Annotated in this window: 52 protein-coding genes and 2 pseudogenes (1 of these 54 only partly in view); 27 read left to right on the top strand and 27 right to left on the bottom strand. The window is 48.8% G+C overall.

Annotated elements, in window-relative coordinates; translation table 11 throughout:
* Positions 1–68: 68 nt before the first annotated feature.
* On the bottom strand, positions 69–881 hold the full coding sequence (ccsA, locus tag HMPREF2871_RS03855) for a cytochrome C assembly family protein (protein WP_049343788.1): 813 nt from the start codon (positions 879–881) through the stop codon (positions 69–71).
* 183 nt (positions 882–1064) lie between these two features.
* On the opposite strand from ccsA, the gene ffh reads away from it, so the two are divergent.
* On the top strand, positions 1065–2435 hold the full coding sequence (gene ffh, locus HMPREF2871_RS03850) for a signal recognition particle protein (protein WP_004520277.1): 1371 nt from the start codon (positions 1065–1067) through the stop codon (positions 2433–2435).
* A gap of 102 nt (positions 2436–2537) precedes the next feature.
* On the opposite strand, the gene HMPREF2871_RS03845 is transcribed toward ffh, so the two are convergent.
* The 7 genes and pseudogenes from HMPREF2871_RS03845 to HMPREF2871_RS03815 all read right to left on the bottom strand — a co-directional run bounded on the left by HMPREF2871_RS03845 (position 2538) and on the right by HMPREF2871_RS03815 (position 8212).
* Positions 2538–2837 carry a hypothetical protein gene (locus tag HMPREF2871_RS03845; RefSeq protein WP_079453970.1) on the bottom strand — a complete coding sequence of 100 codons (300 nt, stop codon included), beginning with the start codon at positions 2835–2837 and terminating at the stop codon, positions 2538–2540.
* A gap of 141 nt (positions 2838–2978) precedes the next feature.
* The gene (locus HMPREF2871_RS03840; RefSeq protein WP_003749428.1) at positions 2979–3674 is read right to left on the bottom strand and encodes a thiol:disulfide interchange protein DsbA/DsbL; all 696 of its coding nucleotides are present in this window, start codon (positions 3672–3674) and stop codon (positions 2979–2981) included.
* A gap of 170 nt (positions 3675–3844) precedes the next feature.
* Positions 3845–5956 (bottom strand): annotated as a pseudogene (locus HMPREF2871_RS03835) (TonB-dependent receptor).
* 166 nt (positions 5957–6122) lie between these two features.
* On the bottom strand, positions 6123–6656 hold the full coding sequence (locus HMPREF2871_RS03830; RefSeq protein ID WP_049343783.1) for an alpha/beta hydrolase: 534 nt from the start codon (positions 6654–6656) through the stop codon (positions 6123–6125).
* A 10-nt stretch (positions 6657–6666) separates the two neighbouring features.
* The gene (locus HMPREF2871_RS03825; RefSeq protein ID WP_049343781.1) at positions 6667–7011 is read right to left on the bottom strand and encodes a hypothetical protein; all 345 of its coding nucleotides are present in this window, start codon (positions 7009–7011) and stop codon (positions 6667–6669) included.
* Complete coding sequence (locus HMPREF2871_RS03820) at positions 6998–7777, bottom strand: exodeoxyribonuclease III (protein WP_003684015.1); 780 nt, start codon at positions 7775–7777, stop codon at positions 6998–7000. The genes HMPREF2871_RS03825 and HMPREF2871_RS03820 overlap by 14 nt, the downstream gene beginning before the upstream one ends.
* A 45-nt stretch (positions 7778–7822) precedes the next feature.
* The gene (locus HMPREF2871_RS03815) at positions 7823–8212 is read right to left on the bottom strand and encodes a helix-turn-helix domain-containing protein (protein WP_049343779.1); all 390 of its coding nucleotides are present in this window, start codon (positions 8210–8212) and stop codon (positions 7823–7825) included.
* A gap of 462 nt (positions 8213–8674) precedes the next feature.
* Here HMPREF2871_RS03815 and HMPREF2871_RS12070 point away from each other — a divergent pair, with 462 nt between their 5' ends.
* The 10 genes from HMPREF2871_RS12070 to HMPREF2871_RS03775 all read left to right on the top strand — a co-directional run bounded on the left by HMPREF2871_RS12070 (position 8675) and on the right by HMPREF2871_RS03775 (position 16972).
* Positions 8675–8821: a hypothetical protein gene (locus tag HMPREF2871_RS12070; protein ID WP_234395090.1), complete on the top strand. Its 147-nt coding sequence runs from the start codon at positions 8675–8677 to the stop codon at positions 8819–8821.
* Positions 8822–8926: 105 nt separating this feature from the next.
* Positions 8927–9928 (top strand): TerC/Alx family metal homeostasis membrane protein, encoded by a 1002-nt coding sequence (locus HMPREF2871_RS03810; protein WP_049343777.1) that lies wholly within the window; start codon positions 8927–8929, stop codon positions 9926–9928.
* A gap of 3 nt (positions 9929–9931) precedes the next feature.
* Positions 9932–10300, top strand: coding sequence for a hypothetical protein (locus HMPREF2871_RS11345; RefSeq protein WP_070649296.1), 369 nt, complete (start codon positions 9932–9934; stop codon positions 10298–10300).
* 10 nt (positions 10301–10310) lie between these two features.
* Positions 10311–10949, top strand: a complete 639-nt coding sequence (locus tag HMPREF2871_RS03805; RefSeq protein WP_049343775.1) for a vWA domain-containing protein — start codon at positions 10311–10313, stop codon at positions 10947–10949.
* Between the two features lie 18 nt (positions 10950–10967).
* Positions 10968–11606: a vWA domain-containing protein gene (locus tag HMPREF2871_RS03800; protein ID WP_079453969.1), complete on the top strand. Its 639-nt coding sequence runs from the start codon at positions 10968–10970 to the stop codon at positions 11604–11606.
* Positions 11607–11614: 8 nt separating this feature from the next.
* Positions 11615–12646 (top strand): TerY-C metal binding domain-containing protein, encoded by a 1032-nt coding sequence (locus HMPREF2871_RS03795; RefSeq protein WP_049343772.1) that lies wholly within the window; start codon positions 11615–11617, stop codon positions 12644–12646.
* A 2-nt stretch (positions 12647–12648) separates the two neighbouring features.
* Complete coding sequence (locus HMPREF2871_RS03790; protein ID WP_049343770.1) at positions 12649–14196, top strand: PP2C family serine/threonine-protein phosphatase; 1548 nt, start codon at positions 12649–12651, stop codon at positions 14194–14196.
* A complete protein-coding gene (locus tag HMPREF2871_RS03785; protein ID WP_049343768.1) occupies positions 14196–15695 on the top strand; it encodes a helix-hairpin-helix domain-containing protein in 1500 nt (499 codons plus the stop codon). The genes HMPREF2871_RS03790 and HMPREF2871_RS03785 overlap by 1 nt, the downstream gene beginning before the upstream one ends.
* 35 nt (positions 15696–15730) lie before the next feature.
* Positions 15731–16309 (top strand): TerD family protein, encoded by a 579-nt coding sequence (locus tag HMPREF2871_RS03780; RefSeq protein ID WP_049343766.1) that lies wholly within the window; start codon positions 15731–15733, stop codon positions 16307–16309.
* Positions 16310–16324: 15 nt separating this feature from the next.
* Positions 16325–16972, top strand: coding sequence for a TerD family protein (locus tag HMPREF2871_RS03775; protein WP_049343764.1), 648 nt, complete (start codon positions 16325–16327; stop codon positions 16970–16972).
* Between the two features lie 90 nt (positions 16973–17062).
* Here HMPREF2871_RS03775 and argA read toward each other — a convergent pair whose 3' ends face one another.
* The 8 genes from argA to HMPREF2871_RS03735 all read right to left on the bottom strand — a co-directional run bounded on the left by argA (position 17063) and on the right by HMPREF2871_RS03735 (position 23350).
* Positions 17063–18376: an amino-acid N-acetyltransferase gene (argA, locus tag HMPREF2871_RS03770; protein WP_049343762.1), complete on the bottom strand. Its 1314-nt coding sequence runs from the start codon at positions 18374–18376 to the stop codon at positions 17063–17065.
* A complete protein-coding gene (locus HMPREF2871_RS03765) occupies positions 18373–18768 on the bottom strand; it encodes an MJ0042-type zinc finger domain-containing protein (RefSeq protein ID WP_049343759.1) in 396 nt (131 codons plus the stop codon). The genes argA and HMPREF2871_RS03765 overlap by 4 nt, the downstream gene beginning before the upstream one ends.
* A gap of 99 nt (positions 18769–18867) precedes the next feature.
* Positions 18868–19509 carry an orotate phosphoribosyltransferase gene (gene pyrE, locus HMPREF2871_RS03760; protein ID WP_003682682.1) on the bottom strand — a complete coding sequence of 214 codons (642 nt, stop codon included), beginning with the start codon at positions 19507–19509 and terminating at the stop codon, positions 18868–18870.
* Between the two features lie 145 nt (positions 19510–19654).
* On the bottom strand, positions 19655–20125 hold the full coding sequence (rlmH, locus tag HMPREF2871_RS03755) for a 23S rRNA (pseudouridine(1915)-N(3))-methyltransferase RlmH (protein ID WP_049343758.1): 471 nt from the start codon (positions 20123–20125) through the stop codon (positions 19655–19657).
* A gap of 162 nt (positions 20126–20287) precedes the next feature.
* Complete coding sequence (pyrH, locus tag HMPREF2871_RS03750) at positions 20288–21007, bottom strand: UMP kinase (protein WP_003708812.1); 720 nt, start codon at positions 21005–21007, stop codon at positions 20288–20290.
* A gap of 216 nt (positions 21008–21223) precedes the next feature.
* Positions 21224–22078: a translation elongation factor Ts gene (tsf, locus tag HMPREF2871_RS03745; RefSeq protein WP_002223203.1), complete on the bottom strand. Its 855-nt coding sequence runs from the start codon at positions 22076–22078 to the stop codon at positions 21224–21226.
* A gap of 123 nt (positions 22079–22201) precedes the next feature.
* Positions 22202–22930, bottom strand: a complete 729-nt coding sequence (gene rpsB / locus HMPREF2871_RS03740) for a 30S ribosomal protein S2 (RefSeq protein WP_002230071.1) — start codon at positions 22928–22930, stop codon at positions 22202–22204.
* Between the two features lie 177 nt (positions 22931–23107).
* Complete coding sequence (locus HMPREF2871_RS03735) at positions 23108–23350, bottom strand: hypothetical protein (protein WP_004520263.1); 243 nt, start codon at positions 23348–23350, stop codon at positions 23108–23110.
* 78 nt (positions 23351–23428) lie between these two features.
* Here HMPREF2871_RS03735 and HMPREF2871_RS03730 point away from each other — a divergent pair, with 78 nt between their 5' ends.
* Positions 23429–24019, top strand: a complete 591-nt coding sequence (locus tag HMPREF2871_RS03730; RefSeq protein ID WP_049343755.1) for a 5-formyltetrahydrofolate cyclo-ligase — start codon at positions 23429–23431, stop codon at positions 24017–24019.
* A 95-nt stretch (positions 24020–24114) separates the two neighbouring features.
* The gene (locus HMPREF2871_RS03725) at positions 24115–24702 is read left to right on the top strand and encodes a GNAT family N-acetyltransferase (RefSeq protein WP_049336865.1); all 588 of its coding nucleotides are present in this window, start codon (positions 24115–24117) and stop codon (positions 24700–24702) included.
* Positions 24703–24875: 173 nt separating this feature from the next.
* On the opposite strand, the gene HMPREF2871_RS03720 is transcribed toward HMPREF2871_RS03725, so the two are convergent.
* From HMPREF2871_RS03720 to amgK, 4 genes are all read right to left on the bottom strand, one after another.
* Positions 24876–26465, bottom strand: coding sequence for a tannase/feruloyl esterase family alpha/beta hydrolase (locus HMPREF2871_RS03720; protein WP_053088472.1), 1590 nt, complete (start codon positions 26463–26465; stop codon positions 24876–24878).
* A gap of 314 nt (positions 26466–26779) precedes the next feature.
* Positions 26780–27238 carry a hypothetical protein gene (locus tag HMPREF2871_RS03715; protein ID WP_049336864.1) on the bottom strand — a complete coding sequence of 153 codons (459 nt, stop codon included), beginning with the start codon at positions 27236–27238 and terminating at the stop codon, positions 26780–26782.
* Positions 27239–27416: 178 nt separating this feature from the next.
* Positions 27417–29312, bottom strand: coding sequence for a tRNA uridine-5-carboxymethylaminomethyl(34) synthesis enzyme MnmG (mnmG, locus tag HMPREF2871_RS03710; protein WP_049343753.1), 1896 nt, complete (start codon positions 29310–29312; stop codon positions 27417–27419).
* 84 nt (positions 29313–29396) lie between these two features.
* Positions 29397–30401 (bottom strand): N-acetylmuramate/N-acetylglucosamine kinase AmgK, encoded by a 1005-nt coding sequence (amgK, locus tag HMPREF2871_RS03705; protein WP_003749406.1) that lies wholly within the window; start codon positions 30399–30401, stop codon positions 29397–29399.
* Positions 30402–30470: 69 nt separating this feature from the next.
* Here amgK and HMPREF2871_RS03700 point away from each other — a divergent pair, with 69 nt between their 5' ends.
* From HMPREF2871_RS03700 to HMPREF2871_RS03690, 3 genes are all read left to right on the top strand, one after another.
* Entirely contained in the window at positions 30471–32870 is a 2400-nt protein-coding gene (locus HMPREF2871_RS03700) for an LPS-assembly protein LptD (protein WP_349267157.1), read from the top strand.
* Positions 32867–33856, top strand: a complete 990-nt coding sequence (locus HMPREF2871_RS03695) for a peptidylprolyl isomerase (RefSeq protein WP_049336860.1) — start codon at positions 32867–32869, stop codon at positions 33854–33856. The genes HMPREF2871_RS03700 and HMPREF2871_RS03695 overlap by 4 nt, the downstream gene beginning before the upstream one ends.
* A gap of 106 nt (positions 33857–33962) precedes the next feature.
* The gene (locus HMPREF2871_RS03690) at positions 33963–34772 is read left to right on the top strand and encodes an alpha/beta hydrolase (protein WP_049343750.1); all 810 of its coding nucleotides are present in this window, start codon (positions 33963–33965) and stop codon (positions 34770–34772) included.
* Positions 34773–35029: 257 nt separating this feature from the next.
* Here the strand turns inward: HMPREF2871_RS03690 and HMPREF2871_RS03685 are convergent, their stop codons facing one another.
* Positions 35030–35662, bottom strand: a complete 633-nt coding sequence (locus tag HMPREF2871_RS03685; protein WP_049343748.1) for a DUF1269 domain-containing protein — start codon at positions 35660–35662, stop codon at positions 35030–35032.
* Positions 35663–35879: 217 nt separating this feature from the next.
* Positions 35880–36767, bottom strand: coding sequence for a 16S rRNA (cytidine(1402)-2'-O)-methyltransferase (rsmI, locus tag HMPREF2871_RS03680; protein WP_049343746.1), 888 nt, complete (start codon positions 36765–36767; stop codon positions 35880–35882).
* A 65-nt stretch (positions 36768–36832) separates the two neighbouring features.
* On the opposite strand from rsmI, the gene HMPREF2871_RS03675 reads away from it, so the two are divergent.
* The 6 genes from HMPREF2871_RS03675 to HMPREF2871_RS03650 all read left to right on the top strand — a co-directional run bounded on the left by HMPREF2871_RS03675 (position 36833) and on the right by HMPREF2871_RS03650 (position 40677).
* Complete coding sequence (locus tag HMPREF2871_RS03675) at positions 36833–37180, top strand: YraN family protein (protein ID WP_049343743.1); 348 nt, start codon at positions 36833–36835, stop codon at positions 37178–37180.
* A gap of 4 nt (positions 37181–37184) precedes the next feature.
* Positions 37185–37778 (top strand): phosphoheptose isomerase, encoded by a 594-nt coding sequence (locus tag HMPREF2871_RS03670; protein WP_049343741.1) that lies wholly within the window; start codon positions 37185–37187, stop codon positions 37776–37778.
* Positions 37779–37851: 73 nt separating this feature from the next.
* Positions 37852–38463 carry a BON domain-containing protein gene (locus HMPREF2871_RS03665; protein WP_049330858.1) on the top strand — a complete coding sequence of 204 codons (612 nt, stop codon included), beginning with the start codon at positions 37852–37854 and terminating at the stop codon, positions 38461–38463.
* A gap of 67 nt (positions 38464–38530) precedes the next feature.
* A complete protein-coding gene (locus tag HMPREF2871_RS03660) occupies positions 38531–39136 on the top strand; it encodes a hypothetical protein (RefSeq protein ID WP_049343739.1) in 606 nt (201 codons plus the stop codon).
* Positions 39137–39199: 63 nt separating this feature from the next.
* On the top strand, positions 39200–39979 hold the full coding sequence (gene map, locus HMPREF2871_RS03655) for a type I methionyl aminopeptidase (protein ID WP_004520245.1): 780 nt from the start codon (positions 39200–39202) through the stop codon (positions 39977–39979).
* Positions 39980–40383: 404 nt separating this feature from the next.
* Positions 40384–40677: a helix-turn-helix domain-containing protein gene (locus HMPREF2871_RS03650; RefSeq protein WP_003684039.1), complete on the top strand. Its 294-nt coding sequence runs from the start codon at positions 40384–40386 to the stop codon at positions 40675–40677.
* Between the two features lie 94 nt (positions 40678–40771).
* Here the strand turns inward: HMPREF2871_RS03650 and HMPREF2871_RS03645 are convergent, their stop codons facing one another.
* The 3 genes from HMPREF2871_RS03645 to HMPREF2871_RS03635 are packed head-to-tail and all read right to left on the bottom strand — an operon-like array spanning position 40772 to position 43161.
* A complete protein-coding gene (locus HMPREF2871_RS03645; protein WP_049343737.1) occupies positions 40772–41722 on the bottom strand; it encodes a YheT family hydrolase in 951 nt (316 codons plus the stop codon).
* Positions 41723–41734: 12 nt separating this feature from the next.
* Positions 41735–42361, bottom strand: coding sequence for a phosphatase PAP2 family protein (locus tag HMPREF2871_RS03640; RefSeq protein WP_049343735.1), 627 nt, complete (start codon positions 42359–42361; stop codon positions 41735–41737).
* A complete protein-coding gene (locus HMPREF2871_RS03635; RefSeq protein ID WP_049343733.1) occupies positions 42361–43161 on the bottom strand; it encodes a competence/damage-inducible protein A in 801 nt (266 codons plus the stop codon). Before HMPREF2871_RS03635 ends, HMPREF2871_RS03640 begins: the two co-directional genes overlap by 1 nt.
* A gap of 109 nt (positions 43162–43270) precedes the next feature.
* On the opposite strand from HMPREF2871_RS03635, the gene argG reads away from it, so the two are divergent.
* The 5 genes and pseudogenes from argG to HMPREF2871_RS03610 all read left to right on the top strand — a co-directional run bounded on the left by argG (position 43271) and on the right by HMPREF2871_RS03610 (position 46306).
* The gene (gene argG / locus HMPREF2871_RS03630) at positions 43271–44614 is read left to right on the top strand and encodes an argininosuccinate synthase (protein WP_036493659.1); all 1344 of its coding nucleotides are present in this window, start codon (positions 43271–43273) and stop codon (positions 44612–44614) included.
* A gap of 43 nt (positions 44615–44657) precedes the next feature.
* Positions 44658–44872: pseudogene (locus HMPREF2871_RS03625) on the top strand (DUF4177 domain-containing protein).
* Positions 44865–45080 carry a hypothetical protein gene (locus HMPREF2871_RS03620; protein ID WP_049343731.1) on the top strand — a complete coding sequence of 72 codons (216 nt, stop codon included), beginning with the start codon at positions 44865–44867 and terminating at the stop codon, positions 45078–45080. Before HMPREF2871_RS03625 ends, HMPREF2871_RS03620 begins: the two are co-directional and overlap by 8 nt.
* 129 nt (positions 45081–45209) lie before the next feature.
* Positions 45210–45659: a DUF3290 family protein gene (locus HMPREF2871_RS03615; protein WP_049343729.1), complete on the top strand. Its 450-nt coding sequence runs from the start codon at positions 45210–45212 to the stop codon at positions 45657–45659.
* A gap of 14 nt (positions 45660–45673) precedes the next feature.
* Positions 45674–46306 carry a DUF421 domain-containing protein gene (locus tag HMPREF2871_RS03610; RefSeq protein WP_049343728.1) on the top strand — a complete coding sequence of 211 codons (633 nt, stop codon included), beginning with the start codon at positions 45674–45676 and terminating at the stop codon, positions 46304–46306.
* A gap of 71 nt (positions 46307–46377) precedes the next feature.
* Here HMPREF2871_RS03610 and HMPREF2871_RS03605 read toward each other — a convergent pair whose 3' ends face one another.
* A complete protein-coding gene (locus HMPREF2871_RS03605; protein ID WP_049343727.1) occupies positions 46378–46749 on the bottom strand; it encodes a DUF488 domain-containing protein in 372 nt (123 codons plus the stop codon).
* Between the two features lie 64 nt (positions 46750–46813).
* Positions 46814–47272, bottom strand: partial view of an indole-3-glycerol phosphate synthase TrpC gene (gene trpC / locus HMPREF2871_RS03600; RefSeq protein WP_070461250.1) — the 3' portion only. Its footprint extends 324 nt past the window's final position; the window shows 459 of its 783 coding nt (coding positions 325–783); its start codon lies off the right edge, out of view — the gene reads right to left on this strand; the stop codon is at positions 46814–46816.

Raw genomic sequence — 47272 nt, 5'->3', positions numbered from 1 at the left:
TACAAAAAAATACAAACTAAAGGCCGTCTGAAATGCTCTTTCAGACGGCCTTTTTTTATGGTTTCTATTTATCCAATACGTTGAAGGACAATTTCTAGGACAAATTTACTGCCTACATAGGCAAAAATCAGACTGACAAATCCGACAATAGTCCAAACGGCGGCTTTTTTGCCGCGCCATGCGGTCATGCTGTGTTTCAACAATAATGCGCCATAAATCAGCCACGACATAATACTGAAGATGGTTTTATGCGTGAAGGTCATGGGTTTGCCGAAAACGGCTTCTGCAAAAAACGTACCGCTGATAACGGAATAGGTCAATAAAATGAAACCTGCCCAAATACCTTGGAACATGAGTTTCTCCAAACTTAATAAAGGCGGCAAAAAGCTGACCAATGCGGAAAAACGGCGTTTGTGCAAATTACGGTTGATTAAAAGGATTAGGATGGCAAATAAGGTAACGATGCCAAATAGTCCGTATGCAAGCAATGATGATGCAATGTGCGACAGCGGCAATAAGTCTACGATTTGACGACCTGTGAAATCTCCCGGAAAAAGGAAACCCAGCAATAAGGTCAATGCGGCACAGGGATACAATAAGAGTTGCACACCGCGCAGACAATAAAAGAAGCTGCCTAAGCAGTACATCATCAGCATCAACCAGACTATCAGGCTGAGTGAATAGCCGAAACCGGTAATCAATACCCTATCCTGCAATACCGGGAACATCAATGCTGCGCCATGTACCAATAATGCGCCACTCAAAATCAGCAGCTCGGTTTTCAGCGGGTAAGATTTATTATTGTGCTTTTTATGTTGCAACCAGGAAAATGCGCCCAATCCGGCATACACCAGCATCAGGCAAATTAAGACAATCGGCATAAATATCTTTCTCAATAGATACTATGAACACTTGACGTACGGCCGGCAGGGTTTCAGACGGCCTTGGTGTGCGTGTTTGTGTTCTTGAAGCATAACTTCGGACTATCGTGTAAAATAATCCCAATTTTATTTTAACAAAGAATGCCCTGTATTGGGCAGCTATTCTCATTATCAAGGATAAGTATGTTAGACAACCTGACCAACCGCTTCAGCAAGGTACTTAAAAATATTCGCGGCCAATCAACGCTGACCGAAGACAATATTAAAGAAGCCTTGCGCGAGGTTCGTCTTGCTCTGCTGGAAGCCGACGTTGCATTGCCCGTCGTTAAAGAATTCGTCAACACAGTCAAAGAACAGGCCCTTGGTCAAGAAGTCGTCGGCAGCCTGACGCCTGACCAAGCCTTTATCGGCGTGGTTAACCAAGCCTTGATCGAACTGATGGGCAAGGAAAACAAAACGCTGGATTTATCGGTTTCACCGCCTGCCATCGTTTTGATGGCCGGTTTGCAGGGTGCCGGTAAGACAACAACCGTCGGCAAGCTCGCCCGCCTGCTGAAAAACGATCAGAAGAAAAAAGTCTTGGTGGTATCCGCCGACGTTTACCGCCCTGCCGCGATTGAACAGCTGCGTCTGTTGGCCGAACAGGTCGGCGTGGACTTTTTCCCATCCGATACCAACCAAAAACCGGTTGAGATTGCAACTGCCGCTGTTGATTACGCCAAAAAACATTTTTACGATGTATTGATGGTCGATACCGCCGGCCGCTTGGCAATCGATGAAGAGATGATGAACGAAATCAAAGCGCTTCATGCGGCGGTCAACCCGGTTGAAACTTTGTTCGTCATCGATGCCATGTTAGGTCAAGATGCAGTGAACACTGCTCAGGCATTTAATGAAGCCCTGCCGCTGACCGGTGTTGTATTGACCAAGATGGACGGCGACTCGCGCGGCGGTGCGGCATTGTCCGTACGCCATGTAACCGGCAAACCGATTAAATTTATCGGCGTCGGCGAAAAAATCAACGGCCTCGAACCTTTCCACCCCGACCGTCTTGCCAGCCGTATCCTCGGCATGGGCGACGTATTGACCCTGATTGAAGACGTTCAAAAAGGTATTGATGAAGAAGCCGCCGCCAAAATGGCGAAAAAGCTGCAAAAAGGCAAAGGCTTCGACCTCAACGACTTTAAAGAACAAATCCAGCAGATGCGCAATATGGGCGGCTTGGAAAACCTGATGTCAAAAATGCCGGGCGAACTGGGTCAAATATCGAAACAAATCCCCGAAGGCACAGCCGAAAAAGCGATGGGCAAAGTGGAAGCCATCATCAATTCGATGACCCCTAAAGAACGCGCCAACCCCGCCCTGCTCAAAGCCAGCCGCAAACGCCGTATTGCAATGGGTGCGGGTACGACCGTGCAGGAAGTGAATAAATTGCTCAAACAGTTTGAACAAATGCAACAAATGATGAAGATGTTCAGTGGCAACGGTTTGGGCAAACTGATGCGTTTGGCCAAAGGCATGAAGGGAATGAAAGGTATGTTCCCGGGTTTGTAAGCTAATTTGACAGAAAACGCCGTCTGAAAAGTTTCAGACGGCGTTTTTATTTTTACTCTAGCAAGAATTACTATTCACATATAACTATGAAATCTATTCCTTTTAAGGATTTTCATAGCGTACCGATGCCTCTTCCAACATTTCCCATTGGCCACCACTACCATGGTAGGTTTCGGCACCAAGACTGAAAACGGCATTGCAGTGCGTACATTGAAAATAATGTACCACGAAATCGTTCCAACCATATATGTCACGATTACCCTGAGAATCAGTATGGGTAATGTAACCGCTATTGGCAATGGTTTTAGCAAAATCAAGGCTGGGACCATAAACTTTGGCGTAGGCTGGGGTAATGTCGATGAGCGTGCCGTCTGCTAAACGATCAGAGGCTCGCAGTAACATTTGCGATAATTCTTTCGGAACCCTGATACGAACGGTAGGTCGCAGGTCAGAACAGTAATCACACATTGTTTGGATCTTTCAGCATAGTAAAGGAAAACGAAGTGGAAGGAGCGCGAAATCCTTGCTTATTCAATCCTCAACTTATTGCGGCTTTTTCTGCTCTTCGCGTACTTTGTCCACTAACTGGTCAATCGTGGTCATGCCGGACTGCCAGTCTTTAAATTCAACTTGGTATTTGCCGCCGACGATAACGGTTGGTGTACCGCTGATTTGGAATTTATTGGTCAACTCTTCCATTTGAGCCGCACGCGCTTGGCTTTCGGGCGCTTCAAATGCAGCCAATACTTTTTTACCGTCAAACGCGGTTTGCTCGGACAACCATTTTTTCAGGGTATCGGTATCGGCCAAGTTAATTTTTTGGTTAACCATCGCATCGAAAATATGGCTGTTGGCTTTATCTGATTCACCGGCCATTTCCACTGCGGCCGCCAAACGTGCCAAAGGTTTCATTTCATCACCCCAAACGACATGCTCCCGGCGCATATAGGTATCGTCTTTAAACGTTTTGATGTGCTCGCTCAAAACCGGCTCAAGATGGGCGCAATGCGGGCAGAAGTAGCCGAAGAATTCCAATACTTCGATTTTGCCGGCCTGCTGTTGCGGAATCGGATTGGACAATACGGTGTAATTGACACCTTCGGTCAATGCGGCAGGGGCTGCCGGAGCGGATGTGTTGCTTTGGGCGCTGTCTGCCGGAACGCTGGTTTCCGCCTGTTTGCCGCAAGCGGCCAATGCCAACAGGGTCAATGAAGTCAAAGCTAAGGTTTTCAGTTTCATAGGTATCTCTTTACATTCAAATCAATGGGCGGATTTTATGGCATTTTGTTGGAGGTGTGTTCGATTTGAGTGAAAAAATGTGTTTAGTTTTATTTCAACCTTTATAAAAGGCCGTCTGAAATATGGCTTAGATCATAGCCTTATTTTCAGACGGCCTTTGCCTGATTTCATCAGAAACGGTAATTTACCCGGGAAGTATAGCCGCGCGGATTACCCGGCATGGCATCCGAACGCCAATATTTTTGATTGAACAGATTGCCGACGGCGAAAGTGAGGTTCAGGTTTTTGCGGTTCCAGCCGAGCATGGCGTCGGTTCGGACGAAGCCGGGAAGCGTGGTGACTTCTTTGTTTCTTGAATCGTAGCCGTAGCGTTTGCCCGTACCGGTTACGCCGATTTCGCCGTAGAGGTTTTCGGTCGGCGTGTAACGGAAGAACAGGTTGCCAGTAACGTTGCTGGTGTTGTCCAAATGGATGCCCAAGCGGTCGGGATTTTCTTTGTCTTCAACGACTTTCGCCTGCATCACGCCCAACGAACCGCGCAGGTAGAGTTTTTTGGGGATGATTTGTCCGATGGCGGACAGTTCCACACCGCGCGAACGGTGTTTGCCGCCGACAGCCCAAGTGTAGGGATCATTTTGCGCGTCGGGACGGTAGCGGATATTGAAGCGTTCGATTTGGTAGGCGGACAATGTGGTGCTGAGGCGGTCGTCCAGCCAACTGCTTTTCACGCCGGTTTCGTATTGGCGGGTGTATTCGGGATCGGCGTTGAACACGGCGGAAGACGAAGTGTCGATGCTCAAATAGCCGTCGCGTCCGCCATAAGGTGCGAAGCCTTTGTTATACGAGGCGTAGAGCGTGTGGGCAGGCGTTACGTTCCACACTGCGCCGATGTTGGGGCTGAACGAATGGCCGCTGTATTGACGGCTGCTGCCGGTGAGTTTGTTTTCGGAATTAAAGGTGTATTTGTCGTAACGGCCGCCGAGGACGAATTTCAAGTCGGGCGTGGCGGAGAAGATGTTTTGCACAAAGATGCCGTAGGAGTCGGCTTTGTGGCGGTTTTGGGTGAGGACGGGTTGCAGCCTGCCCGAAGCCGGCCAGCTTGCGCGGTCGTAGGGGTTGATGGAGGCTGTAAAGGCGCGGCTGAAACCCAATGTCGGGTTGCGGTGTTCGCGGCTGTAGTCCATGCCTACGGTCAGGTGGTTTTCAAAACGCCCAATGTGGTAGTCGCCATTGAGCGTGAAGTTGGACGACAGGGTTTTGTTGTCGGTCTGCTGCCAGGCGTAGTTGCGCTTGATGCGGATGCCGTTTTCGCTGCCTGCATAGAAATGGTCGAAATCCTGCGCCGCCGTACGGTGGGCGAGCTGCCATTGGGCACGCCATTTGTCGTTGAAGGCGTATTCAAGATCGGAACGCCAGACTTGCAGCTTGTCTTTGACAAAATCGTTCGGGTGAGCAAAACCCATGCGATAAGGCAGTCCGAAGCGGTCGTACACGGACTTGGTCGGGCTGCGGTCGGGTGTGCGCTCCACATTGTCATAGGTGTATTGCCCCGTCCATTTCAAGCCGTTGTCGAGTTTGACGGTAATGCTGGGCGAAACCATGACGTTTTTGCTGTCTATGCCGCTGCGGAACGAATTGGCGCGCCCGACTTCGCCGGTGAGGCGGATGGCGACGTTTTTGTTCAGCACTTCGTTGATGTCCATATTCAAGCTGCGGTTTGCCCACGAGCCGTAAACCGCTCCGATGTTGCGGCTTTGTTTGAAGTTGGCGTATTTGCTGACCATGTTGATGACACCGCCGCCGTTGGTACGCCCGTAAAGCACGGAGGACGGGCCTTTCAGGATTTCCACGCGCTCGATGTTGGCGGTGCTGCGGCGCACTTGTCCGCTTTCGCGCACGCCGTCGCGGTAAATATCGGATGCATCGGCTTGGAAGCCGCGCAGGAAAATGCTTTCGCCGCGCATATCGTAGGCAGCGTCAATACCGGCGTTGCCTTCGAGGATGGAACTCAAATCGTTCGTGCCGTAATTTTTGTTTTTCTGGATATTGAGCGTATCAACGGTTTGCGGCGTTTCTTTGATGAGCTGTCCGTTGCGGGTAACGGCGGCTTCGTCGTAATTGATGTAGCCTTTGAGTACGCTGGTGTCGGACTATCCGACCACGGTAACGGTGGGTAGGGTGGCGGTGTAATGTTCACCATTGTCCTGCGTATCGGCGGCAGCGACAGGGAAGGAAGCAATAATCAACGTGGGTAATAAAGCTAAATGAAATGGTATTTGCATTTTTATACTCAATTTAACGAAACAACCGAATTATATTGCCTCATAAAAGAAATGAGAATAGTTTCTTTTAATTATATTTAACATGATATTTGCAAACAAAGGCCGTCTGAAATACATATAGGTTTCAGACGGCCTTCGTTTATTAATATTAATAGATACTGCTACACTACTTACTCAACAACATTTCCTGCATCAGCTTCATGCCCCATTGCCAGCCGCCGAGCGCGCCGTTTAACTGGCCGGAATGCGGCGATTGAAGCAGACGCGCCTGCCAGCGGTCGGCCTGTTCTTGCGCCCAATCGCGTGGCGTACCGTTTGTTTCGGCGATGACAAACGCCGTACGACAAGGACAGCGGACGCGTTGGAACGAATGGATTTCGTCTTCGGGAAAAGCTTCGGGACGCGGCGAGACCAAAATAATATTGGTCAGGCGTTTTTGCGTCAGGATGTCGGCTTGGTACAGCCATGCCAAAAATGCAGACACACCAACACCATGAGCCACTACGGCAATATTTCTGCTGACGATATGCTCAAAGGCCGTCTGAATGGCGTGTTGCCATTCGGAAACGGTTTGCCGACTATCGGCTTCGGCAGTTTGGACAATCGGATAGCTGACCGCCCAGCGGTCTATCCACATTTCCGCTTCATCCGCATCGCGTATCAGAAACAGTGCCATTTCTTCGAGTTCGAAGCTCTGCATTTCAGACGGCCTATTTGAGCAAGTCGTTGAGTGTAAATGCGATCAACAAGGCGGCTGGCACGCTGAGAATGGCACAAGTCGCCAGACAAAGTACGATGTTGGCAATCAGCCGCCAGCCCCTCCAAGCAAAGCATTTGGCCGCAATCAGCAGGCAAGGCAGGGAAAACAGCAGCCACACCAACGCCCATGTCGGATTGGCCTTGGTCGGCGCAACCCAGCCGGACATCCGCGCCAGCATAAATATTGCCCACACCAGCATAGGCAGCACAAATGCCGCCACAACCCAAACCGCACCTACGCCGGTTTTACTGTTTATATTCCAGTCGTACTTACCAAAAAACTTATTCGGCAACATAGTCATACTCCACAACTAAAGGGGCGTGATCCGAGAATTTTTCATCTTTATAAACATGTGCGGAAACGGCTTTGGCAGCCAGCTCCGGCGTAACCATCTGATAATCGATGCGCCACCCGACATCTTTCGCATACGCTTGTCCGCGGTTGCTCCACCAGGTATAGCCCGGTACATCGGGATAAAGTGTGCGCCACATATCCGTCCAACCGAGCTTGTGGATGACTTTGCCTATCCATTCGCGCTCTTCAGGCAAGAAGCCCGAATTTTTCTGATTGCCTTTCCAGTTTTTCAAGTCGATGTTTTGGTGGGCAATATTCCAGTCGCCGCAGACGACGATGTCGCGCCCTTCGTTTTTCATGGCTTCGAGCATGGGATAGAACGCGTCCAAAAAGCGGTATTTCACTTGTTGGCGCTCTTCCGCGCTGCTGCCGCTGGGCAGATACAGCGAAATTACCGACAACTTGCCGAAATCGCAACGGACAAAACGGCCTTCCCTGTCAAATTCTTCAATGCCCATGCCGATTTGCACATTGTCGGGCTTGCGTTTGCTGTACACCGCCACGCCGCTGTAACCGCGCTTTTCGGCGCAATGCCAGTAGCCGTGCATACCGTGCGGATTTTTCATATCGTCTGACAGGTCGGCTTCTTGAGCTTTCAGTTCCTGCACGCAGACAATGTCCGCGCCCGATGCGGCAATGTATTCGTAAAAACCTTTTTTATAGGCGGAGCGGATGCCGTTGACGTTGGCAGAGATGATTTTCAACATAGATTTTTCTTAATTATTTGAACTATAACAGTTACTTCAGAACCCTTATCTTACTTTCTCCAGTAATCTAAGCATCTTTCTAAGAGATTCCAATTCTTTTTCTTTCTGCTCTAATAACTCATTCTTATGAAGAAGTTGTAATTTTAATTTTTCAATTTCAAAAAGAGTAGTACGGCGATCGCTATGCTCACTTCCTAACGTATTATCCCTATTCTCATTCATAAAAAACATAACACCTTTGTCATCATCGACTAAGTCTGACAAATTCATATTAAAAATCTGAGCAATTCTCACTAACTTATCGTATTGTAAACGAGTTTGACCTCGTTCAATTTTAGCGTAACCACTAGGTGACATATTCATTCTCCCTGCCATATCTTCTTGAGATAATTGAAAAAGTTCTCTCATTACACGAATTTTATCATGCATCCCCATCTAATTTATTCCTTTCAAATTGAATAGTTTTTATCGAAAATAGGTATTACTTTGTCCTATTTGTTACTAGCCCTAACAATTAAATTTGCATAAAATCTAACCTAATTTAATTATTTAGCTGGTAATTTTCACATATTTAAAAATCAATAATTTATGGAACTTATTAGGATAATAAATAATATTAATTGAATAGATCCTTTAAGTTTTAAGCTGCTTGCACTTCGTTTTTAGACTCAAATGATTTGAAGTAGACATAACAATTCTCGGTAGCCCAACAATCGATTACCTGGCAGATTTAGTTGTATGCCCCTTAACTTAGCTTTCTATCTGAGTGCTACCTTAATAATATCTTACAAGAAAGAGTAAGATTTACTCAGAACGCAACAGCGAAAGTCATCGCTGAAGGTAAACCAGCTAACAACGAAGAAGCTCTTGCTTTGACAATGCCTTCAGGTGAAACTCTTGAAGCAGCATACGTATCTGCAACAGCTACAATCGGAGAAAAAATCTCATTCCGTCGTTTTGCTTTGCTTGAAAAAACAGATGTACAACACTTCGGTGCATACCAACACAACGGTGGACGTATTGGTGTTATCTCTGTTGTCGTAAGTATCTTCCTTATCCATTGTTTATTTCAATTATACTTTATTTGAATATTTAAAATCTTCATAAGAACTTCTCTCAATGAAGTTTCATAAACTCAAAGGATTAATTATGCACCATTTTGGTTTCCCACTAGAAGTCATCATCGTATTCTTTTCCGTTATTTTATTTTCGGTTTATATCGATTTAATTTCTCATCGCCATAGCAAAGAAATTACAGTAAAAAATGCTGCACTTTGGTCAATATTTTGGATTTCACTTGCTTTAGCATTTTATATTTACTTGTATATTCGCTTCGAATCTGAGTGGGCTGATCTTTATCTTGCAGGATATGTACTTGAAAAAAGTTTATCTATAGATAATTTAATGGTATTTGTTGCTATCTTTGCTTCTTTTGGAATTAAAGATCATCTCCAACATCGCATTCTCTATTGGGGCATTTTAGGCGCATTAATATTCCGAGCAATCTTCGTTGTTATTGGTACTGGGTTATTTGCTGCCAGTCCTTGGGTAGGGTTTATTTTTGCTGCATTTGTACTTTGGAGTGGTTGGAAAATGCTTCAAAGTGGAAATGATAGCGAAGAAGAAATTGAAGATTATACCCATCACTGGAGCGTTCGATTAATTGGAAAAATGATACCCATTTTTCCTAAATTAGTTCAAGAAAAATTCTTTATTAAACACAGTGAATTAAATACGGAACAAATTACCTTTGTTACTCGCCAAGGTTTCCGATATGCAACCCCCGCATTCTTATGTTTAATGGCAATTGAAACGTCCGATATTGCTTTTGCATTTGACTCTGTCCCTGCAGTTATAGCAGTAACTCAAGAACCGCTGTTAGTTTACGCTGCAATGATTTTTGCGATTCTTGGGTTACGTAGTCTCTATTTTATCCTTGCAGCCCTAACAAAATACCTTGTTCATTTAGAAAAGGCGGTTATTGCATTATTATTTTTTATTGGTGCCAAAATGGGACTTCAATCTTGGAACCACGCTGTATTTGATACAGGAGTCCATATTTCTGCAAATGTAAGCTTATATATTGTGTTAAGTGTATTGCTTTTGGGTGTCATTGCATCATTTGTTTTCCCTAAACAAGGAGAAAATTGATCTATGATCACAAAAAGGCTTATCTTACTAATTGCCTATTTTATTGCAAACAGTGTTGACGCTAATCATTACTATAGTACTCCTCCAGCATCTTCTACTCATGGCTATGTTCCTGTAATTAGTGATGCACTTATGGAAAAATGTGTTAAGACCTACAATCAAGCAAAATGGCTAGGCAATTCACTTCAAAATGCTTATGTTAATCAAAACTCAGTTAAATCTGTAAATGATTATAACCAAAAAGTTACTAAACATTCTCAAATGATAAATTGGTTTAATCAAAATTGTGCAGGAAAACAATCGCGTTCAGCTTGTGAAGCTGCAATGAAATTAAACCGTAAAAATGGTATATCAGCACAAAGTTGCTATTAAGGAAAAAATTATGCGTCGTTTACCCGTTTATTTATTAGTTGATACTTCAGGCTCCATGATGGGAGAAGCTATTGAATCGGTTCGCAATGGTTTACAAATGCTTGTTTCTGCATTACGTCAAGATCCTTATGCGTTAGAAACTGCTTATTTATCCATTATTACCTTCCATAGTAAAGCAGAACAAATTATTCCACTAACGGAACTCATTAGTTTCCAACTTCCAACTATTGAAGCATCAGGTTTAACTTCTATGGGAGAAGCATTAACGTTATTAACAGATTGTATTAATCGTGAGGTTCAAAAAGGATCCATGGAAGTAAAAGGCGACTGGAAGCCTGTTATTTTTCTACTCTCAGATGGTGTACCAACAGATGATTTACAAAAAGGAATTGACACTTTAAAAACCATAAAAACAGGTACGTTTGTTGCTTGTGCTGCAGGAGCTGGAGCAGATACTAATGTATTAAAACAAATTACAGAGAATGTTGTTTCTTTAGATACTGCTGATGCCAATTCGATTAAAGCTTTCTTTAAATGGGTATCCGCATCTATTTCTGTATCAAGTCAAAAAGTTGATCTAAACAAAAAAGATGTGGGCGGGCTGGGCGATTTACCTCCCCCTCCACCAGAATTAAATATTGTTTTATAAGTTATGTGGTGATCTATTATGTCTAGAAGATTACTCACTTATATTTGCATTGACACATCAGGCTCTATGAAAGGAGAGCCAATCGAAGCAGTCAACGTGGGCTTACAATCATTACTTTCAGCTTTAAGGCAAAACCCTTATGCACTGGAAAGCGTATACCTCTCAATTTCGACATTTGATACTCAAATAAAAAATGTACTCCCACTTACCGCCCTTGAAGATGTGGTTTTGCCAACAATTACTTGCCCAGACAGTGGAGCTACCTTTCTAGGGAAAATGCTTGAGGAAATAGTGCTAGAAGTTAAAAAAAATCGTATTCTTGCAACACCTAATCAAAAAGGTGACTGGCGCCCTATTCTAATTCTACTAACAGACGGTAAGCCATCAGATACATTCGCTTATGAACAAGCTATTCCACAACTCAAATCCTTAAACTTTGGCAACATTGTTGCTTGTGCAGCAGGACCCAAGGCAGATCCAAATATACTGAAAAAACTAACAGATACTGTTGTGTCATTAGATACTATGGATGCGAATAGCTTTGCTCAGTTCTTCCAATGGGTTTCAGCATCTGTTGCTCAAACCAGTGTGAGCGTCGGTGCAGTAAGTAATAATGATCTACCTCCACCACCAGATGAAATTAATATCGTATTGTAGGAAAAATTATGCGCCGCTTACCTGTTTATCTTGTCGTTGATATTTCTGAAAGTATGATTGGAGAAAATATTCGTCAAATGCAAGAAGGCATTAGTCGTCTTATTAATCAACTCCGTAGAGATCCCTATGCTTTAGAATCAGTTCATCTTTCTGTTATAGCCTTTGCGGGAGCTGCAGGGACACTTTCCCCATTGACAGAATTAATGAATTTTTATCCTCCTCGCTTACCAATTGGTTCTGGAACATCTATTGGAGCTGCGCTTAACCACCTTATGGATTGTTTAGAAAAAAATATTATTTATAGTACACCGGAGAAAAAAGGTGATTGGAAACCTCTAGTTTATATAATGTCTGATGGTTCACCAACAGATGATCCGACTCAAGCAATTTCTCGCTGGCAACAGCATTTTCGCAATAAAGCAAAGCTTATCAATATTGGTATTGGTAAATTTGCCAATCTTGATACGTTAAATAAGATTAGTGACCTAACTTATCGACTTGATGATGATGATATTGAAAAAGTCTATCGTACCTTATGTGAATCTATTGCTGATTCAATTTTAAGTCAAAGCCGTTCATTAGGTATGGAATCTCCTATTTCCCTTAATAGAGAAATTTTGGAAGATGGTACAATTTCTTTAATTAAAAACAAAGAGCAAGCTGTTGCTTTAGATGAGAACTATGCCATTATCGTTGGTAAATGTAGTAAAGTAAAGTTACCTTATTTAATAAAATATGAGCGAATTGAACATAGCCCATTTGATAACGCAATGTTCCAATATGTTGGTGTTTATCCTGTAGAAAAAGACTATGAAGATTGGTCTGATCATCGCCCAAATTATAGCAAAATTTCGACATCTCAACTTTGGGGATGTGGAGGTTGCCCACATTGTGGTGCTGCCTTTGGATTATGTATGTGTAACTGTGGTCAAATTTTCTGTGCTAATGGGGAAAAAGAAGTCATTTGCCCAGGTTGCAATGAAACGTTGTATTTTGAAACTACAAGCACTGATTTTGATATTACTCGAGCAAGGGGTTAACGATGAATTCAACCGAACAATTAGAAAAATTTAAATCTTGGTTGAATCAAGCAGATGAAAAATATCTTGATGCCTTTGCCAGCCAAAATCAAACGCTTATTTCTCACATTTATGAAATGTGGCAACGCTTTCAAGATTCAAAGAACATAATATTATTGGAAAATAAAATGTTGATAGTACAACCAACAACCGCTACGCCAATACATCAAAAAAGTCTCATAATATCACTTCCAAATGCGAAGCAAGACGAGCTTTATTTTTATCAGAAAGCTGATGAGTTACCACTAATTCAATCTATCAAGCTAGAAGATGAAATTGGATTAGTATGGAATCCGGAAAAACAAATTTTAGAAGGAATACCAACAAAGAGTGGTGAGTTTTTGCTGACTTTTCAACTTGATGATGGAAATACTGTGTACTCAAGTATTTTTATTAACCCAAATCCTAAATATTTATGGAAGAACATCCCCTCAGATAAAAACTGTCGATTTTGGAAACCTGATAGTACCAGTGACAAAATCACGACTGAAAGTGGACAATTAATTGCTGCCCGTATGCGCGGTCGTACTCACGCAATGAAAGGGACTTGTTGCGATGATGATTTTACAATCGCATATCATGAAAAATCAAAAGTACATTTCCTTGCTGTCTCAGATGGTGCTGGAAGTGCCGAATTTTCCCGACAAGGCTCAAAACTAGCAGTTAATGCTGCACAACATAAAGTTTTGGAACTACTGAATATTGAAGGTAAAGACTATCAGAAACTTTCTCAGAAAAATGAACAAGAACTCGCTTATATTACTAAAGCAATGTTTAAAGAAGCTGTTCAAGCCGCTTATTTTGCACAAGAAAAGGAAGCTATAGACGCAGCTATTGAACTTAAATCACTTTCTTGCACATTATTAATTGCATTCACATTGCCTTTAATTGATGGAAAATGGTTTACCGCTTGTTATTGGATTGGAGATGGAGCTGCCGCAATTTTTGACCCAGCTACTAAAAATGTTCGCTTACTCGGTGAAGTCGACTCAGGGTTGTATTCAGGAGAAACCCAATTTTTAACAAGAATAGAAGCCAATGCCGATAATATCCTTGCCAGAATTTATACGGATGTTCGTGATTCTCCTCCTATCTTAATATTAATGACTGATGGTGTTTCTGACCCCAAATTTCATACAGATATTCAGCTAAACTCTTTTGAAACTTGGCAAAAATTTTGGCTAGAATTACATATACCATTGCAATCTGAAAAACCAGAGAAATCCCTTGAAGAATGGCTTGATTTCTTCTCAAAAGGTGAACACGATGACCGAACTTTAGCAATGTTTATTCCTCAGTTAGTATGGCAACGCATTACTCATTCTGCATCAGAAAAAGAAAATTTAGTCAACATTTCATCTGTAATTGATGAGATGAATCTGCAATTGGATGAAAAAGAACAAGGAGAAAATGAAGATATAAAAACAAGCAACATTACACAGAATAATGAAACAAAACCTATCACACTCCATAAAAAAAGTGATGTGCAAGTTCAAGAAGGAGCAAAATAATGAGTAAAATTATTACGCTCACTGCAACAAATGGGGAAACTATTCAATTTATTGATGAAATAAAAGCTCAAGGTGGTATGAAAGATGTAATGTTTTCCCCTAATAAAGATTATGTTGTTGCTTTCTTCCGTGAACCTGCTGATCTATCAACAAAAGAACGTCTTGAAATGATTACAGGGACTTATCGTGAAAAAATATTTAATCAAGAAGGTGGAGAATATCTAAAAAAATTATTCTGCTGGCCAACCGCAGTTGTAGAACATCAAGGTAAGTTAGGTGTTGTTAGCCCTTTTTATCGTGATTGTTTTTTCTTTCAATATGGTAGCCGCAATGATGATATGTTAGGTATCAAAGGCAAAGACAAAGATGGTAAATGGTTCGCCAGTGCGTCTAATCGTAATAAATTTCTTGATCCTAGAGAATTGGGCGACTGGATGCTACACCTTAAAGTCTGCTTGATGCTTGCTCGTGCTGTTCGCCGAATGCATATGGCAGGGTTAAGTCATAGTGATTTAGGTTATAAGAACTGTTTAATTGATCCCACAACAGGACAGGCAAGCTTAATTGATATTGATGGTTTAGTTGTACCAGGCAAACACCCACCAACTGTTGTAGGAACTCCTGATTTCATTGCTCCTGAAGTAGTTGCCACTCAATATTTAGATAAAAACGATCCTAAACGTAAACTACCTAGTCGAACAACGGATCTACACGCCTTAGCTGTTTTAATTTATATGTATTTACTCTATCGCCATCCTTTACGTGGAGATAAAGTATTTGATATGAATGATAGTCAACATGATGAAGAATTGGGAATGGGAGAAAAAGCTTTATTTATTGAGCATCCAACTGATCATAGTAATCGTATAAAAATCAATAGTGTTAAATCCAGTGAACTACCTTGGAAAGACACACAAAAAATACCCTACACTATTACAGGACCTTATTTGAGTGAATTATTTAAACGAGCATTTGTAGATGGCTTACATAATCCATCATCCCGTCCTGCTGCAGATGAATGGGAACAAGCATTAGTCAAAACCGTTGATCTACTACAGCCTTGTAGTAATTCAAATTGTGAGCAAAAATGGTACGCTTTCGATAATTCTAAATCACCTAAATGTCCATTTTGTGGTACCGCACATCAAGGTAAATTACCTGTATTGAATTTATATTCTGCTGCTCCTAATGGAAGTTATCGTCCAGATAACCACCGAATTATGGTTTATAGTGGACAATCTCTTTTTAAATGGCATTCAGATAACCGAATATTTCCAAATGAAAAATTAAAGGCAGAAGATGCAAAACGTACTGGCTATTTCCTCTTGCATCAAGAGCATTGGTGGCTAATTAATGAAAATCTTCCTGATATGGTAGATGTTAATACTAAGCAATCCATTCCGATAGGAGGAAAAGTAAAACTAGAAGAAGGAACCAAAATTTTACTGAAAAAAGGTGAAGGTGGGCGACTTATTGTCGTTCAAATGGCAGGTATATAAGATTTGTTAACCAACAAAAACTGGAGAATTATAATATGGCAATTTCATTAACTAAAGGTCAAAACGTTTCATTAAGTAAAACAGATCCAAGTCTAAAAAATGTTTTAGTCGGTTTAGGATGGGATGCCCGTTCTACTGACGGACAAGATTTTGACTTAGATGCAAGCGTATTCATGACAACAGAAAATGGTAAAGTACCTTCTGATAGTCATTTTATTTTCTATAACCAACTGGTATCACCTTGTGGTGGTGTAGAACATATGGGGGATAATCTGACAGGCAGTGGCGAAGGTGATGATGAAAGCATTATTGTTTGCTTAGATAAAGTTCAGAACAATATTAAATCTCTTTTTATTACAGTAACTATTCATGATGCAGAAGCTCGTCGCCAAAACTTTGGCCAGGTAAGCAATGCATTTGTACGTATTGTCAACAACGATACTAGTGATGAAATTGTACGCTTCGATCTTTCTGAGGACTACAGTACTGAAACTGCAATGGTTTTTGGTGAAATTTATCGCCATAACGGTGAATGGAAATTCCGTGCAATCGGTCAGGGATACGCTGGTGGATTACATGCCCTTTGCCAACAATATGGTGTAAATGTGGGCTAATTGGAGGAATTAGAGATGGTTTCATTAAGTAAAATTACCTTAGAAAAAAAAGGGGATTCTCACAAAATTAACCTTTCTAAGGCAACAGATCAACAAATTACAATCAACTTAAATTGGACACAACAAAAACCAACAGGCTTTTTTGGTAGCTTATTTGGCTCCAATAAAGAAATTGACCTGGATTTAGGCTGCTACTGGGAATTGAAAGACGGTACAGCCTCACTCATTGACGGTCTGCAATTCTCCAAAGGTCAAGGTGGTTCCAAAGATCGCCTTACTCGCCAAGGATGCTATACACAAGCCCCTTGGGTATGGCATTGTGGTGACGACAGAAATGGGAGCTCATCAGAAGGAGAAAATATTCTCGTCAATCCTAAGGGAATCAAAGATTTACAGCGCTTGGTTATTTATTGCTTCATTTATGAAGGTGCTGCCAAATGGGCTGAATCCGATGCAATTGTTACAGTCAAAGTTCCTAACCAACCTGAAATTGTAGTTGAAATGGGAAAACAAACTGACTCTCGTACATTCTGTGCTATTGCAACGATCGATTTTGATGAGTTACAAATGTCTGTCCGTAAAGATATTAATTTCTTTAATGGACATGCAGATTGTAGCCAATATTATGGATGGGGATTTGAATTCTCAGCAGGATCTAAATGATATTAAAATATTCGCCATAGAAATTAAATGAATAAAAGGGGCTAGGTAACTAGAGCCCCTTTTTTAAACGACTTAGACTATTCAAACTTTTCAGACGGCCTGCAAGTCATAAACAAATACTTTGGAATTGCGGCCGTTGGCATTGTATTCCTGCAGACGTTCGGCAGGCAGGTCATCGGCTGAGGCCGTCTGAAAGCCCCGTTCGACAAACCATTCGCCCGTATGCGTGGATAAGGCGAAGAGCGTTTTAATATTTAAGGCGCGTGCTTTTTGAAACAGATGTTCCAACAGCAATTCGCCGTAGCCGCCGTCACGCGCTTCGGGCGACACCACCAGACAGGCCAATTCGCCGCAATCAGGCTCGGAAAAGGTTTTCAACGCCACGCAGCCGTAAATGTTTTGATCGTGTTCCAATACGGAAAAACTGGAAATATGGTTTTCCAAATACTCGCGGCTGCGGTGTAACAAGATGCCTTGTTCCGCCAACGGACGGATTAAGGTGATGATGTGCGGAATGTCGTCGCTGCGTGCCTGACGGATGGAAACAAACGGCTCACGGGCAATAGATGTACCGCTGCCCTCGCGGGTAAACAGCTCGCGCAACAGGCTACCGTCTTCGCGGCCGTTGAGAATCTGCACCCGCGATACGCCGTTTTCCAGTGCGCACACTGCTGCATGGAGCAAATCAACCGGCGCATCGGGATTGCCGCGCACCAATTCCTGCACTTCGCCGACAGACAACGTATTGGCCAACGAGCCGTCGGAGCGGCGGATACCGGCTTCTTCGGTCAAGAAAACCAGTTTCTCCGCCTGCAAAGCCATGGCCACTTCCTGAGCGGTTTCGCACATGCTCAGATTGAAGGTTTTGCCGCTGTACGAATGTCCCAAAGGGCTGATAAGCACCACCGCGCCGCCATCCAAGCGCAAACGGATTTCTTCCGCGTCGATTTTGCGGACGGTACCGGTATAGCCCATGTCCACGCCGTCGATAACGCCCAACGGACGGGCGGTAATAAAGTTGCCGCACGCGATAACCGGCGGCTTGCTCCGTTGTTGTGCAGATACGCTGCTGAACAAGGCGGCTTCGATATCGCTGCGGATAATTCCCGCCACCTGCTTCACTTCCATCAGGGTCGCTTCATCGGTAATCCGTCGGTTGCCGCTGTATTTCGGAACAAAATTCCGACCCGAAGCCAATTTATCGAGCAAATGCCGCGAACCGTGCACCAAGACCAAACGCAAGCCCAAGCTGGCCAACAGATTCAAATCTGCGGCCAAACGAATCAGGGTTTCGCCTTCCAACAGGCTGTCGGTCACGCCGACCACCATGGTTTTGCCGCGCAAATATTGGATATAGGGCGCGGCCTCACGAAAGCTGGCGACAAAATGGGCGATGGTACTCATAGCAGGGCAAGATAAAAGAGTTGCATAATCAAAACCGTCAGCGCAATCAACGATGCCAAAGTCCAGTTGAAACCGTCCTTGCGAGCTTTGACAGCCGCCTGCTCTTCCGCCTTAGGCTCTTCCTTGAGTGCGCTGTTGAGCAAATCAGAAATTTCTTTGCGCGAGAGTTTGGAATGCTTGAGGATTTGCGCACCGATGTTATGCACGAGGCGCACATCCGTTACTGCCACAGGCAAATGGGCCGGATCGGCCGGCAGGTTGCCCGACAGATAATCCTTGGCCTTAAACATCCCCGAACAACGCGTGCAGACCACGAAACCCTGCGCCACGTTCAACTGGGCATCTTTCACCCAATGCGGTGTTTTACAATGAGGACAAGAACAAGCAGGCATGAGTATTTTCCGTAAGTGTATTGAATCAAAAATATATTTTAGCCAATGTTTCAGGCCGTCTGAAACAGTTTTCAGACGACCTGAGCATAATGTTACGGTTTAAACCGCGCCGTAACGTTCGCGATAGGCTTTGACCGGCTCGAAGAAGCCGCCAAATTCGGCATTGTTTTGCAAGAGCGTGAACAAGTCGTTCAGGTTGGCAATCGAAACCACCGGCAGGCCGTATTGTTTTTCGACTTCCTGCACCGCCGACAATTCGCCTGTACCTTTTTCCATGCGGTCGAGCGCAATGGCCACTGCGGCAGGCGTTGCGCCTTCGGCCTCAATCAGTTTGACTGACTCGCGCACGGATGTACCGGCGGAAATTACATCATCGATAATCAGCACGCGGCCTTTCAAAGGCGCGCCCACCAACACACCACCCTCGCCGTGGTCTTTGGCTTCTTTGCGGTTGTAGGCAAACGGTACGTTTACGCCTTTTTCCGCCAACATCATCGCTGTTGCCGCCGCCAAAATAATGCCTTTATAGGCTGGGCCGAACAGCATATCGAACTTCACGCCGCTGGCAATAATGGCTTCGGCGTAAAACTTCGCCAGTTGCAAAGTCGATGCGCCGTCATTGAACAAACCGGCATTGAAAAAATAAGGCGACTGACGGCCGGCCTTGGTTGTAAATTCGCCGAATTTCAACACGTTTTGTGCCAAAGCGAATTTGAGGAAGTCTTGACGGAAATCGGACATTTGGGTTCTCCCGAAAGATGTTGATTTATCAAAGAAACGATTATAAAGGATTCATGCGGAAAAATCAGGCCGTCTGAAAGCAGGTTCAACCCCGCTTTAAACCGACAAGGCGGCATTGCCGTCTTATCCTAGCAATCAAAACGGATTATTCCCGATGATACGGATGATTGTGCAAAATCGAAACGGCGCGATAAAGTTGCTCGGTCAATAAAACGCGCACCATGCCGTGCGGCAAGGTCAGGCTGGAAAGGCGCATCATCACGTTTGCCTGCTGTTTCAATCGGTCGGTCATGCCGTCTGCGCCGCCAATAATAAAGCAGACATGTTCACCGTTTTGCTGCCAGCTTTTTAAATATTGCGCCAATTCGACCGAAGTCGGCGCTTTGCCGCGTTCGTCCAATACCACCAAAAACGCGCCCTGCGGTATGGCTTCCAGCAGGCGTTTTTCTTCAGCCGCCATGCCCTGAGCCGCATTCACACCCGCGCCGCGTTTTTCCGGCTTGATTTCTTTCAGCGCATAATTGACATCGCGCCCGAAGCGTTTGGCGTACTCGCCGACGGCTTCATCCACCCAACGCGGCATTTTCGTGCCGACAGCCAAGACGGTGATATTCATGGAGTATCCTTTTGTTATCGAATTGTCGGTTGGGCATTATGGTCAAGCAGGTTCTTAACCTTTTCAAACCATGAGCCAATGCCTACGCAACCGACTGAAAATAAAAGGCCGTCTGAAAGCCGAATGTATCCCGTTCGACTGTTTCAGACGGCCTTTCAATGATTAGCAGTGAACCAGTGTACCTTCGTTTTCGCCGGTTACCACGCGTTTGAGCGAGCCTTCTTTAGCAATACCGAATACCACAATATTGAGCTTGCGTTCGCGGCAGAGGGCGAAAGCGGTGGCATCCATCACTTTGAGGTTTTTCAACAAGGCTTCGTCAAAAGTAATGGTTTCATAGCGTGTTGCTGATGGATCTTTTTTCGGGTCTGCGGTGTACACGCCGTCGACGTTGGTGGCTTTGAGCATCACGTCGCAGTTCATTTCCGCACCGCGCAATGCGGCGGCAGTGTCGGTCGTGAAGAACGGATTACCGGTACCGGCGGCAAAAATCACGACTTTGCCTTCTTCCAAATATTGAATGGCTTTAGGACGAGCGTACGTTTCAGCGATTTGCTGCATAGACAGTGCGGATTGAACACGCGCTTTGATGCCCAAGGTTTCAAATGCGTCTTTGAGTGCCAACGCGTTCATCACGGTTGCCATCATGCCCATGTAGTCGGCAGTGGCGCGGTCCATGCTGCCTGCTTGTGCAGATACGCCGCGGAAAATGTTACCGCCGCCGACAACGATACCGACTTGCACGCCCATTCTCACGATTTCGGCAATTTCGCCGACAGTTTGAACGATGGTATCGTGATTGATGCCGAATGGATCAGAGCCCATCAGGGATTCGCCGGAGAGTTTCAGTAATACACGTTTGTATTTGATTTGCTGTGTCATGGGATACCTTGCTTTCTTGAATGTCGTCGGTCGGAGTTGGGCCGTCTGAATTTCAAACGGTCGGATTACAATGATATGGTGTGTCGTTCTATTATTGTTTTGTTTTCAGACGGCCTTTATATTCGGTCGTCTTAAAATAGGTACCGTAAACGGTTTTCTCAAAAAAAAGCACCCTGATTCGTTTGGAATCTAGGTGCTTTCTTTTTCATAAGTGCCTTACACTTTAGCAGCGGCAGCAACTTCGGCTGCGTAGTCAACAACAGCTTTCTCGATACCGTCGCCTACTTTGTAGCGTACGAAGCTGATCACTTCAGTGCCGTTTTCTTTAGCGAATTGGGCAACAGTTTGGTCAGGGTTCATCACGAATGCTTGGCCGTTCAGAGTGATTTCAGCCAAGAATTTGCGGATACGGCCTTCAACCATTTTAGCGGCGATGTCGGCAGGTTTGCCAGAAGCGATAGCTTGCTCGGTGTAGATGTGGCGTTCTTTTTCAACGGTTTCAGCATCTACTTCGGCTTCGCTTACGCATTGTGGTTTAGCGGCAACGATGTGCATACCGATTTTGCGTGCTACGTCTTCAGAGCCTTTGTACTCAACCAATACGCCTTCGGTAGCCAAAGCACCGTGGATGTAGGCAACCAGTTGGTTGGCAGTGTCGATCACTTGGAAGCGGCGAACAGACATGTTCTCGCCCAATTTAGCGATGATGGCTTTGCGTTCTGCTTCAACCAGTTCGCTCAGTTCTTCAACAGAAGCCGGTTTTTTCTCGGCAGCAGTTTTAGCAACGAAGTTGGCAAATTCTACGAAGCCGGCGTCTTTAGCAACGAAGTCGGTTTCGCAGTTTACTTCAACCAATGCGCCGACATTGCCGTTGATCGCGTAAGCCAATACGCCTTCGGCAGCAGTACGGCCAGCCAGTTTACCGGCTTTCGCACCAGATTTAATACGCAGGATTTCTTCGGCTTTGTCGAAGTTGCCTTCAGCTTCAACCAAGGCCTTTTTGCATTCCATCATGCCCAGGCCGGTAGCGGCGCGCAGGTCGGCAACCATTTTTGCAGTAATTTCTGCCATTTTGAATCTCCTAGATTTTTGGGAACACGGCCATTGCCGTGTTTGGAAATAGTGGCCGTCTGAAACGGATTTCAGAACGGGATTTGAGAAAAGGGGCATAACGCCCCTCTTCTGTGTACCGAATTACTCGGCAGCAGCTTCTTGGGCAGCGGCTACAGTTTCTTGCAGCGCTTGGTTTTTGCCTTCCAAAACTGCGTCAGCGATGCCGCGGCAGTACAGGCGGATAGCTTTAGCGGAGTCATCGTTACCAGGGATAACGTATTTCACGCCGTCAGGGCTGTTGTTGGTATCGACTACGGCGATAACAGGGATGCCCAGTTTTTCAGCTTCAACCAGAGTACCTTTTTGGTAGCCGGTATCGATAACGAAAATCGCGTCAGGCAGGCCTTTCATGTTTTTGATACCGCCCAAAGAACGTTCCAGTTTTTCAACGTCGCGTTGCATTTCCAGAATTTCTTTTTTGTTGAAACCGCCTTCAGCAGCGTTTTCCAGGGCAGCAGTTTTTTCTTCCAGGCGTTTGATGGATTGCTTAACGGTTTTGTAGTTAGTCAGCATACCACCCAACCAGCGGTAATCAACGAAAGGCATACCGGCACGGGTAGCTTCTTCGCGGATGATGTCGCGGGCTTGGCGTTTAGTACCTACGAACAATACTGTACCTTTGTTGGCAACCAGACGACGTACGGCTTCTTGCGCCTCTTGGAACATCGGCAGGGTTTTTTCCAAGTTTACGATATGGATTTTGTTGCGCGCACCGAAAATGTATTGAGCCATTTTCGGGTTCCAGAAACGGGTTTGGTGACCGAAGTGAACACCGGCTTCAATCATCTGACGCATAGTAATTTGAGACATGTTATTTCCTTGAAAGGGTTAAAGAGCACACATTCAATCGCATAGAACTTGATAGGCGGCGCCTATTGTCAAGCACCCTTCGGCGAAAGTGGGCATAAGTTTTAAAAAATAAAAGAGTGTTTCCGAAATGGAAAACTGACGGATTATAGCGGATAAGAGGCCGTCTGAAAAGGGATTTTATACCTTTCCGTCCTGTTTTTCATCCGTCTGTACCGCCTTTTGGCGAGCCGCTTCAAACTCCGCCTGCTCCTGCCGTTTCATCAGGCGGTTGCGGCGGCGGATGGTCACGACGAAGACCGTGAACACGGTGGGCAACACTGCCCAAAAAACCAAATAAATCAACGCGCGTGCAATACTCGGCTGCGCGGCGGAAAACATCACGGCAACAAAAAGGTAGCCGATGGCGACAATGTGCCACATTGTGTGCGTCCTGTTTGAATGTTAACAAAATCGTTATAATCGCAACATTCTACCGCAATCCCGAAAGGCCGTCTGAAAATGAGGAATCCCGAAAAATCGGCATTACGCAAACAGTTCCGCCGCGCACGCGCCCAAATGAGCGCAGACGAGCGCAACGCCGCCACCGAAACCATCAACCGCCTGCTCAAGCCCTACATCAAAAAAGGACGGAAAATCGGCGTGTATTGGCCGATGGGCAAGGAATTGCGATTGGACGGCTTTGTCCGTGCCGCACAAAAACGCGGCGCAAAACTCTACCTGCCCTATATCGAACCGAACACGCGGTGGATGTGGTTCACCCCCTACCCTGCCGACGGCGCCAAACAAGAACGCAAACGCGGCCGCGCCAAATTGCATGTCCCCCAATTCACCGGCAAAAAAATCCGCGTCCACCAACTCAGCCTACTGATTGTCCCCATCGTCGGCATCGACAAACGCGGCTACCGCCTCGGACAAGCCGGCGGCTATTACGACGCCACTCTCTCCGCCATGAAATACCGCCTGCAAACCCAAACCCTGGGCGTAGGCTTCGGCTGCCAACTGACCGACACACTGCCGACCGAACCGCACGACCTGCCGCTGGACGGGTTTGTATCGGAGTTGGGCGTGCTGGTGTTCAAACATCATTAATCAATAGCTTTCAGACGACCTCAGAGATGCTGTCCGCTAAGACACTATAAAAGGTCGTCTGAAAACTCAAACTATCAAATACAAAGGAAACCTCCATGACTGATTTCTCATCCACTCCCGTTTTATCCTTTGACCGCGTCCGTCTCGAACCTTTAACAACGGCACACGAAGCCGGTTTGCGCGAAGCAGTTTGCGACGGCGAAGTTTGGAAGCTGAACGTAACCACCGCGCCCGAACCCCACCAAGTAGCTGACTATATCCGCACCGCCATACAAACCCGCCTCGCCTTTGCCGTCATCGACGAAGACACGGGAAAAATTGTCGGCTCAACTTCGCTTTACCACATCGACCCCGCCATCCCACGCCTCTACATCGGTTTCACATGGTATGCCCTGTCGGCACAGCGCACGCACATCAATACCGCCTGCAAAATCATGTTGCTCGACTACGTTTTCGACACTTTAAACTGCCGTTGCGTCTGCTGGCAGACCGACAACCTCAATACCGCCTCCCAACGCGCCATCGAACGCTTGGGTGCACACCAAGACGGCATCTTGCGCTGCCACAAGCTGCGGAAAGACGGCAGCGTGCGCGATACGGTTGAATACAGCCTGCTGCGTGAGGAATGGCCGCAGGCAAGGGTAAAACTGCTCGAAAAAGCGGCAGCTTATGACGCGTCCTGAAAAAACGTTTGCTTCTTCATTTTTTCATCAGAACACACCCATCTTGCTGACAATCTGAACTCTTTAAAAAATTAATGAAATAAGGTGCAATACCGTCAATCCCCTGATAAATAAAGGCCGTCTGAAAGTTTCAGACGGCCTTTATTCTGTTTTATATTTCTCTTTTACATCAATCAGCGGCATTCAAAGCTATCTGCTTTATTTTCATTCCCGCCGGTATAAGTGGCGACTTTCGGATAGGCGCAAATCGGCATTTGTTTATTCGGGAAGGATTTCCCTTGTGCAATCATGCGCTCGGGGGCTTGGTTTTTGCCATGCCAATTTTCCAAAAGTGTGAGCGGATCTACATCATTGAAGGCTTGGCCACCGCCGCAGTGGTTCATGCCGGGTATCATAAACAGGCGGCTGAAGCTTTGGGCGCTTGGCGTGTCGGCATTCATTTGGCGGAACCATGCCACTTGGTCTTTGGCGGAAAACACGGGGTCGGACACGCCGGTGATCACAATCAGTTTGCCGCCGCGTGCGCGGAAGCTGCTCAAATCGGTGGACACCGCATCGTTAATTGCGCCGGTTTGGTATGTTTTGGGCGTATCGCGGTCAAAATCGAATTTGCTCAAATCAAAGTTCGGCATGGCGGGAGTCATGAAATACCAAGTAAGCGAACCTGCGCCGAGCGTTACGCCGCGTGAATCAGGCTTGGCGGTTTGCGAGCTGCCGAGCTTCCATTTACGCCAGTCGGGCTGATTCATACCCACATCGTAATACCAGCCGCTGTAAATCTGGTTGCCGCGTGAGTCGCGTGCGCCGTCCATCACGGCTTTAAGGGCTGCGGTTTTGGCGGGGGAGAGACCGGCGTGTTCGGCTTTGAAATCGCAGCTTTCCCATGCGTTAATCACGCCGTCTTTCAGACCGTCGCGTGCGTCGCAGCGGTTTTTCACCGCTTCGCTCACTTTGTCCAAATCAGCTTGGGTCAGGGCATTAGCCAGGATTTTGTTGCCCTGCGCGTCTTTGGGGGCAATTTTCATGAACTGTTGATAATCCCACTGTTGGGCGACGGCAGCACGCGACAGACGGAAGCCGGGATTGGCGGCAATCACACCGTCAAATTCTAAAGGATAGCGTTGTGCGGCCATCATCGCTTCACGTCCGCCGTTGGAGCAGCCCATGAAATAGCTGTGTTTCGGCGCAACGGCATACATCTTTTGAATCAAATGCTTGGCAACGACGGTTACTTTTCCTGTGGACTGGTAAGCGAAGTCTAAACGCGCCTGCTGGTCTGCGCCGAAGTTGGGCGTGGGCGTGGGGTGGCCGCCGTCCATAGAAACTACGGCATAACCGCGCATCAGCGCTGGCGTAGCGGTAGAGGTGCGTACGGGGATACTACCCACGGCGGGCGCAACAAAGCCGTCCACCCCGCCACCGCCTTGAAACAGGAAACCTCCGTTCCAATTTTCAGGTAGCCTGAGTTGGAATTTCGTGCCGTAATGCTTGCCGTCTGCACCGGTGCGCGCGCCAATTTCGCCTTCCACCACGCAATGCGGTTTGGACTGTAAGACATTGGTTGAACCACCAGTGAGGGAAGACATTCTGTCGGCACTGATTTCGCCGTTCGACCATTCGGCTTTAGTGATGACAGTATCGGTGATAGAGATATTTTTCAGGGTAATGCACTGCTTTTGTGCATTTTGAGCGGGTGCTGCATGAACAGCAGAAATTCCGGCCAAAAATAGCACGGCAGCAAATGGGGAAAGTCGGGGTTTCATTGATACAGCTCCAATTTGAAGGTGGGCTTAAGGAATTTAAAAATTCCCGTAACTGAAAAATAAATTGATAAAACTGTCTGGAATGATATTTTTAGACTGCCTTTCAAGGGCGAGTATGGTAATCCATATGTTCGGCATTTTTTACATAAATTTCATAATTCCAGCCGTTATCATAGGGATAAATCAGATGTTTACCGACTAAACCTCTTGAATCTTGTGTATCAAATGTTGCAATTTTACTCCTTTTTACTATTTATCGAGTATTAGTGCCGTAGCAACTGTATTTTTTACCCCGTCGGGCAAAAATACAGTTGCTACAGAATACGGCTTTTCCAAGCTTGAAACTGATGAAATCCGTTTAAAAGCAGCATTTGCAACTCTTCTCCAGAAGATATGACGGTATAGTTATCACTATATTCTTCCGGCAAATGTTGTGCAGTGTCTTGTTCTAATAAGATCAATAAGGGTTCAGTATCGCTAAATTGCGGATTAACAATCACCCAATCCGCAGCATGGCACAACTCATAGATGAAACTACACTCCTCATCCGTTAAATATGCATGGCCAATATTTCCTTCAAACTGGCATTCCCTATCATTGAAATCCGTTATTTCCAAATCTGTGGAACAGTTATCAAACTCTAAATAGTTGCCGTCCTTATCACGAAGGCAGCTATCTAGTCCCCTGCTGTTTAAAAATGATTTTGCACCTTCACGGTTGCCGTCTACCTGTTCGCCATTTTCAAAGCGGTAAAAATATAGGGAAAAGCCCATTGTTACTCCTTATTTAATTTTCAGGTTGGGTTTTACACATCAATTTTAATGTGTAGGCTGCTTTTGTAGACTTTGAAAACCTACCGCAAGTCAGATTCTTGAATCTGACATCTTGTAGTAACAGATGTGTCGAAACACAAGAATTATCCGACCTGCGGCTGCTCCGCGTTCAGGTAACTTACTTCGCATCTTTAAACCCGCGTTTCAAATGCACCATCAGCAATGCGACGGCGGCAGGCGTTACGCCGGAGATGCGGCTGGCTTGGCCGACGGTTTCGGGTTTGTGCTGGTTGAGCTTTTGCTGCACTTCTGCCGACAAACCTTTGACTTTGCTGTAATCAATGTCGTCGGGCAGCTTTAAGGTTTCGATGTCGCGGCGGCTGTCGATTTCTTCGTTTTGACGGTCGATATAACCTTGGTATTTAACTTGGATTTCGACTTGTTCGACCACGCTGTCGGCAAGTGCGGTTTCAGGTTGTGCGTCGGGCAGGGTCATCAGCGCGGCGTAGTCGAGGTTCGGGCGGCGCAGGAGGTCGTGTAGGTTGGCTTCGCGGCTGAGTTTTTGGCCGAATACGCGCAGCTGCTCTTCTTCGGCGAGTTTTTGCGGTGTGTACCACGTTGTTTTCAAACGTTGGATTTCGCGTTCGATGGCTTCGCGTTTTTCGTTGAACATGCGCCATTGTTCTTCACCCACTAAGCCGATTTTGTAGCCGTCTTCGGTCAGGCGCATGTCGGCGTTGTCTTCCCTGAGTTGCAGGCGGTATTCGGCGCGGCTGGTGAACATGCGGTAGGGTTCGTTCACGCCTTTGGTGATGAGGTCGTCCACCAATACGCCGAGATAGGCTTGTTCGCGGCGCAGCAGGAGCGGGTCTTGTCCGCGCACGTATTGCACGGCATTCGCGCCTGCGAGCAGGCCTTGTGCGGCGGCTTCTTCGTAGCCGGTCGTGCCGTTGATTTGTCCGGCGAAAAAGAGGCCTTGGATGGTTTTGGTTTCGAGGCTGGCTTTGAGGTTACGCGGGTCGAAGTAGTCGTATTCGATGGCGTAGCCGGGGCGCAGGATATGGGCGTTTTCCAGGCCTTTCATGCTGCGCACGAGGGCGATTTGGATGTCGAACGGCAGGCTGGTGGAGATACCGTTTGGATAGTATTCGTGTGTGGTCAGGCCTTCGGGTTCGAGGAAAATCTGGTGGCTGTCTTTGTCGGCGAAGCGGTTGATTTTGTCTTCGATAGACGGGCAATAACGCGGACCCACGCCTTCGATTTTGCCGGTAAACATCGGGCTGCGGTCGAAGCCTGATCGGATGATGTCGTGGGTTTGCGTGTTGGTATGCGTAATCCAGCAAGACACTTGGCGTGGGTGCATATCGGCGCGGCCGCGTACAGACATTATGGGAACGGGTGTGTCGCCGGGCTGTTCGGTCAGTTGGGAGAAATCAATCGTGCGTCCGTCAATACGCGGCGGCGTGCCGGTTTTCAGACGGCCTTGCGGCAGGTTCAATTCGCGCAAACGGCCGCCCAAGGATTTGGCGGCTGGATCGCCGGCGCGGCCGCCTTCGTAGTTTTCCAAACCGATGTGGATTTTGCCGGACAAAAACGTGCCTGCGGTCAACACGACGGCGCGTGCTTTAAACTCCACGCCCATCGCGGTAACCACGCCGCTGATGCGTTCGCCGTCGAGCGTGATGTCTTCGACGGCTTGTTGGAAAAGATCGAGGTTTTCTTGGTTTTCCAACATTTCGCGGATGGCGGCTTTATATAGGATACGGTCGGCCTGCGCGCGCGTGGCTCGCACTGCCGCGCCTTTGCTGGCGTTCAAGCGGCGGAACTGGATACCGGATTTGTCGGTGGCCAGCGCCATTGCGCCGCCCAATGCGTCGAGTTCGCGCACAAGGTGGCCTTTGCCGATACCGCCGATGGAGGGGTTGCACGACATTTGGCCGAGGGTTTCGATGTTGTGTGAGAGCAGCAGGGTTTGCGCACCCATGCGTGCGGCGGCAAGCGCGGCTTCGGTACCGGCATGGCCGCCACCGACGACAATCACGTCGTAGGTCTTGGGGTAAATCATGTAAGTCATTTTTATGTGTTCTGTAAAGGTTTCAGACGGCCTTTTGTTGATCAGGCCGTCTGAAAAGTGGAATCAAATCTTAAAAAACCAAGCTTAGAAGGTATAGCCTGTTTCCAATTCATCATCGCCGACCAATTCGACCAGCAATGCATAAAGCGGCGCCAAATCATTGTAACGGCGGGATACGCGGCGCAAATAGTTCAAGAAGCGCGGGATTTCAGGACGGTATTTGTCTTTGCCGTCGCGGTAGTACAGGCGGGCAAAAATACCGGCCACTTTCAAATGGCGTTGTACACCCATCCATTCAAACCAGCGGTAGAACTCGTCAAACTCGGCAGGTACAGGTAACTCGGCAGCGCGTGCTTTTTCCCAGTAACGGATGACCAAGTCCAATACAAATTCTTCTTCCCATTCGATAAACGCATCGCGCAACAGCGACACCAAATCATAGGAAATCGGGCCGTAAAGCGCGTCTTGGAAGTCCAACACGCCCGGGCGGCCTTTTGCCAGCATCAGATTGCGGACGATAAAGTCGCGGTGGACATACACTTTGGGCTGAGCCAACAAGGGTGGCAACAGCGTATCGACGGTTTGCTGCCACAACTGGCGTTGCTTGAAGGTCAGCTCGCGACCCAATTCTTTGGCCACAAACCATTCGGGGAACAAGTTAATCTCGCGCAGCATCACTTCGCGGTCGTATTCCGGCAATTTGCCGGGTTGGCTGGCTTTTTGCAGTTCGATCAGTTCGTCGATGGCTTCGAGCAGCAGGGCTTTGTGGGCGGTTTCGCTGTTTTCCTGATTCATGGCGGTCAGGAATGTGGTATTACCCAAATCGTTCAATACCATAAAGCCCAACGCTTCATCCACATGAAGCACTTGCGGCACATTGACCATGTTAAACAGTTTTTGCACTTTCAAATACGGCGCAACACTCATCTTCTCAGGAGGCGCATCCATACAGATAACGGTCTGGCCGTCTGAAAACGTCGCACGGAAATAACGGCGGAAGTCGGCATCGGCTGCCGCAAAGCTCAATTCGAACGGCTGGTTCGGGTAAACAGACTCCAGCCAGTTTTGTAATTCGGTTTGTCGTTGCATAGCGGTATCGCAGAATTTCAGGTTACAATAACCGCTATTCTAACTGGCAAACCGATTTAAGGGGCGATTTTGGCTCGTTTATTTTCACTCAAACCCTTGGTACTCGCCTTAATTATGGGCTTTGGCGCAACAGCCGTGCGCGCGGAAGATGCTTCTGTTCCGCAGGCGGAAGACTATACCCCTGCCCACGCCGCCGAATCCAAACCGGCAAAAACCGGCCAAAGCGAAGCCGATCCGCTTTCCTTGGGCAGCACTTGCCTGTTTTGCGACCATGAAGATGCCAAGCCGGCCGAAACCGCCGAAATCAAACGCAGCGGCGAGCCTGCCCTGCCTGCCGATTACACCCGCGTCAACGCCGATAAAATAGAAGGCCAGACCCAAGTCGGCGTCCGTGCCGAAGGCGACGTCATTGTCGAGCGCAATACCGATGTTCTCAACGCCGATTGGGCGCAATACGACCAAGCCGCCGATACCGTTACCGCCGGCGACCGCTTCACCCTGTATCAAAACGGTTCAACCGTATCCGGCGACCAATTGGTTTACAACCTCAAAGACCAAACCGGTTCCGGCACCGCCGTGCGCCTCAATACCGAACAAGGCGGCCGCCGCCTTCAAAGCGTCAGCGAAAAAGCCGAACTCAAAGGCAAAGGCCTCTACAAGCTCATCAACACCAAATTCAACACCTGTTCGCCCGGCGATGCCAGCTGGTATATCCAAGCGCAAAGCATTGAAGCCGATGAATCGACAGGTATCGGCGTGGCCAAACACGCTTCGCTCGTATTCGGCGGCGTCCCCGTCCTCTACACGCCTTGGGCGGACTTCCCCATCAACGGCAACCGCAAAAGCGGCCTGCTCGTTCCGACCATTGCCACCGGTTCAGACGGCCTTGAGCTGAGCCTGCCCTACTACTTCAACCTTGCGCCGAATTTGGATGCCACCTTCCGCCCGGGCATCATCAGCAAACGCGGTGTGCAGCTGGGCGGCCAAGTCCGTTATCTGCAACCGAATTACAGCGGCGAAGTCGATGGCGACTGGATGCCAAACGACCAAAAAAGCGTCCACAACAACCGCTACCAGTTCAAATGGAAACACCAGCAGCAGCTGAACAGCAAAATCAGCGGCGGCATCAACTACAACCAAGTTTCCGACGACGATTACTACCGCGACTTCTACGGCCGCGAAGACATCGCGCGCAACGTCAACCTCGACCGTCAGGCATGGCTCAATTACAGCGACAAACTGTTGGGCGGCAGCTTCGACGGCTCGTTGCGCGTACAAAAATACCAAACGCTGGCCAACCAAGACGGCTATAAAGACGAACCTTATGCCATCATGCCCCGTCTGACCGGCCGTTGGCAAAGCCATCTCGGCAAAGCGCAACTCAACGTGTTCGGCCAATTTACCCGTTTTGACCACGATACCAAGCAAGACGGCAGCCGCGTGGTGCTCTACCCGAGCGTTAAATGGGACTTCCACAACCAATGGGGCTACATCCGGCCTAAAGTCGGTGTACACGCCACTTATTACAGCCTCAACAGCTTCAACGGCCAAAGCAGCCGCAATGTCAGCCGCGTCCTGCCGATCATCAACGTCGACAGCGGCCTGACTTTCGAGCGCAGGGCCCGTCTATTCGGCGGAGAATACCTGCAAACGCTCGAACCGCGCCTGTTTTACAACTACATTCCGACCAAGTCCCAAAACGACCTGCCCAATTTCGACAGCTCCGAAAACAGCTTTAGCTACTCGCAGCTGTTCCGCGAAAACCTGTATTCGGGCAACGACCGCATCAATTCGGCCAACAGCCTGACGCTGGCCACACAAAGCCGTATCCTCAACCCCAACACCGGTGCGGAACTCTTCCGTGCAGGTATCGGCCAGAAGTTTTATTTCAAAAAAGACAACGTCCTGCCTGACGGCAATGTCAGCAATTATCCGCGCAGCCAATCTGACTGGGTAGCCTTTGCACACGGCAACCTTACCCCGAGCACACGCATCGACTTGGACATCCACTACAACCAAAACTTAAGCCGTGCCGAGAGCTACGCCGCAGGGATTACCTACAACCCCGAACCCGGCAAAGTCTTAAGCGCGCGCTACAAATACGGACGCAACGAGCGCATTTATCTGCAAGCCAACGGCGACTATTTCTACGACAGGCTCAGCCAAATCGACCTTGCCGCCCAATGGCCGTTGAGTAAAAACCTGTATGCCGTTGCCCGTTACAACTACGAAATCGAAGCCAAAAAACCGCTGGAAATGCTCATCGGTGCAGAATACAAAAGCAACTGCGGCTGCTGGAGCGCAAGCTTGGTCGGCCAACGCTATGTTACCGGCGAAAACAGCCACAAAAACGCCATATTCTTCAACCTCCAACTCAAAGACTTGAGCAATATCAGCAACAACCCATTCGAAAAACTCCGCTTAGCCATCCCCGGTTACAGCAAAACCAACGAGGTAGTCAAACAATGAACTTCAAACCCCTGATTCTCGTCGCCGCACTCACTCTCGCAGTAGGCGCACACGCCGCCCCTAAAGCCAAAGCAAGCAAAGCGCGTGCAGCCAAAGCAGCTGCCGTCAGCGCAACCACCATGCCTGCCGTACAAAGCGGCGTACATCTTTCAGACGGCATTGCCGCGGTTGTCGACAACGAAGTCATTACCCACCGTCAAGTAGAACAAGCCGTGGCACAAGCGCGTCAAACCATGCCTAAAGGCACACAAATGGACGCCAACGAGCTGCGCCAACAAGTTTTGGCACAAATGATCAACCAATCCCTGATCCTCCAAGCCGGCAAACGCCGTAATATCCAAGCAACCGATAGCGAAATCGAAGCCGTTATCGCGCACAACCCCAACATCAAAAATCCGTCTGCCGCCGTCCGTCAAGACATCGCCGACAGCATTATTGTTGAAAAAGTGCGCCAACAGGCCATCATGCAAAACAGCCGTGTGAGCGACTCTGAAGTGGCACGCTACATCGAGCAGGCCAAACAACAAGGCGTAACCCTGCCTGAAGCAGACCCTGTGCGCCAATACCATGCCCAACACATCCTCATTAAAGCCGACAACGACAATGCCGCCGTCGGCGCAGAAAGCACCATCCGCAAAATCTACTCACAGGCCCGCAGCGGCGCAGATTTCGGCGGTTTGGCACGCCAATACTCGCAAGACAGCAGCGCCGGCAATGGCGGTGATTTGGGCTGGTTTGCCGACGGCATGATGGTTGCCCCATTTGAAGAAGCCGTCCACAAACTCAAACCCGGCCAAATCAGCGCCCCTGTCCGCACCCAATTCGGCTGGCACATCATCAAGCTGAACGACGTCCGCGAAGCAGGTACGCCTGAAGAGCGCCAACAAAACGCCGTCCGCCAATACCTGTCCCAACAAAAAGCGCAACAGGCGACCACCAACCTCCTGCGCGAACTGCACAGCAGCTCCTACGTTGACGTACGCTAATTGCGCGTATTGTTAAAAAGGCAGAAATCCGTACAATAAGGCCGTCTGAAAACCATTATTCAGACGGCCTTTTCCCTTAAGCAACCATTGATTAAAGCACCCCATCATGTCCATCCGTCCCAACTGGCAAACCGCTACCCTGCTGCAAGCCGAAGAAACCTCCATTACCTCCGCCCACACCGGCCGCACCTACCGCATTCAAGCCGCGACACTCGGCGAGCGTCCGGCAGGCGGCTATCCCGTGCTGTATATCCTTGACGGGGATGCCTTTTTCCCCGCCATCCTCAATATGGCGCAATCCCTGCTCATCAACCCCATCACCAAAAGCCATGCCGCCTGTCTGATTGTCGGTATCGGCTACACCGGCGGCAACATCCGCGACCTAAGCCAACGCGCACTCGACTACACGCCACCGCTGCCCGACAACGCGCCCGAATCCGAACGCAAACAATACGGCCAAGCCGACCGCTTCAGCCGCTTTATCGATGACGAACTCTCCGCCCTGCTCAACAGCAAATACCGCATCGATACCCAAAACCAAGCCATCTTCGGCCATTCGTTCGGCGCACTGTACGGCCTCTATTCCCTGTTCACCCGTCCCGAACGATTCCGCCATTATTTGCTGGTTTCGCCGTCTATCTGGTGGCAAGACCGCCGCGTACTTGATTGGCTGCCCGACACATTGCCGCAAGGAATCGGCATCCGCCTCGGCGCAGGCGAGCATGAAGGCAGAAACAACCGTCCCGACCAAACCAGCCGCGGCATGGTCGCACAAGCTAAAATCCTTGCCGGCACTTTGCACCACCTCGGCGCAGATGTCCGCTTTACCCTCTACCCCAACGCCAATCACGGCAACGCCCCGTTTTACGCCCTGACCGACTGCATCGAATATTTGCGCAGCGCATGGCAGCGTTGAAGCAGGTTTGCCAAACATCGAGGCCGTCTGAAACGCAAACTTAGAAGCGTATTGAACCTATTGGATCAATCTAAAATCCAATTATAAAAAGGCCGAGACCTTTGCAATAACATAGGTTGAGACCTTTGCAAAGGCCTCGGGGCATGAAAAAGGGAGAGGCTACCTGAAAAATAGATTTTCAGGTAGCCTCAAACTGGTTTGGCATGCATCCGAAACGGAAAATTTGAGCGGTTACATACCTTGGGTTGGTGGCAGTGTTATTTCAACTTGGCTGCCAATTTGTCGAATTTTTGTTTGATGTCGGCCTTGAAGGCTTCCACTTTCCCTTGGCGTTCGGCTTTGCGTTCGGCTTTGCGCTGTTTTTTCCACGCTTCGTGTGCCTGACGTGCCACTTCTTTCTCCGCTTCTATTGCTGCCAATACCTCCTCTTGGGCAACGGCTGCATCTTGCCGGAGAATAACGGTTTTGAAACGGTGGAAGAAAGCATCCAATATAGCTTCGTTGAGTTCTTGCGCCAAAATAATGATTGCAGTACTGCCGTTATCCAGTTTTTTGGCTGCATTTTCCAGCAACGCCCCCTCTCCCAATGTTTGGGCAGTGCCTACATCACTGCCGATGAGTGCGCCAGTAGCTCCACCCAACAGAACACCGATAGGACCGCCGAGGATGCCGACCAGTGAACCAATGAGGCCGCCCGTCCATGCGCTTTCGGCCGTATTGGCGGTAAAGTCGGTGCTTTCTGCTGGGATAATCAGACCATTTTCCTTTTTAATCAAAACGGCTTGTGCCACCAAAGCATCTGTTGTCTGCGAGTAAGCTTTCAATTCAGAAAAGGCTTGATAAGCTTCGCTGGAGATGTCGAATAAGGCAACGATGATATTTTGTTTCATAAGTCCACTCCCGTAGATTGAAAGATTTAAGAACATACTAGTTGTATGCAGTGTCATTGTAAATTACAAGGGGGGGGGGAGCAATGCGGCAAACAGAACTTTACCTATATAAAGCCTGTAGAACCGGCAAACGGATAACGAACAATACCCAGTTTTGCCTGTAGGAAATCGTCGCATCGTTCACACCACAGGTTGAGAAAAATAAGCCTGCAAGACCTCAAGCGTCGTCTGAAATCCGTTTCCACTCCAACGCTAAATCATACAGCGCCTTTTTATTCTCGCCGGTAATCTTGGCGGCAAGCTCGGCAGCTTGTTTGGTCGGCAACTCGGCCGCAAGGATTTTCATGGTATTTTGCGCCGCCTCGGGCAAATCGCTGTGTTTCTCTTTCACCGAAGGGTGCAACACCAGCACCATCTCGCCGCGCGTTTGGTTGCTGTCGTTTTTGAGGGCGGCTTGGATTTCGGCAACCGTGCCGCTGAGGAAGGTTTCAAACGTTTTGGTGATTTCGCGCGCCAGAGTCAACCGGCGTTCGGGGAACTGCGCGGCCATATCCGCAAGGCTTGCTTCGATGCGGTGCGGCGTTTCAAACATCACAATCGGAAAATCGGCTTCCGCCCATTTGGCCAGCAACTTTTGGCGTTCGCCGGCCTTAGGCGGCAGGAAACCGTTGAAGTAAAAATCGGATTCCGTCACCCCGGCCACGCTCAGCGCCCCCATGACCGCGCTTGCACCGACCACAGGCACCACTTTAAATCCGGCTTCGCGCACGCGGGCGGCAAGTTTCGCACCGGGATCGCAAACCGCAGGCGTGCCCGCATCCGAAACTTGGGCGACGCTCAGGCCGTCTGAAAGATGGGCGATAATTTTATCGGCCATCTGCTGCTCGTTGTGTTCGCGCACGCTCACGAGTTTGCCCTGAATGCCGTACGCACTCAAAAGCTGGGCGGTAACACGGGTGTCCTCGGCGCAGATAATGTCGGCCTTCTGCAGAACGGCCAGCGCGCGCAGCGTTATGTCGGCTAAATTGCCGATGGGTGTGGCGACAACGTATAATGTCTGTTTTTCGATGCTGTCGACGGCTTTTTGCAGGTGTTTTGTATACATAGATTCAAGGCCGTCTGAAACGGCGTCTCTTTAAAAACAATGATTATATAACGGGTAAACTTTTCATGCGCTTAAACCACAAACAGGGGGCGGCGGCCGAAAATGCGGCGCTGGCATTCCTGCTGGGCAAAGGCTACTCGCTACTGGCGCGGAACTGGCATTGCGCCTACGGCGAAATCGATTTAATCGTCAAAAACGGCGGTATGATTGTGTTTGTTGAAGTAAAATACCGCAAAAACCGAGGTTTCGGTGGTGCCGCATACAGCATCTCGCCGTCCAAATTATTGAAATTGCAACGAAGTGTAGAGTATTATCTGCAAAAGCACGGGTTAAACCATGCGCCCTGCCGCCTGGATGCGGTACTGATCGAGGGCGACGGTCCGCCCGAATGGATTCAAAATATTACAGGTTAACCTCATGACAACATTACAAGAACGCGTTTCCGCACATTTTGCCGAGAGCATCCGCGCCAAGCAGGAAGCCGAAAAAGTACTGGTCGAGCCGACTGCACAGGCTGCCGAGCTGATGCTGCAATGCCTGATGAACGACGGCAAAATCCTAGCCTGCGGCAACGGCGGTTCGGCTGCCGACGCGCAACACTTCGCCGCCGAAATGACCGGCCGTTTTGAAAAAGAGCGCATGGAATTGGCCGCTGTCGCGCTGACGACAGACACTTCCGCCCTGACCGCCATCGGCAACGACTACGGTTTCGACCATGTATTCAGCAAACAAGTGCGCGCGCTCGGACGTGCAGGCGACGTATTGGTCGGCATCTCCACCTCCGGTAATTCCGCCAACATCATCGAAGCCATCAAAGCGGCACACGAACGTGACATGCACGTCATCGCCATGACCGGCCGCGACGGCGGAAAAATCGCCGCCATGCTCAAAGATACCGACGTTTTGCTCAACGTCCCTTATCCGCGTACCGCCCGCATTCAGGAAAACCATATTTTGCTGATTCACGCCATGTGCGACTGCATCGACTCCGTCCTGCTTGAAGGCATGTAACCCTTTCTTTTCAGACGACCCATCCCTTAAAGGCCGTCTGAACACCCAACCGTCCATACCCAAGGAAAAGGATATGAAGAATATCAAACGCTACGCCCTCCCCGTTCTGACCGCGACCCTCTTGAGCCTGAGTCTGAGCGGCTGCGTCGGCGCACTGATCGGCGGTGCAGCCGTCGGCACCAAATCCGCCGTCGACCGCCGCACCACAGGCGCGCAAACCGACGACAACGTTATGGCCCTGCGCGTCGAAACCACCGCACGCTCCTACCTGCGCCAAAACAACCAAGTCGAAGGCTACAAGCCCAAACTGAACGTTGTCGGCTACAACCGCCACCTGCTCCTGCTCGGACAAGTGGCCACCGAAGGCGAAAAACAATTTGTTGAACGCATCGCCCGTTCCGAACAAGCCGCAGAAGGCGTGTACAACTACATTACCGTCGCCTCGCAAGCGCGTTCGCTCGGCGACGTGACCAACGACACTTGGGGCACATCCAAAGTCCGCGCCACCCTGTTGGGCCTCAGCCCGGCCACCCAAGCACGCGTCAAAATCGTAACTTACGGCAACGTGACCTATGTGATGGGCATCCTCACGCCTGACGAACAAGCCCGCGTGACCCAAAAAGTCAGCACGACCGTCGGCGTACAAAAAGTCGTGACCCTCTATCAAAACTACGTTGCCAACTGATTCACAGGCAACCCGGGGCCGTCTGAATATTCAGACGGCCATTCCTCCAACGATTACCCGCCCCATCATGTCCAAGAATAATAAAACCCCTTTCCAACTTAAGCCCAAACACCTAATCCGCGCTTTATTCCTTGTCAGCTTTATCGCCGTCGCAGCCCTTGTTGCCGGCGTATTCAGCACCCTAAACTCCGGTAAAACCGACGTACCCGAAAAAAGCCCTGCCGAACAAACCGACACACGCATTGAAGTTTGGCGCCCCAACGGCACTGTCGAACCTGAAACCGTTCAGCCTACCAAAGACGGCGACGCAAAAACCGCCTCCGGCAACCCGATTGTTCCCCAAACCGAAAAAAGCGATAACGCCGAAGAAGGTGCAAAAAACGACCGTCCTGCCGCACACCGCAGCAAACGCACAGAAAACAAACGCACTGAAACCGACAAATCAGAAAACACACAATCCGACAACAACAGCTCTGCCGCTCAAAACAAACCTAAAGCAGACAGCCAGCCGGTAGAAAACAAAGCCGCAAGCAACAAACCTACCGCACAAGCAGTAGAAAACAAACCGGAAAAAGCCAAAGCCCCCGAGTCCAAACCGACTCCGAAAGCCGAGCCTGAGGCCAAACCACAAGCCAAACCGCGCAATAAAGACAATCTCGACAACCTGTTTTAAACAGACGGCACACCCGTCCCGTTCAGACGGCCTCCATACTGTCTGAAACAAGAAGGAAACCTCATGGACAAAGTCATCATCAAAACCCCCGAAGAAATCGAAAAAATGCGCGAACTCGGCCGCTTAGTCGCCGAAGCCCTCGACTACATCGGCCAATTCGTCAAACCCGGCGTAACCACCAACGAAATCGACAAACTCGTTTACGACTACCACGTCAACGTTCAAGGCGGTTATCCGGCCCCCCTCAACTACGGCAACCCGCCCTACCCGAAATCCTGCTGCACCTCCGTCAACCACGTCATCTGCCACGGTATTCCCGATGACAAGCCGCTGAAAGAAGGCGACATCGTCAACATCGACCTGACCATTAAAAAAGACGGCTTCCACGGCGATTCCAGCCGTATGTTTACCGTCGGCAAAGTCTCCCCGATTGCCCAACGCCTGATCGACGTGACCCATGCCTCCATGATGGCGGGTATCGAAGCGGTCAAACCTGGCGCTACCCTCGGCGATGTCGGCTATGCCTGCCAACAGGTTGCCGAAAATGCCGGCTACTCCGTCGTACAGGAATTCTGCGGACACGGCATCGGCCGCGGTTTCCACGAAGCGCCGCAAGTAGTCCACTACGGTCGTAAAGGTGAGGGTCTCGTCCTCAAACCGGGCATGATTTTCACCATCGAGCCGATGATCAACCAAGGCAAACGCCATCTGCGCATCCTGAACGACGGTTGGACAGTGGTCACCAAAGACCGCTCACTCTCCGCCCAGTGGGAACACGAAGTTTTGGTTACCGAAACCGGCTACGAAATCCTTACCATCAGCCCTGCCAGCGGTAAGCCTTAACCTTGAAAAAACTTTCAGGCCGTCTGAAAACATAGATTAAGACGGTCTGAAATTTATTCGCATTCTCAACCTAGAAAACCGAATAAAAACTCGAAATTAAGTTTTTACCCAAATTGAATTGTTTAATTATGTAAAAATTTGCTTACGCCATATTTAAGATAAACGCATAATTTAATGATTTATATAATGAAAATTTACCGAAATAATGAATTAAGAAATATTTACACAAATTATGGCAGACAGCGGAAAACTTCTTTCGAATATACTGTCTAATTATCTAGATCAGTCATTTGCAATACGCCCACATATCACCCCAAAAGCCTACAGGAAAGGGATGCCGGCATTCTTGCAGACCCATTTTTATGCCTAGAGGCATGCAACAAATACCACAATAAGGAAGATTCATGAAATCGTTCGAAAAAATTGAAAACATCCGCGATATCCGTAAAAAACTCGGCCTAAACCAAATGGACTTCTGGAGCCGCATCGGTGTGACTCAATCCGGTGGTTCCCGTTACGAATCCGGCCGCAATATGCCTAAACCTGTACGCGAATTGCTGCGTTTGGTACACATCGAGCGCGTAGATTTGGCTAAAGTTAACCGTGACGACTTGGCCGTTGCGTCCCTGCTGAAAAACCGCGACCCTGAGTTGTACGCTTCTCTGAAAAAAGAAGCTAAAGCCGACAAAGGCAAATAATCAAGCCATTCAAAAGGCCGTCTGAAACTCTTTTCAGACAGCCTTTTTACTTTCTACACCCTAAGGGCATGTCTGCATACATGCCCTTTTTCATTTACGGCTGATACTGTTTGAAATAGTCCAACACAGTTTGCGGTAGCCATTGCAGATTCAGACGGCCTTGATCGCGGCTGACGAAGCCGACATGACCGCCGTATGCCGGCTGCAGCAGTATAACGGCCGAGGACACGTCCCGCCCGGTCGGCAGGGCTTCTGGCGGCAGGAAAGGGTCGTTGACGGCATTAAGCAACAGCAACGGCGTATCCACGCCTTTCAGGAACGGCTTGCAGGAATTGCGGCGGTAGTAATCGTGGCGGTCGGCAAAACCGTGTAGCGGCGCGGTAAAGCGGTCATCAAAATCGCCAAGCGTTTTGCAGTTTTGCTGGCTTAAGGCCGTCTGAAACCGGGGAATCGCCTGGGCTTTCGGCAACAGCGAATTTAAAAAATAGCGCGTGTAAATCAAGCGCGTCATACCCTGATCAAAACGCGTACCGGCCGCTACGGCATCAACCGGCGCGGAAACGACGGCAGAAGCACGCGGAACGGCATTGCTGCCCTGCTCGCCCAAATATTTGGCCAAGGCATTACCCCCCAAAGAAACGCCGACGGCGTAGATGGTTGAATAGCGTTGGGCCAGCGTGTTGAGCATAAAGGCGATTTCGGGCGTATCGCCGAGGTGGTAGAACACGGGCGCGGTGTTTTCTATGCCGCCGCAACTGCGGAAATGGGCAACCACGCCGTTCCAACCGCGCTGCTGTACGGCTTTCATCAATTCGACCGCGTAATGGCTCTCGCTGCTGCCTTCCAGTCCGTGGAACAAAACCACCAGCGGCGCATCAGGATCGGCGCTGTCGACAAAATCGTAGGCAACTTGGGTTTTGCCGGTACTGTCGGGCAGAAGCTCGCGGCGGTAGTCGGGCGCCTTGCCTTGCAGCAGCTTGGCAAACAGGGTCTCGGCATGGCCGTTTCTGAGCCAATAAGGCGTGTTGGGTGAACGTGTATTCATGATTTATTTCTTCTATTTTTCAGACGGCCTGAAGATGAGCATATACACCAGCAAGGCAGTCAGCGTGCCGTTTGTCCAACCTGCCCAAACGTCGGTGGGATAATGCACGCCCAAATAAATGCGTGAAAACCCGGTCAACAGGGCAAAGGAAATACCGCCTATCCAAGCGGCGCGGCGGTAGCGCGTGCGGCGGCAAAGCAATATCAGCATGACGGCAATGGCGGCGGAAAACGTACTGTGGCCGCTGGGGAAGGAAAAATTGCTCTCTTCAATCAGGCGCGGCCAAAGCAGCGGACGTTCGCGGGCAAACCATACCTTCACAATCAGCATATTCAAAGTCGGCACCAATGCCGCCAACACGCAAAACAGTGCTTCGCGCTTCTTATCGGCAAAATACAGGGCGGCGGCAACCGCGCCGATCAGCGGCACGGCAATCGGGGTTTTGCCCAGATAATGCAACACGGTAGCAATCGGGTCAAACCATGTGCCCGCATGGGCATGGACGGCGTGCATCAGCGGCGGCTCAAAAGCAAAGCCGCCATATTGCGCCAGCCAAATGCCGATGATGAGGGTAGGCGGTAAAAACAGCAAAGAGGCAAAAGTCAGTGCGCGTCTGGATTGGGCTGGGGATAAGTGCATTATTCCACCGTTTCTTTCAAAGTCGCACCAATCGCCTGCAAACCCTGCAACGCATCTTCCCACGCCGCATCCAGCAAGCGGCAGGCCTCGCCTTCCGCCTTGATGCCGAACTCGATATGTGGCGGAGTATAACGGCCGTCTGAATCGGTACGGCCCACTGTGGGCAGGCTGTACGAACGGACACCGGCGTAGGTACGTTCAAGATGTTCCATAATCGGCGTAATGCGCGACTCGGGTTGGTCGAACACATACACGCTGCGGCTGCCGCATTCGGTTTGGTTGAAGCGGTCGGCGTAATAAGTTTCCAATACCCATTCGGCCATCGGGTGCGCCATCACGGGGAAACCGGGGAAGAAATAATGCTCGCGGATGGAAAATCCGGCGATGTTGTTAAACGGATTGGGTACCAATTCCGCGCCTTCGGGAAAATCCGCCATTTTCAGACGCTGGGCGTGTTCCGGCGAATCGAGCGGCTCGCCGCGTTTCAAGGTTACGCCTTCGATAAACTTTGCAGCTTCAGGATGGCGGACGACGGGCAAATCCAAAGCAGCCGCGGCGGCTTGGCGGGTGTGGTCGTCAGGCGTAGAGCCGATACCGCCGGTAACAAAAGTCGGCAGGCCGTCTGAAAAACTGCGGCGCAGTTGTTTGACCAGCAATTCGGGTTCATCGGGCAGATATTGCACCTGATTGAGCTTCAGCCCGCGCGATTCCAATAAGGATTTGAAAAAGGCGAAATGCTTGTCTTGGCGGCTGCCGTGTAAGATTTCATCGCCGATGATAATGAGGTTAAAAGCGTTCATGATGAGGTTTCTTTAATACGGCCCTCCGAACATTCAGACGGCCTATTGCTGACAATGTATTCCATTTATAAGATAATGGTTTCAACTTTTCAAGTCTGGAGAAATTCCCATGAGCCAAAACCATACCATTTTACAAAATCTCCCCGTCGGCCAAAAAGTCGGCATCGCCTTCTCCGGCGGCCTCGATACCTCTGCCGCGCTGCTGTGGATGAAACTCAAAGGCGCGTTGCCTTATGCCTACACTGCCAACCTCGGCCAACCTGACGAAGACGATTACAACGCCATTCCTAAAAAAGCGATGGAGTACGGCGCAGAAAACGCCCGTCTGATCGACTGCCGCGCACAACTGGCACACGAAGGCATCGCTGCCATCCAATGCGGCGCGTTCCACGTTTCCACCGGCGGCATCGCCTATTTCAACACCACGCCTCTGGGCCGCGCCGTTACCGGCACCATGCTCGTTTCCGCCATGAAAGAAGACGATGTGAATATCTGGGGCGACGGCAGCACCTACAAAGGCAACGACATCGAGCGTTTCTACCGTTACGGCCTCTTGACCAATCCCGCGCTGAAAATCTACAAACCTTGGCTCGACCAACAATTTATCGACGAACTCGGCGGCCGCCACGAAATGAGCGAATTTCTGATTGCCAACGGCTTCAACTACAAAATGTCGGTTGAAAAAGCCTACTCTACCGACTCCAACATGCTGGGTGCCACCCACGAAGCCAAAGACTTGGAATTTCTCAACAGCGGCATCAAAATCGTTAAGCCCATCATGGGAGTTGCCTTCTGGGACGAAAATGTCGAAGTCAAACCCGAAGAAGTCAGCGTGCGCTTTGAAGAAGGCGTGCCTGTTGCATTGAACGGCAAAGAATACGCCGACCCCGTCGAACTCTTCCTCGAAGCCAACCGCATCGGCGGACGCCACGGCTTGGGCATGAGCGACCAAATCGAAAACCGCATCATCGAAGCCAAATCGCGCGGCATCTACGAAGCCCCGGGCATGGCATTGTTCCACATCGCCTACGAACGCTTGGTGACCGGCATCCACAACGAGGACACCATCGAACAATACCGCATCAACGGCCTGCGCCTCGGCCGCCTGCTCTACCAAGGCCGCTGGTTCGACAGCCAAGCCCTCATGTTGCGCGAAACCGCCCAACGCTGGGTTGCCAAAGCCATTACCGGCGAAGTCACCCTCGAACTGCGCCGCGGCAACGACTACTCGATTCTGAACACCGAATCGCCCAACCTGACCTACCAACCCGAACGCCTGAGCATGGAAAAAGTCGAAGACGCCGCGTTCACCCCGCTCGACCGCATCGGCCAGCTCACCATGCGCAACCTCGACATCACCGACACCCGCGCCAAACTGGGTATTTACTCGCAAAGCGGTTTGTTGTCCTTGGGCGAAGGTTCCGTATTGCCGCAGTTGAACAATAAAGAGTAGAATCATAGGGGGCCTTAAGGCCCCCTTATTTTAAAGGAATAAAATGAAAGAATATAAAGCCGTCATTTATCAAGAGAACCTGCTTTCCAGCTTGATTTTCGGCAGCGCCAAAATCAATCCGGTCAAATTCAGCGATTTCCTCAATAGCATGCTTCGCAAGGCTGGAAGGTCGTTACCATGGAAAAAGACCAGCGCCGCATGCTGCTGTTTTTCGTGCGTGAAGCCTACGTCGTCATTTTGGAAAAAGAACGTGTTTAAACTCGGCGTCTATGCCTGTCTCGGATTGTTCGTCAGCTGGGTGTTGCTCTTGATTTTGCAACTTTGGTTTTCCTTCGTCGATGCCGATATGTTTCTCAAAATCACCCTGACCATGGCAGGTCTTTTCATTATCATTCTGGCCAGCTTACTGGTCATCAGCCAGTATTTTTCCGAAAAGAAAATGAAGGATGACGGATTTATCAACTGATACTACTTCGGGAAGCGCCATGTATGCTTTATCCGAAACCTTGACGCAAAATCCTTGTTTAATAGACAAGGCCGTCTGAAATTTATGTTTCAGACGGCCTTATTACCCTCCTCAAAGCTACTGAATACCATGAAATTCTTTTCCCACTTTTATCTTGAAAACCATATGTATTTCAACGACTACTTGAAATACGTCCTGATTTTCGCCGCCCTTGTCGTCCTCCTGCTCGCCGTATCGCAATACCTGCGCCACCGCATGGACACCAAATACCGCGACCTGAGCATTATTGCACTGTTGCTGCTCATCCTCATCTGCGGCACGCAATATCTTTCGTACAGCGAGCGTCAGAACTTTGCCGCCGACACTTCGCGCATGGTGGGTTTTCTCAATGCTTTGATTGAAAACCAAAAAGTTGAAAAACAAGACATCATCGTCAACAGCACGCGCCTGTTCAACGGCATGATTATCGGCATTAAAAACCAATACTACGAAGTCCATTTCAATCAAGACTTCTCCGCCTACACGCTGACGCCCATCAATTTGGTCAACAACAATATCGAACTCATCGATAAAGAATAACAGGATACACACACATGGAAGCATACTCCCTGCTCGCCCTCAAACTGCTGATGGGTTTTTTAGGTTTGATTTTGCAAATCAACCTCTTAGGCAAAGGCAACCTCGCGCCGACCTCCGCCATGGATCAAGTACAAAACTTTGTACTCGGCGGCATCATCGGCGGCCTGATTTACAGCGACAGCGTCGGCCTGTTGCAATTTTTCCTCGTACTGATTTTGTGGACGTTGTTGGTCTTGAGTCTGAAATTCATCAAAAACCACAACCACTGGGTCAAATCCGTGATTGACGGTAAATCCGTTTGGATCATCGTCAACGGCGAAGTCCAAGCAGAAGAATGTATGAAAAACGGCATCAGCGCGCACGACCTCATGTTCAAACTCCGCGCCGCCGGCATCTACGAAATCTCTGCCGTCAAACGCGCCGTGATGGAACAAAACGGCCAGCTCGCCGTCATTAAGTACGGCGACGAAAGCCTGCGCTATCCGCTGATTACAGACGGCCAAGTCGACCCCGACATCCTCGAAATCATTAAGCGTGACGAAGAGTGGCTGCAACAAGAACTCGACCGCCTCCACCTTGAAGCCTCGCAAGTCTATATCGGCGAATACATAGACGGAAAATTGGTGGCACACCGTTATCCTTCTTGATTTGAAAATAGCAGGCCGTCTGAAACCTTGTTTTCAGACGGCCTTTTTGTATCCGGTGCAAATACTGTTTTTTAATCGCGATATTCAAACGTTGCACCCAAAAATTGAGCCAGTGCGGAGACGTGGGAATGTCGGGGGTCTTTGACGGCGGTCAGCAACAAGATATTGCCATGCTGTTTTTCCAAATCCAGCAGCCGCTTGATGGCGGCCTGCTCGGCATCGCCTTGCAGCTCTTCGTGATAACGGCTGACAAAACCGTCAAAATTTTGAGCCGGATTTTCATGATACCAGCGGCGCAGGTTTGCGCTGGGTGTAATGTCTTTCAGCCAAAGCGTAGTGGCGAAAACTTCTTTATGGACGCCGCGCGGATAGAGGCGGTCAATAAAGACGGCGGTTTGTTTAGAATCGGGTTGATAGGCGTAAATGCGCTGTACGGTAAACATTTTTTCTCGTCTCCAATGGATTCAGGCCGTCTGAAAATTCAGACGGCCTGATGTTTTTTAGGGTTTAGAACAGTTTTTTAACTTCGGCTTCGATGTCGTCGGCACGCATAAAGGTTTCGCCGATCAGGAAAGTATGCACGCCGTGGCCGCGCATGAAATCGACGTCTTCTTTGTTGCGGATGCCACTTTCGGTGACAACGGTTTTGCCGTTTAATTCGGGCAAGAGGTCAAGGGTTTGTTGCAGGGTCACTTCAAACGTACGCAGGTTGCGGTTGTTGACGCCCCACAACGGCGTGGTCATGTTGCGGCATTTTTCCAGCTCGGACGCATCGTGCAATTCCAACAATACGGTCATGCCCAATTCGTGGGCAACGGCTTCAAAACGCTCAAGCTGCCCGGCTTCCAATGCGGCGGCAATCAGGAGAATTGCATCCGCACCCCACGCGCGCGCCTGATAGATTTGGTATTCGTCGATGATGAAATCTTTACGCAAGACCGGCAGCGCCACAGCCGCACGCGCCTG

This window comes from Neisseria sp. HMSC067G12 (genome assembly GCF_001812725.1).
GTDB classification, from domain to species: Bacteria; Pseudomonadota; Gammaproteobacteria; order Burkholderiales; family Neisseriaceae; genus Neisseria; species Neisseria perflava.
Note: the sequence above shows the minus strand (reverse complement) of the source record. Positions and strands in the feature narration are given on the sequence as shown.

Excerpts from the sequence above, each read along its gene's own strand:
- ccsA (WP_049343788.1), bottom strand. The coding sequence starts at position 881 with ATGCCGATTGTCTTAATTTGCCTGATGCTGGTGTATGCCGGATTGGGC.
- ffh (WP_004520277.1), top strand. The coding sequence starts at position 1,065 with ATGTTAGACAACCTGACCAACCGCTTCAGCAAGGTACTTAAAAATATT.
- HMPREF2871_RS03845 (WP_079453970.1), bottom strand. The coding sequence starts at position 2,837 with ATGTTACTGCGAGCCTCTGATCGTTTAGCAGACGGCACGCTCATCGAC.
- HMPREF2871_RS03840 (WP_003749428.1), bottom strand. The coding sequence starts at position 3,674 with ATGAAACTGAAAACCTTAGCTTTGACTTCATTGACCCTGTTGGCATTG.
- HMPREF2871_RS03830 (WP_049343783.1), bottom strand. The coding sequence starts at position 6,656 with ATGCAGAGCTTCGAACTCGAAGAAATGGCACTGTTTCTGATACGCGAT.
- HMPREF2871_RS03825 (WP_049343781.1), bottom strand. The coding sequence starts at position 7,011 with ATGTTGCCGAATAAGTTTTTTGGTAAGTACGACTGGAATATAAACAGT.
- HMPREF2871_RS03820 (WP_003684015.1), bottom strand. The coding sequence starts at position 7,777 with ATGTTGAAAATCATCTCTGCCAACGTCAACGGCATCCGCTCCGCCTAT.
- HMPREF2871_RS03815 (WP_049343779.1), bottom strand. The coding sequence starts at position 8,212 with ATGGGGATGCATGATAAAATTCGTGTAATGAGAGAACTTTTTCAATTA.
- HMPREF2871_RS03810 (WP_049343777.1), top strand. The coding sequence starts at position 8,927 with ATGCACCATTTTGGTTTCCCACTAGAAGTCATCATCGTATTCTTTTCC.
- HMPREF2871_RS11345 (WP_070649296.1), top strand. The coding sequence starts at position 9,932 with ATGATCACAAAAAGGCTTATCTTACTAATTGCCTATTTTATTGCAAAC.
- HMPREF2871_RS03805 (WP_049343775.1), top strand. The coding sequence starts at position 10,311 with ATGCGTCGTTTACCCGTTTATTTATTAGTTGATACTTCAGGCTCCATG.
- HMPREF2871_RS03800 (WP_079453969.1), top strand. The coding sequence starts at position 10,968 with ATGTCTAGAAGATTACTCACTTATATTTGCATTGACACATCAGGCTCT.
- HMPREF2871_RS03795 (WP_049343772.1), top strand. The coding sequence starts at position 11,615 with ATGCGCCGCTTACCTGTTTATCTTGTCGTTGATATTTCTGAAAGTATG.
- HMPREF2871_RS03790 (WP_049343770.1), top strand. The coding sequence starts at position 12,649 with ATGAATTCAACCGAACAATTAGAAAAATTTAAATCTTGGTTGAATCAA.
- HMPREF2871_RS03785 (WP_049343768.1), top strand. The coding sequence starts at position 14,196 with ATGAGTAAAATTATTACGCTCACTGCAACAAATGGGGAAACTATTCAA.
- HMPREF2871_RS03780 (WP_049343766.1), top strand. The coding sequence starts at position 15,731 with ATGGCAATTTCATTAACTAAAGGTCAAAACGTTTCATTAAGTAAAACA.
- HMPREF2871_RS03775 (WP_049343764.1), top strand. The coding sequence starts at position 16,325 with ATGGTTTCATTAAGTAAAATTACCTTAGAAAAAAAAGGGGATTCTCAC.
- argA (WP_049343762.1), bottom strand. The coding sequence starts at position 18,376 with ATGAGTACCATCGCCCATTTTGTCGCCAGCTTTCGTGAGGCCGCGCCC.
- HMPREF2871_RS03765 (WP_049343759.1), bottom strand. The coding sequence starts at position 18,768 with ATGCCTGCTTGTTCTTGTCCTCATTGTAAAACACCGCATTGGGTGAAA.
- pyrE (WP_003682682.1), bottom strand. The coding sequence starts at position 19,509 with ATGTCCGATTTCCGTCAAGACTTCCTCAAATTCGCTTTGGCACAAAAC.
- rlmH (WP_049343758.1), bottom strand. The coding sequence starts at position 20,125 with ATGAATATCACCGTCTTGGCTGTCGGCACGAAAATGCCGCGTTGGGTG.
- pyrH (WP_003708812.1), bottom strand. The coding sequence starts at position 21,007 with ATGACACAGCAAATCAAATACAAACGTGTATTACTGAAACTCTCCGGC.
- tsf (WP_002223203.1), bottom strand. The coding sequence starts at position 22,078 with ATGGCAGAAATTACTGCAAAAATGGTTGCCGACCTGCGCGCCGCTACC.
- rpsB (WP_002230071.1), bottom strand. The coding sequence starts at position 22,930 with ATGTCTCAAATTACTATGCGTCAGATGATTGAAGCCGGTGTTCACTTC.
- HMPREF2871_RS03735 (WP_004520263.1), bottom strand. The coding sequence starts at position 23,350 with ATGTGGCACATTGTCGCCATCGGCTACCTTTTTGTTGCCGTGATGTTT.
- HMPREF2871_RS03730 (WP_049343755.1), top strand. The coding sequence starts at position 23,429 with ATGAGGAATCCCGAAAAATCGGCATTACGCAAACAGTTCCGCCGCGCA.
- HMPREF2871_RS03725 (WP_049336865.1), top strand. The coding sequence starts at position 24,115 with ATGACTGATTTCTCATCCACTCCCGTTTTATCCTTTGACCGCGTCCGT.
- HMPREF2871_RS03720 (WP_053088472.1), bottom strand. The coding sequence starts at position 26,465 with ATGAAACCCCGACTTTCCCCATTTGCTGCCGTGCTATTTTTGGCCGGA.
- HMPREF2871_RS03715 (WP_049336864.1), bottom strand. The coding sequence starts at position 27,238 with ATGGGCTTTTCCCTATATTTTTACCGCTTTGAAAATGGCGAACAGGTA.
- mnmG (WP_049343753.1), bottom strand. The coding sequence starts at position 29,312 with ATGACTTACATGATTTACCCCAAGACCTACGACGTGATTGTCGTCGGT.
- amgK (WP_003749406.1), bottom strand. The coding sequence starts at position 30,401 with ATGCAACGACAAACCGAATTACAAAACTGGCTGGAGTCTGTTTACCCG.
- HMPREF2871_RS03695 (WP_049336860.1), top strand. The coding sequence starts at position 32,867 with ATGAACTTCAAACCCCTGATTCTCGTCGCCGCACTCACTCTCGCAGTA.
- HMPREF2871_RS03690 (WP_049343750.1), top strand. The coding sequence starts at position 33,963 with ATGTCCATCCGTCCCAACTGGCAAACCGCTACCCTGCTGCAAGCCGAA.
- HMPREF2871_RS03685 (WP_049343748.1), bottom strand. The coding sequence starts at position 35,662 with ATGAAACAAAATATCATCGTTGCCTTATTCGACATCTCCAGCGAAGCT.
- rsmI (WP_049343746.1), bottom strand. The coding sequence starts at position 36,767 with ATGTATACAAAACACCTGCAAAAAGCCGTCGACAGCATCGAAAAACAG.
- HMPREF2871_RS03675 (WP_049343743.1), top strand. The coding sequence starts at position 36,833 with ATGCGCTTAAACCACAAACAGGGGGCGGCGGCCGAAAATGCGGCGCTG.
- HMPREF2871_RS03670 (WP_049343741.1), top strand. The coding sequence starts at position 37,185 with ATGACAACATTACAAGAACGCGTTTCCGCACATTTTGCCGAGAGCATC.
- HMPREF2871_RS03665 (WP_049330858.1), top strand. The coding sequence starts at position 37,852 with ATGAAGAATATCAAACGCTACGCCCTCCCCGTTCTGACCGCGACCCTC.
- HMPREF2871_RS03660 (WP_049343739.1), top strand. The coding sequence starts at position 38,531 with ATGTCCAAGAATAATAAAACCCCTTTCCAACTTAAGCCCAAACACCTA.
- map (WP_004520245.1), top strand. The coding sequence starts at position 39,200 with ATGGACAAAGTCATCATCAAAACCCCCGAAGAAATCGAAAAAATGCGC.
- HMPREF2871_RS03650 (WP_003684039.1), top strand. The coding sequence starts at position 40,384 with ATGAAATCGTTCGAAAAAATTGAAAACATCCGCGATATCCGTAAAAAA.
- HMPREF2871_RS03645 (WP_049343737.1), bottom strand. The coding sequence starts at position 41,722 with ATGAATACACGTTCACCCAACACGCCTTATTGGCTCAGAAACGGCCAT.
- HMPREF2871_RS03640 (WP_049343735.1), bottom strand. The coding sequence starts at position 42,361 with ATGCACTTATCCCCAGCCCAATCCAGACGCGCACTGACTTTTGCCTCT.
- HMPREF2871_RS03635 (WP_049343733.1), bottom strand. The coding sequence starts at position 43,161 with ATGAACGCTTTTAACCTCATTATCATCGGCGATGAAATCTTACACGGC.
- argG (WP_036493659.1), top strand. The coding sequence starts at position 43,271 with ATGAGCCAAAACCATACCATTTTACAAAATCTCCCCGTCGGCCAAAAA.
- HMPREF2871_RS03615 (WP_049343729.1), top strand. The coding sequence starts at position 45,210 with ATGAAATTCTTTTCCCACTTTTATCTTGAAAACCATATGTATTTCAAC.
- HMPREF2871_RS03610 (WP_049343728.1), top strand. The coding sequence starts at position 45,674 with ATGGAAGCATACTCCCTGCTCGCCCTCAAACTGCTGATGGGTTTTTTA.
- HMPREF2871_RS03605 (WP_049343727.1), bottom strand. The coding sequence starts at position 46,749 with ATGTTTACCGTACAGCGCATTTACGCCTATCAACCCGATTCTAAACAA.